The following is a 57,671-nucleotide window of genomic DNA, read 5'->3' as shown; positions in this document are numbered from 1 at the left end:
TGCCAAGCACATCCTTGAAGTGGCGACGGCGCACGGCAAGCGGGTCCAGGCCTTGGGCGGGGCGAAGAACCACGCAATCATCATGCCCGACGCCGACCTCGACAACGCCGCCGACCATCTGGCCGCAGCCGCGTTCGGTTCCGCCGGTCAGCGGTGCATGGCAATCTCTGTTGCGGTGGCCGTCGGCGATGCCGCCGATCTGCTAGTCAAGAAGGTCGAAGAGCGTGCCCTCGACGTCAAGGTCAAGAACGGCACCGACGCAGACGCGGACATGGGTCCCGTGATCAGCCCCGAATCCCGTGAGTTCATCGTCAAGACGGTGACGGAAGCAGAACAGGCCGGCGCTGCGATGGTCGTGGACGGCAGGGACTTGGTGGTTCCCGGGCATGAGGAAGGCTTCTGGGTTGGCCCCACCGTGATCGACCACGTCAAGACCGAAATGAGCGCTTACCAGGAGGAGATCTTCGGGCCTGTCCTGGTGGTTGTGCGCGTGGAGGACCTGGATGAAGGCATCAGGCTCATCAACGCCAATCCCTATGGCAACGGCACCGCGATCTTCACCTCCTCGGGAGCGTCCGCCAGGAAGTTCCAACGTTCAGTGGACGTTGGAATGATCGGCATCAATGTGCCTCTGCCCGTTCCGGTGGCGTACTACTCCTTCGGCGGCTGGAAGGCATCGCTCTTCGGGGACAAGCACATCTACGGACCCGAAGGCGTGTCCTTCTACACCCGCGGCAAGGTCATCACCTCCCGCTGGCCCGAATCGACCCACGCCTCAGGAGCTTCCTACAACTTCCCGTCCAACTAGTCGCCACTCAACTGACTCGCAGTTGTTGTCGTTTTGAGCCCTCATAACGGCATTAACTGCGAGCTAGTCGGGTCGACGGGTGTTTTGAAACGGTGGCAGGATCGAAGCATGACTGTGTCGTTCACATGCCACACGCGTATCGGAATGGAACCCGGGGAGCTCTTCGATCTCTCCCGCAATGTCGACGCGCACGTCGGCTCCATGGCCAAGTCCCGGGAACGTGCGGTTGCCGGCGTCGTGTCCGGACTGCTCTCGGAAGGCGACGAGGTCACCTGGCAGGCCTGGCATTTCGCTGTACCTCTGCGAATGAGCAGCCGCATCACCCGGTTTCGATTCCCTGAATCGTTTACGGACGAGCAAGTGCGTGGCCCCTTTCGCTTCTTCCGGCACGTGCACGAGTTCATTCCCGACGACGGCGGCACGCTCATGATCGATCGCGTCGAGTTCGCGGCGCCTTTCGGCGTTGTGGGCCGGATTGCGGAGAAGGCTTTCCTCGGGCGATACCTGCGGAACCTCATCGAAAAGCGCAACGAATACCTTGCCCGCAACGGTGCCGCCGCATGATCAGGACGGCCCGCGCGGACGAACTGGAACGGCTCCGGGGGATCGAGTTCGCCGCGGGGGAGATCTTCCGCTCCTGTGGAATGGACGCCATCGCAGATGACGAGCCATTGACCGTTACGGAAATGGCTCTCTACCAGGCGCGCGGTGGTGCCTTGGTCTTTGCCGACACGTCAGATGTTCCCGTGGCCTATCTTCTGATTGAGCACCTCGACGGCAATGCGCACGTGGAGCAATTGAGCGTCCATCCGTCGCATGCGCGGCAAGGTCTGGGGAGCGAGCTGCTCGATGTTGCCGAAAAGTGGGCTCAGGCCGAGGGCTTGGAGTGGCTGACCCTGACCACTTTCCGGGATGTTCCGTGGAATGCGCCCTACTATCGCAGGCTGGGTTTCGAGGAGCTGGGCCCGGAGCTGTTGGACGATGGACTCCGGGGCATCCTCGAATGCGAGGGCTTGGTGGGCCTGAGCCGTTGGCCCAGGATCGCCATGCGGCGGCGCGTCAGGCCGATCCGCGGACAGGAAGATTCTGTCAGTCTGTATTGACAGGCCTGTGCCGTCAGTCCAAACTGACAGCATGAATGGTGATGAGCTGACTTCCTACATCCCGGCGACGGACCCGGCAATCGGGCTCCGCGCCGTTGGTGCCCTGCATCGCTTGGCTGAGAAGGTGGAGGCCACCAACGTGGCCCTCGCGCGGGAGCACGGTTGGTCCTGGGAGCAAATAGGTGATGCCTTGGGCGTCTCCAAGCAGTCGGTCCACGCCAAATACGGAAAGTGAGTCTGCCATGTTTGAACGATTTGCCGGCGAAGCCAGGACCGCTGTCCATGCCGGCGCCGAGGAAGCCAAACGCCGTGGAGACCGGAGAATCGGCACGGACCATTTGCTGCTGGGATTGCTTCACGACCCCGGGAGCTGCCGGACGTTGGAAACGGACCTCGAATCCGCCCGCGCCCAGCTCGATGCCCTCGACCAGCAGGCGCTGGAAGCCGTTGGCGTGACGCTGGGGGACTTCGGCCCGCTGAATGCGCCGAAGGGAAGCAGCCGGACTACCTTCACCTCGGCCGCCCGCTCAGTCATTCAGGACTCACTGATGCTGACCACCCGGGAGAAGGCCCGCAGGATCAGCACGCGGCACCTCTTGCTCGCACTGCTGGAGCGGCGCGAACCGGATCCGGCCGCCGTCCTGCTCCATAACCTGGGCGTGGATACCGCGGCACTCAAGGACAGGCTGCAGAACCCAGGTCCGGGAACTGAGTGAGGCGGCTCGAACCTGATTGTTTTGCGCGGCAAAATTCCGCTCGAGTGAACCACAGCTGAGTGAATCCTGTAAGCTCCCACAGGATCACGCAGCCGCCTTTTGAGGGGAACCGCCCGTGCAGGACACCATTACCGTACGTCCATCGTGGGGTCGTCGCCTTGCCGGAATCGAAGGCCTCCGGGGCATTGCGGCCCTATCGGTGATGGTTTACCACCTTGCTTTGACGACCTCATTCCAAGTGCAGACCGGGCCGTTGGAAATTCTCTTTTCGCTTTGCAACCAGGGCCTCACCCTGTTCTTCGTCCTCTCCGGCTTCCTGTTGTACAGGCCCTTCGTTTCCGCGATCGTGCAGGGCAGGCAGCTGCCGTCCATCCGCCGCTATGCATACAACAGGCTGCTGCGGATTTATCCCGCGTACATCGTGATCTTCGTTGTCACCGGACTCTTCGTCGGTTCCGTGTACCTTCACGGCAGCACTCACGGGTTCGGCCCGGAAAACATCGGCAGGCTCACGGATCCCCTCAAGATCGCAGCCAACGTACTTCTTGTTCACATGTTCATTCCGGAGTACGTCATGAGCGGCCTGCCGGTGTCGTGGTCATTGACGGCTGAGATCACCTTCTATTTTGTCCTGCCCTTGGTGGCCTTTCTTGCCCTGTGGAGGATTCGAAAAGGATCGAGGAAGACTGCCGCCTTGGTGTGCGCGCCGCTTGCCATGGTCATCGTCGGCCTGGGCATTACGCTTTGGGCCAGTGACGCGGCAAGCCGAATGAGCCCGATCGATGCAGCGAACTTCGGCTTCGGGCAGACTGGCAGTGCAGTCTTCCTTCGGAGCTTCCTTGCGCAGGCGGATCTCTTTGGATACGGAATGCTCGCCGCCGTGGCAGTGGTCGTGATCCACGAACGCGGCGTGGAGCGGGTGCAGACCCGGGTCAAGGCAGCACTAGTCCTGGTCGCGGCGCTGATCGAGCTCCTGGCCCTTGAATTCGCCCGACCCGTAATTTCCACGGTCTCCGGGGTGGCTGCGGCGTTGGTATTGCTCGCAGTCGTATTACCGTCATCCCGGGGAGACGACCTGAATCGGACGGCCCGTGTTCTCGAATGGTTGCCATTCCGCTTCACGGGCGTCATGAGTTACAGCATCTATCTCTGGCATCTGCCCGTCATTTTTTGGCTAATGGGGCATCACCGGACGTTCGGCCAAAACACTCTCGCCTTGCCGCTCAACGGGCTCCTCGTCCTGGCCATCACACTGTCCTTGTCCACCTTGACTTACTACTTTGTAGAGCGCCCGGCGATGAAGCTGAAGAGGCCGGCGTTGAAGGTACAACAACCCGAACCTCAACAGGAACTAAGCGTTAAGCGCTGAGGATGTAGAATCGGCCTCCTGTCTGCAATTTTCTTTTGGGGGTCCCCGCTTGGCTGTCCTGACCGTGCGCCGTCGCGCCTTTTTCGCTCCTACTGTCCGCTCGCGGAACCCTGTGGTGTACGCGTCGATCGTCCTGGTCTCGGCACTGATTTCGCTGGCGCGACTCCCGGGCCCGGCTATCGGAACCCTGTGGGCCGAAGATGGCGGGATCTTCATCAATGACGTGCTCAAGGACGCAGGCCTCCGGGGCATCTTTGCCCCCTACCAGGGCTACCTCCACGTCGTGCCCCGCGGGGTGGCGTGGCTGGTCGTAAGACTGCTTCCTGTGGACGCGTGGGCGATCGCGGTGACCGTGGCGGCGTGCCTGATCGTGGGCGGCGTGGCCGCGCTCGTGTTCCACTGCTCGTCCGCGCTGTCCAGTAATACCTGGGTCCGGCTTGGGTTCGCAGCGGTGCCCGTCTTGGTCGCTGCCAGCCCTGAGGAGGCTCTCGGAAACCTCGCAAACCTGCATTGGTACTTCCTGTACTTGGCGCCGTGGCTCCTTTTGAAACGGCCCCGGACATGGGCCGAGGGTGTCCTCCTGACGGTTGCGGCGCTGCTCGTGGGCCTTACGGAAATACAGGCCGCAGTGTTCGTCCCCCTGTTTCTCTACAGGCTGCGGGACGCACGCCTTTGGGGTCCGAGGCTAGCCCTCCTCGTTGGCGTTGGGGCGCAGGTTTTCACGACGCTGGCGTTCCCGCGCGAAAACCCGGCCGCACCGCCGGTGAATTGGCTATCGGTCGTATACGGGTGGTTCGTCGACGGCCCGTCCGCCGTAATGTTCGGTACCGCCGGACAGATATCCCGCGTGGTAGTCCGTTTCGGTTGGGTGCCCGTGGTGCTGGCGGGGGTCCTCTTCCTTGCAGCGACCGCGCTCATCCTTGTTCGGGGTGGAACGCGCGAGAGGGTTGCCGCAGGCGCGTTCCTGGGCGGCTCGGTCGTCATAGCGTGCGCAGCCGTGGCCCTGAACTTCCGGCCGTTCCTCGACTACGCCGCTTTCGACGACGCCGGCTGGAACGCCTTGCACCTCGGGCGGTACGCTGTTGCGCCGTCCATGTTCCTGCTCGCACTCTTGCCGCTTCTGGGCGAGGTTCTGGGGCGCTCTGCACGGCCGGCGGTGCTCGGCGTTTTGGCCGTGCTGATGCTCGTCTACTTCTTCCCCGTGGCCGTGGGGCGCGAGTTCGGACCAATCTGGGCGGACCATCTCGAGCAGGCCCGAGCGGCATGCCGGACGCCCGGGGCCGAACCGGAGCAGATCGTTCCGATCGCCCCGACGGATTGGTCGATCAAAGGCGTCAAGCTCCCCTGTCGCATCCTCGACTGACCCGGATGGGGGGTCCGTGCGCTAGGTAGCGATGAGTTCGGCTTCGCTGCGCTCAACATTCCGGGGAAAACGCGGGATGCGCGGAAAGAGGATCCTGTGTGAGATGACTGCACCCGCAACAAGTACCAGGAGGTATGCGGTTGTCAGCCCTTCCCAAGTGAGGGGCGGCTGCCACAGCGGATCGAACATTTCCGTCCAGTTCGTATGGGTTTGGAGACCTATCGTGTACCGCCGGAGGACAAACACAAAGAGGTAAACGTGTACGCCAACGGCTCCGGCAAAGAGCCACGGAGACAGGGAACGCGCCCATGGTCCCCGTGGTGTCGGGCGCATGCGCATGGCCACTCCGCAGGCGAGCAGAAGCAAGACAAACAGGGCCAGCAAGTATCTGCCCTGCCAGATGTAGCCAATTTGCTGTATTACCTGGGCCTGAAGGATGGGCGGCAGGATCAATACCGCGACAAGCAGGATCCAGACTGCGGGCCGGGCCCGCAGAGGCCGTGCGGTGAGGCCGCCGATGATGACGGCCGCAAAGGCAAAGTGCCAGAAGGCGTAGACCGCGGCGGGTGCGCCGGTGTCCAGCCAGCCCATGATTCCGATATAGCCGGACGCATAGTCGAATGAGCGGTCCAGCATCGTGACGAAGGCCTGGTCCGGTGTCACATCACTGGGGGTACCCGTCAGGCTGCTCAGGCTATTTGCCGCGACCAGCCAGGCGAGACTGGCAGCGCAACCAAGGCCGATGAGCGCGGTCATGGCCAGGCCCAATCGGTTCTTCACGACGGCGACCATCGGCTTTATTCCGAAAATCAACACGGCTGAAACTAGCGCCACCGCCAGCCAGAGCAACGAAAGAGCGCGGGTATTGGCCAAAACGGCTCCGGAAATCCCGACAATAACGATGCTTGTCCGAACGTTCTTGAGATTCCGGTAATTCTCGAGAACGACGCATAGGTTGAGAAACAAGGCAGAAGTCGTAACCACTTCAAGCGCATTGGGATTGATCGAGCCGTTGAGAAAAAGCACCATCGGCGTGATGGAAACCAGGCAGCTCGCCATTGGCCAGAAGCGACGGCGCAATGACGCCGCAGCGCCGATGGTGGCCGCAAGGAACACTGAGCAGATCAGGGCACTGATCAGGCGCATCAGGTAGATCGCGGGCTCGCCCGCCATGAACCGTGAGGGAAGGCCGACCATCGCGTAGTACATCGGGTTGTAATTGCCGGCGCTCGTTTGGGCTTGCACGAGGTCCCGCGCTGCGGGGTCGAGTGGAGGTGCGCACGCAGGCGTCATGGCGATTTTGAAAGCGAAGCAACCTTGGGCGCTGATGGTGGAAATGTATCTCGGAACCGTGACAATAGTCTGCTCGCCCTGCTTGCCTGTTGAGCTTCCCGTGAGCTCACCACGGGCGACTGCCGCGGCTTTGATGGTGTGGGCCGGCTCGTCGGGCACTGACATCAGGGGTGAGGCGAACACCCAAATCATGGAAAGCACGGCAATGATGGGGAACGCAATGAACGTGAACCGCAGTGTGGGCAGTGCGCCCGGCCTGCGTGCTGCGCGTGGCAGGGCTGGAGAATTGGTAACCATCGTCCTGATACGTTATCGCACCCGATCGCCAACAACCCGGCTGGACGAGACCGCCTGAAGCCGGTCGAAACAGGCCATCGGCACGGTTTGGCGGTTCGATGCGCGGCGTTTCGCTGGAACCGGAGCCGTTATGATTGATCGAGCCTTGCGGTCGCTGAGGCGAGGCTGTCTCCGCCGGAAGCCGCAGTTTATATGACATTGACGATTTTGGGGTGCTAACAGTGGCGCTAGACCCGCGTGCTCAAGTGACGCGCTTGGTGGGCTTTGTCCACCGTAGCCACCTCTTGAAATTCTTGATCGTGGGAGGGCTCTCCTTCGCCATTGATCTTGGCCTGCTGGTTCTGTTGCACGAAGGCTTTGGGGTTGACTTGTGGTTTGCCACGCCAGCTGCTTTCCTCGCGAGCCTCGTCTTCAACTATTTCGTCCAGCGCTCATATACTTTCCAGTCCAATAACCGGCAGCACGTCAGCATGTTCCGGTACGGCCTCCTAGTCGTTTTCAACGTCTTCGCAACGGACATCATCGTCAATCTTTTCGATAGCCTCGCCCTCACCTATGCGGGTGGAAAAGTAGTGGCCACGGTTTCGACAATGACCTGGAATTTCTTCCTCTACAAATACTGGATTTTCCGCACCGATGCCCGTAACTCCGGGAAAGATCAACAAGACGATTCCGAATTCAGCCCCACTGCCGCAGACGGCTGATCAGCCGGCTACCAGCTCTACCTCGTAGCCGTCGGTATTCACCAGATAGGCGGCGTAGTGGCCCGGCCCGCCGGCGTGGGGATATTTGCTCTCGAACATCTCGTACCAGCCCGAGTCCGCGCCGAGCTCCCGGAGCCGGTCCACGTTCTCCCTGGTGCCGGCATGGAAGGCGAGGTGGTTGAGCCCGGGCTCCGTCCTGCGGTGCGTGCTTCCCGTGAGGGCCGCGGACTGTTCGATCACGATGTACGTGCCTCCGAGTTTCCAACTGCAGCCCTCGGGCCACTCCTGGAATTGTTCGTAGCCCAGTTCGGCCAGCAGCCAGCCCCATTCTTCCTGCGCCCGGCTGATGTGGGGTACCCAAATTTCTACGTGGTGCAGCGAACCCACCGGAACATCAGCCATGCGCAGAGTCTACGGTTGACGGGGGCCCGCGGGAATGCCGGGCAACTCCACGACAAATGCCGCGCCGCCCTCACGCGCCGCGCGCACACTGATGCGACCGCCCATCCGCTGCACGATCCTTGCCGCGATGGACAAACCGAGTCCGCTTCCAACCGGCCGTTCTCCGCTGTATCTGGCAAAGAGCGCACCGCGTTCGAACGCGACGGAGGCATCCGCCTCCGTGAGGCCAGGGCCGCCGTCGCGCACTTCAACGGTGAGTCCGTTGCCGGAAAGGTAAGCGGCGAGCACAACGGGAGCGCTTTCAGGGGTCACGCGCAGCGCGTTTTCCAGCAAGCCGTCCACCACTTGGCGCAGGCGCTGGCCATCGCTGCGGACCGGCAATGGCCCGGAAGGCAGTTCGAGCCGACCGGCAATTCCGTTCTGGACGCACACCGCTTGCCAGGCCTGCCAACTCTCGCGCAGGATCAAGGATGCGTCCACAGGCTGGAGTTCCACGCGGAAATCATCGGACTCAAGCCGTGCCAATTCCAGGAGATCGCGGACAAAACGGTCCAGGCGGTTGGTTTCGGCCACGAGCGTCCGTCCGACCCCGCTCACGTCGTCTCCGCTGACCACGCCATCGGCAAGCGCTTCGGCGTAGCCCCGCAGCGCGGTAAGTGGTGTCCGGATTTCGTGCGAAATGGAGAGCAGGAACTCGCGTTGGCGGCCCTCGCTGGTACGGAGCGCGGCGTCGAGGGCCGCCAGCGCCTGCGACACCTCCACCACTTCGGCCGGGCCGCCGGGTGCTACGGCCACGGATCGTTCTCCGGCTGCGAGCCGATGGGCCGAATGCGCCGTACGCACCAGCGGCCGGCTCAACCATTGCGCCAACAGGCCACCGGCGACGATGGCGAACACGAGGCAGACCGCGAGGGCAATCAGCATGCGGCTCAGGAGGGGAGCGGCGGCCGCGCGGATTTCGGACACGGGCTGCGCCAGCACCACGCCTCCGCCGGCCGCCAAGGGCCGGGCTTCGAGGACCACGGTGTTTTGTGGACCGTTCACCGACGTCGAGACCGACTTTCCGGTCAATACCTCCGCGACGGTCTTTGCATCCACCAGCCTCGCCCCGCCGCCTGTCACGCGGCCGTCGGTGCTGATTTGCGCGAGCCTCGCGCCGTGCGTGAGCAGATCTGTGCGCAGGTCCTGCAGGCTCCCAAGGCTTGACTGCTTGCTGAGGGAATCGGCCTCGACCGCGAGGTACTTCTTGGCTTCGTCAACCGCCGTGGCGTTGACCAGTTGCGCCGCCAGAAGGCCGGCAAGTACGACGGCGACGGTCGCGACGGCGGCGATCACCGCCGTCGTGCGTCCGGCCAGTGTGCCGAACCAGCGCCTCACGTGGCTCCTCCGGCGCCGGGACGGAGCACGGACGAATGGGGAGGCGCGGCCGAATAGCCGACGCCGCGGCTCGTCGCGATGGGGGAGTGCTCGCCGAGCTTGGCACGGAGCTGCGCGATGTGCACATCCACTGTCCGCCCGGCGGCATAACTGGCCTGCCCCCACACGGCGGACAGGAGCTGCTCCCGGGAAAAGACCCGGCCAGGCTGCGCCATGAGGTACGCGAGGAGGTCGAATTCGGTGGCCGTCAGGGTGAGTTCCTCGGTTCCCGCGCGTGCGGTCCGGTTCAGCGGATCCAGTTCGACGCTGCCCAGCACGAGCGGTTTGGAACGTGGGGTTCCTTCGGTCCGGCGCAGGACCGCCTTGACCCGCGCCACTAGTTCGGAGGGCGAAAACGGCTTGGTGAGATAGTCGTCCGCGCCCAATTCCAGGCCAAGGACGCGGTCCACCTCCTCATCCCGGGCCGTGACGAACAGTACCGGCGTCCAGTCCTCTGCCTGCCGCAGTTGCCTGCAAAGCTCGATCCCGTCCAGACCGGGCAGGCCGACATCGAGAATCACCGCGACCGGTTTGAGTCGCTTGATCTGTGCCAACGCGGACACCCCGTCCCGCTCAACGTGTACACCGAAACCCGCGCGGCCCAGATAGAGGCGTTGGATATCGGCAATTGCCCGTTCATCCTCGGCAATCAGCACCAATCCGCGGCTGTCTTCCATGCGTCCATTCAACAGCAAGGATCAAGCCTGTGGAGCGTCCTCGTCGGCCGCCGGGGACGGTTTTACATTCCTCGAACATTGGCCGAACACTCAATTCATGCGGCCGGACCAGAGTGTGGTGAAGAGCGCTGGCGGATCGACCACCGGCCGGAACAAAGGACACGGACCATGAACAACAGCATCCCGAGCTCCAGCACCCCCGTTGAGGGCCGCAAGCGCACCAAAGCGCGCACCGCCGTCGTCAGCGTCCTCGCAGCAGGCCTCCTGCTGGGCGGCGGCGTGATCGCCGCCAACGCCGCAACCGCAAGTAGCCCGAGCACGACGGCGGCAGCCACCTCCCAGTCCGAGGCCACGGCAGCGACGGCAACGGCAACGGCGGCGGCCAAGACGGCTCTCGCGCGGCATCCGCTCGCGGCGGCCCTGCGGTTCTTCGTGAACGGTGACAGCAGCAAACCGAACTACGGCCAACGAGCCGCGAAGATCGCCACGTTCATCCTGGACAAGCGCCCGAAACTGGCCGCGAAGCTTCCAGCCGCGCTGCAAGCGGACCTGAAAGCGCTGAAGGACGCAGCCGACGGCGACCGGGTGGCCAAGGCAACCCACATCAGGGACACAGCCCTGAACGGCGGCTACGGCCCGAAGATCCAGGCGCAGGCAAAACGCATGCAGGAGCAGAAAGCCGACCGCAAGGCTTAAACGGCGGCAAGGCTGGTTATTTGTGGCGGGACCGCCACAAATAACCAGCCTTGTTGTGCAGACGCGGGCCGCCCGCAGCCCCCGTCCGCCCTGTGTCTGGACCGGCAGTGTGCCTAGGCCGGAACGGGGTCCCGGTCCGGATCCGCCGCTACGAGGGGACCGTCGTCGAACGGCATTTCGTCGAGGTCGATCAACGGGTTGGTGTCCTGGGTGGCAACCAGCTCGCGGGCTTCGGCCTGCGTGTCCACGCTTGGCATGGAGCCCGGAAGTGGCCGCTGTGCGGATTCGCGCAGGAAGTAGATGGCGATTGCGCCAACCACGGACGTTCCCATGAGGTAATACGCGGGCATCATGTCGTTGCCGGTGCCTTGGATCAAGGCGGCGACAATGAATGGCGTGGTGCCGCCGAAGATCGCTACGGAGAAGTTGTAGGCGATGCCCATTCCCCCGTAACGGCTCGAGGTCGGGAACAGCGCCGGAAGCGCGGAGGCGAGGTTGGCTATATAGAACGTGACCGGGAAGGCGATCAGGGCCAGGCCGGCAAGCGTGGACCAAATGTCGCCGATGCCGATCAGCAGGAAGGCCGGAACAGCGAACACGACCGTGCTGACGGCCCCGATCCACAGGACGGGCCGGCGGCCGATCCGGTCGGAGAGCTTGCCCGTCAACGGGATGCAGACTGACATGACGACCAAAACGGGGATGGTCAGCAGCGTGCCATGAATAGGGTCGTAGCCCTTGGACTCGGTCAGGTACGTGGGCATGTAGGAAGTCAGCATGTAGCCCACCGTGTTGGCGGCGGCGGCGAGGATCATGGCGAGGATGATCTGGCGCCAGTAAGCCTTCACGATGCCGATGGGACCCTTGGCTACCGCGGCGTCGCCCGCTGCGGCGTCCGCGGCGAGGGCCTCCTGGGCATCCAAAGTGGCTTGGAACTGGGGTGATTCCTCGATCTTGCTACGGAAGTACACGGCGATGACGCCGAGCGGACCCGCAATGAGGAAGGGCAGACGCCAGCCCCAGTCCTCCATGGCCGATTGGCCGATGGTGAGCTGCAGGATGGACACGAGCGCCGCGCCAAGGGCGAAGCCGATGTAGGAGCCCATGTCCAGGAAGCTCGCGAAGAAACCGCGGCGCTTGTCCGGAGCGTACTCGCTCACGAACGTGGTGGCGCCGGCGTACTCGCCGCCGGTGGAGAAACCCTGGACAAGCTTCAGGATGACGAGCAGTGCCGCTGCCCAGATACCGATTTGTGCGTAACCGGGCAGGAGTCCGACGGCGAAGGTGCTTGCCGCCATCAGCAAGAGTGTTGTGGCGAGCACCTTCTGGCGGCCCACCTTGTCGCCCAACCACCCGAAGACAACGCCGCCGAGGGGGCGTGCCACGAAGGTTGCGGCGAATGTTCCCAGCAGGAACAGGGTCTGCACGGACTTGTCCGCCTCGGGCAGGAAGACCGGCCCCATCGTGGTGATGAGGTAGCCAAACACGCCGACGTCGTACCATTCCATCGTGTTGCCGACGATCGTCCCGCCGAGTGCTTTTTTCAGCATGGGCTGGTCAACGACGTTGACGTCGGATACCTTGAGTCGACGGCGTGTTGGAAGTTTCAATTTTGAGGCACCGCGTGGTGCGTTCTTGCTCGTTGCAGCGGCGTTCCTAGCGCCTGCTGAAGAGTCGGTGATGCTTCGGTCTGTGGGCATTTGTGTTTCTCCTAGGGAGATCATTTGCTTGCGACATACAGCTGCTCCGCTCTGGGCAGGGTTTCAATTTTACGCGAGATTCGCCCAATCTTAGAGTTGGGCTCCGAATTTCGGGGCCATTCCGGGCCCTTTCGGGCACAAATGTCTGACATCCACGGACCCCCTCCAGCCCCGGAATCACGCGGATTTTGGCGTGCTCCGGAGGTGCGTTACCAAATTGTTTGATTCAGGGCCCCGGAACGCACAGTTTGCTGATCATTTCCGGTGGATTGCCCGTTGTTTTCCCAACACCACCGTGGCATCGAATTCTCCAGAATGGACCACCCGCGCGGACAGCCCGGCGTCCTCGAACAGGGCCGCCGTCGTCGCGGCCTGCCGGACGCTCGTTTCGATCAGCAGCCGACCACCGGGAGCCAGCCACAACGGAGCCTCCCCAGCGATCCTGCGCTGCACATCCAAACCATCCGAGCCGCCGTCGAGCGCCACCCGCGGTTCATGCAGTCGGGCCTCTGGCGGCATCATCCCGATCGAGTCCGTGGGGACGTAGGGAGCGTTGGCCACCAGGACGTCAACCCGGCCGCGAAGAGCGTCCGGCAGCGCCGAATAGAGATCGCCTTCGTGCACCTGGCCGCCCACCGGGCCGAGGTTACGGCGGGCGCAGCGGACCGCAGAGGGGTCGACGTCGGCCGCGTGAAGCTCGATGCCGCCCGCCGCGGCAAGCAAAGCGGCGCCGACGGCACCCGAACCACAGCAAAGATCGACGACGACGGCGCCCGGCCGGGCGAGGCGGGCCGCCGCCTGGACGAGGTACTCCGTGCGGCGCCGGGGGACGAAGACGCCAGGGTCCACGGCGATGTGTTGGCCGCAGAACTCTGCCCAGCCCAGGAGGTATTCAAGGGGTAAACCCGAGACGCGTTGTTCCACCAGGCAGTCAAGCTCCTCGGGAGCGTGCGCCGCGGCGATCAGGAGCCGGGCCTCTTCTTCGGCGAAGACGCAACCGGCAGAACGGAGCCGTGCCGTGACGGCGGAATGGGACGGCTGGAACGTGGGTGCTGACATAGGAGAGCCTTTCGGGGTACCGAGGGGTGCTCTCCGGGCCATGCTAGCCGAGGGTGGAGTCGGGAACCACGCCTGAAACGGCTTCGACGAAAGCCGGGGTTCACAAACACAGCCCGGAGTGTCTAGGGTGGGTGCATGGGAACACTGATTTTTGAATAGGCCAGCGGGTCACCGCTGAGTTTGAACCGACAAAAATCCATGCCTGTTGAGGCTTCGCCTCCGCGCCGTTCCTGTTGCTTTCACTAGACCCCAGGGTCTCGCAGCGGACGTCGCGTCCCGATACCTCCTCCGGCACATCAAGAGCTCTAAGGAGTCCACTGCATGACACCGAACACACCCGAAACCGACGCCGGGCAGGAACCAGAAGCGCAGGAAACCATCGCCCCGGCGGCCGGTGTCAGATCGAAACTGACTGACGCCCAGAAGGAGATGCTGGCCAGCAAGTCCCGTGGCGGGGCAGGGAACGGCTGGCAAAGCACCGGAAAAGGACACAAACCCACTCAGGCGAGTGGCAAGCTGGCCAAGTCCGAGAAGAAAGTCCGCTGGTAGATCCTGCAGACAAGCGGACCGCTCCCACCTAGTATGGAAAATCCCTTCGTTTCAATGCAGAAAGGAAGAACAATGGCTGCGAAGCACGTTGAGCAACAAATCAACTCCGAGGTGGCCAGCCACTTGGTCGAGTCCATGGATAAAGCGCCCATGCCAGCCCCGGCAACGGTGGCCATGGCCCTCGGCTCGACCCAAGGACCGGCCTGGCCGGACGTCAGCGGCAAGGCCAAGCACCCCAAGGACCGCGGCGCAAGCCACGGCCGCGTAGGCCAGCAGGCGGCAGTCACCGCGGTCCACCGCACCAGCCGTCCGCAGATGCCGCACTCCTCCTAGGAACCCACCCTCCTCAGCCCAACTGACTCGCACTTAATGTCGTTCTGAGCCCTCATAACGACATCTGCTGCCAGTTAGTTGGGCTGAGTTACGTGCGGGAGGCGTAAGCGTGCGGGCCTGGGTTATGCGCGCTCGACGTCGTCGGGAGACTTGTCGGGGCGCCAGCCGCGCCAGACGGGATGGCGCATTCTCTCGGCGCCGGTCCAATCGCCGAACGTCACCTCTCCCACGAGCTCGGGCGAAACCCAGTGCGCCGTGGCGGCGTCCTCGGCCGGGATGTCATGGAACGGAGAGTCCGGGCGATCGAGACCTTGCAGGCGCTTCAGGATATCGCGCAGTTGCCAGTCCTTGAACCCTGTGCCCACCCGGCCCGCGTAGCGCAGCTTGTCGCCGTCGGGAATCCCCACCAGCAACGCGCCAATGGTCCCCAGCCTCGTCCCGGAGCCGGGCCGCCAGCCACCCACCACCACTTCCTGCGTGCGTTCCAACTTGAGCTTGATCCAGGACCTGCTGCGCCGCCCCGGCTGGTACCGGCTATCCGCGCGCTTGGCCATGACGCCCTCCAAGCCAAGCTCGCCGGCGCTGGCCAGGATGTCGTCAAGGTCATGTTCCAGGATCTCGGACACATGGATAGGGGAACCCTGGGCCGGCAGCTTGGCACGGAACTCCGCCAGCTTTTCCCGGCGCTCGCTGAGCGGCAGGGACGTGAGGTCGGCACCGCCGTGGGACCCGGCGTCGTACAGGAGATCGAACACCATGAGCTGCACGGGGACCGCGGCCCGGGCACGTTCGACGTCGCCGGGCTTGAAGAGGTTCATCCGCTTCTGGAGCAGCTCGAAGCTGGGCCGGCCGTTCTTGCTGAGTGCGACGATTTCGCCATCGGCCACGAAGTCGTGGTCAGGCCAATAGCGCGGATCCGCCAGTTCGGGGTAGGTGGGTGTCATGTCGATCCCCGAGCGGCTGGTCAACCTGATCTTGCCGCCCGAGCCTGAAACGATCGCCCGGAAACCGTCCCACTTGAGCTCAAACAGCCAGTCGCCGGAGGAGACATCGGCGGTTGTCCCGGAGGTTGCGAGCATGGGCGCGTAGCTGGGGGTCCCGATCGGTTGGGGCCGGGAGTCAGGCAACAGCACCGTCCGATGGCCCGGTTTGTCCTTCATCAGGTGGATCAGCCATTGCGACGGCGACTCCCCGGTGTGGATGAGCGCGAAGCGGCGGGTCCCGTGCAATCCGCCGCCGGGCTTTCCGGTGAGGGTAGCGATGACTTCCTTGCCGTCGCGCCATTTTTCGCACTCGAACTCGCCGCTGTCCCAGATGCTGACCGTCCCGGCACCGTATTCGCCCTTCGGAATGATGCCCGCGAATTGCGCATACTCCATCGGGTGGTCCTCCGTGCGCACCGCGAGGTGGTTCTTGTCCGGAGTGTCGGGCACGCCCCGCGGCAAGGCCCACGACGCCAGGACGCCGTTGTGCTCCAGCCGGAAATCCAGGTGGAAACGGCGGGCATGGTGCTCCTGGATGACGAAAATTCCGCCGGGCGGATTGGGTTCCGCGTCGGACTGGAGGGGGCGCGAACCGGCTTGGTGCTCGACGGCGGGAAACGGTTCGGGGGTCCGCTGCGGATCGCGCTTGTCCACGTAGCTGGCCAGCCGAGGGTTCAAGGCCGCGCCCCCGACGGCGGTGCTGACGCCGGCCGCGCCGGTGCCCGCGCGGTGCGAGTGGGGCGGGCCGCCGTCGTCGTTCTTGGTTCTGGAACCGCCGTTCGAGTGCGAAGTGGCGTGCCCGCCCGCCACCGCGGCGAAGGGGTCCTTTCCCCCTTTGACGCGCTCCATGACGGCCGTGAAGTCCAGATGCTCGAGCTTGGGCGATGCGAGTTCGCGCCACGTCCTCGGGGCGGCGACCATGGGGTGGGCGCGACCGCGGAGGGAGTACGGCACGATGGTGGTCTTGTTCCCGCTATTCTGGCTCCAATCCACCAGCACCTTGCCGTTGCGCAGGGTTTTCTTCATGTCGCTGACCACGAGGTCCGGATGGTCGGCCTCAAGCGAGCGCGCCAATTCGTGCGCGAACGCGGAGACCTGCTCCCATTTGCGGGTGCCATCCAGTCCGGCGTAGAGATGGATCCCTTTGCTGCCGCTCGTCACAGGAACCGGATCGAGGCCGATGTCCTGCAGGATGCTGCGAGCCAACTTGGCGACTTCGACGCATTCGGAAAGGCCGGTGCCGGGACCGGGGTCGAGGTCCAGGACAAGGCGGTCCGGCGGCAGCATGGTCCCGTCGGCGTCCACTTGCCATTGCGGCACGTGGATTTCCAAGGCTGCAATCTGGGCCAGCCAGGTGAGCGTGGCGAGGTTGTTGACGAGCGGATAAACGTTGCTGTGTTCCCTGTGCTGGATGGTGACCCGGGGAACCCATGACGGCGTGGAGTCGTCCAGGTTCTTCTGGAAGAACATAGGCCCGGGATCCGACGTGGTCCCTACTCCGTGGACCCAGCGCTTCCGGGTGGCGGGCCGGTTGGCGGCAGCCGGGATCAGGAACGGGGCAACGGCGGCATAGTATTCGAGCACTTCGGCCTTGGTGGTGCCAGTCTCCGGGTAGATGATTTTGCCCAGGTTGGTGAGCGTCAGTTCATGGCCTTCAACGTTGACGCGTTCCTTCTGGCTGGTTGCCACCTCTTCACCTCCGCCGTGTTGTGATGTTCACTTAGTGCATGAGGGCCATATGGAAGGGTTCTATCGCGTTCGGGCTGGTCAACGTACCCGTCAAGCTCTACAGCGCCACCGAGGACCACGATGTCAGTCTCCACCAGGTCCACAACAAGGACGGAGGCCGAATCCGTTACCAGCGGAAGTGCGAAATCTGCGCCTCTGTTGTGGATTACGAGGATATCGACAAGGCCTACGAAGAGGAAGGCCGCACCGTGGTGCTGTCGGCGGCCGATTTGAAGTCGCTGCCTGCGGAGAGCAGCCGCGAAATCGAGGTTGTGGAGTTCGTTCCAGCTGAGCAGTTGGACCCCATCATGTACGAGCGGCCCTATTATCTCGAGCCGGATTCCAAGTCGCCCAAGGCCTACATGCTTCTTCTGCGCACTTTGCAGGACACCGAGCGCGTGGCCATTGTGCAGTACGCCCTCCGGCAGAAGACCAGGCTGGGCGCACTGCGGGTACGGGGCGATGTGCTGATGCTGCAATCCCTGCTCTGGGACGACGAAGTCCGCGAAGCAAACTTCCCTTCGCTGGAAACCGACGTCAAGATCTCGGACAAGGAACTTGAGATGTCCTCGGCCCTGGTGGATTCCATGGCGCGCGACTTCGAGCCCGAGCAATACACCGACAACTACCAAGTTCAATTGCGCCAACTCATCGCGGCCAAACTCGAAAAGGGCGACTCCATCGACACCGAGGAGACGTTCGGTGTGGCAGCCAGCGAAGGGGAAGGTGGCGAGGTCATCGACCTCATGGAAGCCCTCAAACGGAGTCTCGACAAGAAGCGCGGCAAAGCGTCTGCCGGCTCGTCCGACGAGTCCTCCGCTGAAGGGTCCGACGACGGCGCCACAGCCAAGGCGGCCAGCAAGCCGCGGGCGAGGGTCAAGAAAGCCTGACGCGCCGCCGTCGTGCGCTTCGTGAAAGCTGGGCATGCTCCAAGTGGCCTGCGCCGGAGCAAGGCACATGTCCCATGGATGGCCTAGTGGTTTCGCAACGCAGAGATCAGCTCGGATTTCTTCTTGCTTGAGTACCCTGTGAGCCCCAGTTCCTTCGCCCGGGACTTCAATTGGGGCACAGTCCAGTCTTCATAGTCGCCCGAGGTGCCGCCGCGTCGGCCGATTTCCTTGCGGCCCTCCTTGGCAGCGGCATTCGAGATCCTCGCGGCCTTTTCCTTCGAGGCGCCATCCTCACGGAGGCTTTCGTAGAGTTCCGGATCCTTGAGGCTGGGATTCTTCTTGTTTGGCATGCGATCCTCCTTTGGTCAAGATCCGGGCTAGGACGGAAGCTCCATCCGGAACCCGCAGCGGCACTGCAACACCTTTGTGGCCAGGTACACGTCGAGAAGGTCGACGGCGGGGTCTTCGGTGGACACCGGTGCATACACGCTGTGGAATCCGGTTCCTGAGATCTTCATGGGTTCGCCGCAGTGGATGTATTCGCCGCCGAATTGCAGCACACCTGACACCGTGCCTCGCTGGTTCAGGATGGCTGCGACGTCCTGGAATGTTGCGGCATGGGCGTAGAACATATCGCATTCCACGCAGGTGTAGGCGACATCCACGAACTCTGCCGACGGTGGCTTCAGGGGCTCGATGGAATCGAGAATCACGTACTCGGCGGTGCCGCAATGGCCGCACCAGATTCGTTCCCCTTTGGGGAGGGGCGCGCCGTTGGGAACAAGCGGGTCAGAGATAGTCGGCATCGACTTAACTCCTTGAACCAGGAAGTGCGGCTCCCGCGCGAGGCGGAAGCCGCACTTCGAGCGGATTTAATCCTTCTTGAAAGCGTCCTTGACCTTTTCACCGGCCGATTTCAGGTCGCTCTTGCTCTGATCCATCTTGCCTTCGGCTTCGAGTCTCTCGTTACCCGTCAGCTTTCCAGCCGCTTCCTTGGATTTGCCTGCAAGCTTTTCTCCGGCGTTCTGGATCTTGTCATCTGCACCCATGGACGTACTCCTTTGCTGGTAAAGGGACTTTCTTCGATTCGCCAAACGGTGTGGGGCCTGGCCGACAGGGCCAGGCGTCCTCACTGCAGTTGCCGGTCAAACTCCGTGTGACCTGCGGCCGGACATGAAGCTAAGGAGCCAGCCGATGGCCGCGACAATCAGGAGGACCACGCCGACCCAAAGGAGCCAGCTCACGGCCTGCGAGAAGCCGCCGACGAGCAGAAGAACGATTGCCACAACGCCTGCAATGATCAGAAGAGTGTTCACAATGACACATTCCTTACTTCAGCGGGACCGCTGGCAAGCGCCCGGGTCCCTTGCGATGTATTCGGTTGTCAGTTCGCTTGCGAACCGTTGTTCCCCGCCAGGCCCGAAGGCCCCGTGCAAGGTCTTGCTGTAGTGATACCGCCCCGGATTTTCAGGGTTTTCGTCCGGTAAGAACCGGCATCGACTTCCTCCATGGTACTACTAAGCACCCTTATCAAATCAAGTACTAAGTACGCTTACAAAGATTTTTGGATATCGTCGTAGGCTAAACGGAAGGTCGAGCGCAGGTTTCCTGCGCTCGCATCGGACGGTCGTTTAGGAGGAGAAAACGTGAAAGCATCGCAAACCCTGGCAGATAACCTCCAGTTGGTCCTGACGGATCTCATTGAACTCCAGCTCCAAGGAAAACAGGCCCATTGGAACATTGTTGGCCCCAATTTCCGGGACTTGCACCTGCAGCTCGACGAACTCGTCGCAGCCGCCCGGGAGTTCGCCGACGAAACCGCCGAAAGGATGCGGGCGCTCCATGCCCTTCCCGATGGCCGGAGCACCACCATCGCCGCCTCAACAAGGCTGGAGCAATTCCCCGCTGGATTGACCAAAACCAAGGACGCCGTGAAGCTGATCACCGATCGCCTGGAGCGGACGGTCCAGACCATGCGTGATGTCCACGACGCAGTAGACGAAGAAGACCCCACGACGGCGGACCTGCTCCACGCGTTCATTGCCCGTTTGGAGCAGCTCGCTTGGATGATCAGTGCCGAGATCATGTCGGCCAGTGCGTCCGTGGCAGATCCACAGGAAGCCTAGGAACCCGGCGAACGGCGTCAGTGCATGCCACGGCTCCGCCGCAGTAAACCGGGCACTCCGGGCATTTCCCGGCGAAGGTCCGGCCGCGGATTCAGCTACTACCACCCGGACGGATCGCTTATTTCGGGCGGGGAGCGCAAACGCCTCGACGCGATGGCGATACCTCCTGCATGGGCCGATGTCTGGATATGTCCGTTCGAGAACGGACATATCCAGGCAATGGGAGTGGACGACGCCGGACGTAGCCAATACATCTACCATCCGGAGTGGCGTGCCCGCCAGGATACTGAAAAGTTCGCCCGGGCCGCGCGGCTTGGGTCCATCCTGCCGCAGGCGCGCCGCCTGGTCTCCAGGCATCTGCGGGAGTCACCTTCCGAGAAGACTAAAACGTTGGCCGCGGCCGTACGGCTCATGGATCTCGGTGCCTTGCGCGTTGGTTCCGATGGCTACGCGCGCCGCAACGGCTCATACGGGCTCACCACGCTGAGGTGCAGACACGTGAAGGTCAACGGGGAAACGGTCTCCCTGCATTTCCCGGGGAAAAGCGGCCAAACCTGGGATTCCACCATCGAGGACCCGGTGCTCGCCCGATTCCTCGGACCCTTGGCAGGCAGGCCAGGCAAGGAGCCCCTACTGGTCTTCCAGAATGGTGAGGGAAGCGTCTCCCTGAATGCCGCGATGGTCAACGAGTACCTTCGCCACATCACCGGCGGCGACTACACGGCCAAGGACTTCCGCACGTGGAAAGGCACTGCAGCGGCCGGAATGGCGCTCGCAGGCCCGGCTTCAAAAGTGCCTGCCCGCAAACGAGTCCTCGAAGCAATCAAGCAAACCGCCGAACTTCTCGGCAACACGCCAACGGTGGCGAGGGCAGCCTACGTCGATCCTCGGATCGTGGAGGGTTTCCTGGCGGGTGATCTCGAACAGCTCAAGGCCAGCGAGTCGGATATCGCGGCCTACTTGGGGTCACTGCCTTGAATAATTTGCCCTGAAAAACAAAAGAGCATGCTCCCCGTTGGCTACGAGCGATGGACAGATGAGGAATATGTCCATCCCCGAGTGCCAAGGGAGAGCATGCTCAGGGGGGTTACTCGGCGTCGTGGTCCGTTTCGAGGATCTTCACGAGGCGGTCCAGGGCTTCGTCGGCCCCGGCACCTTCGGCACGCAGGACAACGACGTCGCCGAATGAAGCTCCGAGGCTCATCAGGGAGAGGATGCTCGCGGCGTCCATGGCGTCGTCGGCGGGCTCGCCTTCGCGGGCGATGGTGACCTCGATGTCCAGCTCGCCGGCGGCTTCGGCGAAGATGGCTGCCGGGCGTGCGTGCAGGCCGACGCGGCTGGCGATGGTGGCGGTACGTTCGGACATTGTTGCTCCTTCGATTGTGGGTTTGGGGAAAGTCTAGAGACCCAACTCGTCCAGGATAGGCAGCTGGGCGCGAACGGCTTGGCGCGCGGCGGATGCACTCGGGGCGGACAGCGCCGTCGTCGCGAGCTGTTGGGCCTGCGCCACGGTGACGGTGGCCAGGACAGCGGAAACGGCAGCCAGGGCGCGGGCACTCATGGAAAGCGTCGCGACGCCCAGTCCAACGAGTACGACGGCGAGGGCGGGGTCCGCGGCTGCCTCGCCGCATACTCCCACCGGCCGGAGGTTGCCGCCCGAGCTGGCGGCAGCGGCGCCGTCGGCGGTCAACTTCACGAGCTGAAGCACGGCCGGCTGCCAGGGGTCGTTGAGAGTGGCGAGAGGGCCGAGTTGGCGGTCCGCGGCCATGGCGTACTGGGTAAGGTCGTTGGTTCCGAGCGAGGCGAAGCTGACTTCGCGCAGCACGGAGGCTGCGGTCAAGGCAGCCGACGGGACTTCGACCATGACGCCCGGGGTCTTCAAACCGGCGGCGGAGCAGAGTGCAGCGAAATGCGCTGCTTCCTCGGCCGTGGAGATCATGGGAGCCATGACCCACACTTCGGCCCGGTTGGCGGCCTCTGCTGCCGCGATTGCCGCCAGTTGGCGTTCGAGGACGCCGGGGGACGTGAGGTCGGTGCGGTACCCGCGGACACCCAGCGCAGGGTTGGGCTCGTCCGCGTTGGTAAGGAACGGCAGGGGCTTGTCTGCCCCTGCGTCGAGGGTTCGGACCACCACTTTCTTGCCCGGGAAAGCAGCGAAGACGGCGCCGTAGGCGGCGATCTGCTCCTCGACGGTGGGTTCGTCGTCGCGATCCAGGAAACAGAATTCGGTGCGCAGCAGACCGACGCCCTCGGCACCGGCGTCGGCGGCCTTGACGGCGTCGGCACCCGTACCGACGTTGGCGAGCAGCGGAACCCGGAACCCGTCGGCCATGACGTTGCTCCCGCTGAACGCGGCAACGGTGGATGCCTGGGTGGCCCAAGCCTTGGCCGCAAGGCGGAGTTCCTCACCAGGGTCAACCGTGATGGTGCCGGCAGCGCCGTCGAAGTAGACCTCCGTGCCGTCCCCGATCTCGTCGACACCAGGGGCGGCGACGATCGCGGGCAGGCCGAGGGCGCGGGCCAGGATGGCGGTGTGGGACTGCGGGCCGCCGCTCGAGGTGATCAGGGCGATCACCTTGGCGGGGTCCAGGGTGGCGGTGTCTGCCGGGGCTAGGTCCTCGGCGGCCAGGATGAACGGAACGTCCGACGCCGGGATTCCCGGCGCGGGCAGTCCGCGCAGTTCAGAGACGATGCGGGCGCGGACGTCCAGGACATCGGCCACGCGCTCTGCCATGTAGCCGCCGAGGGCCTTCAACGAATCGGCAACCGTGGCTGCTGCCTCCCAGATGGCCCGCTCGGCGGTGCGTGCGCCGCCCGGGGCCTCGGGGGAGAGGAGCCTGATGGCCGATTTCACCAGCATGGGATCGGCGGCCATCAGGGCTGTTGCTTCCAGGACCTCTTTGCCTTCGCTGGACGCCGTCGCGGCCCGGGCACGGAGTTCCGCCTGCACGGCCTTGGCGGCATCCTTGATGCGCTGGCCCTGCGATTCGACGGTAACGTCCGCAGGAATATTGACGTTCTCACGGGGCTCTTGCACCGGCTTCGGCATCTGCCGAACCGGCCCCAGAACACGCCCCGGGGCAACGCCTACACCTGAAAAGGTCTGCATGGATTAGTCCTCTACTTCGCTTATTGGCGGGTTGTTCAGGCTGCGACCGGAACAGGAGCCTGCTCGGCCTCTACCGGCTTCCGGACTGCCCAACGCTTGAGTGCGAGCAGGACCAGGGCGGTGATGACTACGCCGACCGCGATCGATGCGATGAACATGAACACGTTGCCGATAGCGAAGAAGACGAAGATGCCACCGTGGGGTGCCTGGGAGGTAACTCCGAAGGCCATGCTCAGCGCACCGGTCACGGCGCCACCCACCATGCTTGCGGGGATCACGCGGAGCGGGTCGGCAGCGGCGAACGGGATGGCGCCTTCAGAGATGAAGGAAGCACCCAGCAGCCAGGCGGCCTTGCCATTCTCGCGCTCGGCGAGGCTGAAGCCCTTCTTGTTGAGCACGGTTGCCAATGCCATGGCGAGCGGCGGCACCATCCCGGCGGCCATGACGGCAGCCATGATCTGGAGCGGGGCCGGGTTGGCGAGGCTGCCGGCGCCGAGGCCGGCTACGGCGAAGGAGTACGCAACCTTGTTGACCGGACCGCCCAGGTCGAAGCACATCATGAGGCCAAGGATGATGCCAAGCACGATCGCCGAAGTACCGGTCATCCCGGAAAGCCACGTGCTGAGGCCCTTGGAGATGGCCGCGATCGGGCCGCCGAGGAAGAGGAACATGGCGCCCGAAGCGACGATCGAGGCGACGAGCGGGATGATGACCACGGGCATGAGGCCGCGCAACCAGCGTGGAACGGAGAACGTGCCGATCCAGTGTGCCGTGAGGCCAGCGAGCAGGCCACCTACCAGGCCACCGAGGAAGCCGGCGCCCATGTAGCCGGCGACAGCACCGGAGACGAAGCCCGGGGCGATACCAGGCCGGTCCGCGATGCCGTAGGCGATGTAGCCAGCCAGGGCAGGGACGAGGAAGCCGAGGGACAACGCGCCGATCTTGAACAGCACGGCTCCGAGGTAGGCGCCGAACGGACCCCATGCATGGACCGGGTAATCGGTGGGCAGGTTGACGAGGGTGTTCGCGGCAAGGATCTTGTCCGCAACTCCGGCGATTTCGTAGCTGCCCAACAGGAAGCCGAGGGCTATCAGCAGGCCGCCACCGGCGACAAACGGGATCATGTAGCTGACGCCGGTCAGCAGGACTTTCTTGACCTTGGTGCCGAGGTGCTCGCTTGCAGCTGCGGATGCCTGTTCGGCGCTCTCTTCGGCACCGAAATGCGGGACGCGGTGTGCATGTGGGTCGGATGCGGCGGCGAGGGCTTCTTGCACCATCTTGGCCGGCTCGTCAATGCCGCGCTTCACGGGAGCGTTGATGACGGGCTTGCCCGCGAAGCGTTCCTTGCCGCGGACATCGACGTCGACCGCGAAGATCACGGCGTCGGCGGCGGCAATCACAGCCGGGTCCAACGCGGTGAATCCGCCCGAGCCTTGGGTTTCAACCTGCAGGTCGACGCCCGCTTCCTTGGCAGCGGCCACGAGGGAATCGGCTGCCATGTAGGTGTGGGCGATGCCAGTGGGGCAGGCCGTGACGGCGACGATGCGCTTCGGGGCCGCGGCAGAAGCGGCACTCGCCGAAGCCGGGGCGGCCTCGGTGGCCGGTGCCGCCGACCCTGCCGCATGGGCAGCCGGCTTGTCTGCCAGGGCGCCATCAACCAGATCGACGATGTCCTGCTCGGTGGCAGCCGCACGCAGGGCCGCAGTGAAGTCCTTCTTGATGAGGGAACGGGCCAGCTTGGAGAGCAACTTCAGGTGCTCCTGGTCCGCTCCTTCCGGAGCAGCGATGAAGAAGATGATGTCCGCGGGGCCATCCTTGGCACCGAAGTCCACCTTGTTCGAGAGGCGGGCCATCGCAAGGGCGGGCTCGGTTACTGCGATTGAGCGGCAGTGCGGGATGGCGATGCCGCCGGGTACGCCCGTGGCAGTCTTTTGCTCGCGGGCGAAGGCGTCCGCGAAGAGCCCTTCAACCTCGGAGGCGCGCCCGGCTGCGGCAACTTTGCCTGCCAGGAAGCGGATGACATCGGCGGGGGAATCGCCGAGGTTCTGGTCGAGGGCGACCAGTTGGGGGGTGATGAGCTGGGTCACTGTTAGTCCTTCTGAAGGGCCGTGATGGTAACGGCGTCGGGAGTTGTTTGGTGGACCGCCGGGACAGTGGAGCCCGGCAGCGAAGCAGCGGCGGCACCATGTGCCACAGCCTGACGGAGGCAGTCCTGCGAGGTTCCGCCGTTGGTGGCGGCCAGCAGATAGCCAGCAAGGGATGAATCGCCGGCACCAACTGTGCTGACGGCTTGGATCGGCGGATGCGTGGCGAACCACGCGCCGTCGGCGGTTACCAGGACGGCGCCCTTGGAACCGAGTGTTGCGAGTACTGCACCCACACCGCTGGCGACGACGGCGGCAGCGGCCCTGGCGGCAAGGCCCGGGTCCGCTTCCAGTTCGTCAGCCGTGTGGACGTCTGTGAGGCCCGCTGCGGCGGCCAGTTCGGCCAGTTCTTCCGCGTTGGGCTTCAGGAGATCGGGCTTGCCGCTGATGCCGTTGGAATCGCCGCTGATGGCGGCTGCCAGCGGGGCGCCGGAGGAATCGATTGCGATAAGCGGGGCGTCGCCGTCGTGCGTTGAACGGAGCCGGCGGGCGACTGTGGCGTAGAAATCCGCCGGAACTCCTGGTGGGAGCGATCCGGCGAGTACCACCCAGCTGGCGCCACGGGAGCGGTCCAGCAGCAGCCCGATCAGGGCTTCCTGCTCGTCCAGGCTCAACTCCGGGCCGGGTTCGTTGATCTTGGTGGTGACGCCGTCCGGTTCGGTGAGCGTCACATTGCTCCGCAGCGGCGCGCTGATGGGAAGCGCCGCGTAGGGGACGCCGTCGTCGAGCAGTCCGGCGAGGACGGGATCGGAATCCCCGCCCGGCAAGACAGCAACGGTGTCCAGGCCCGAGGCGACAAGCGCCCGGGAGACATTGACGCCCTTGCCGCCGGAGTGCTGGTGGACGGCGACGGCGCGTTGAACCTCGCCGCGGGCCAAGGGGGCCGGGAGCTCCACGGTGCGGTCCAAGCTCGGGTTGGCGGTCAGGGTGACGATCATGCGATCACCACGTCGACGCCGGCCTCAGCCAAAGCGGCAGAGAGCTCTTCAGAGGGTTCGTGGTCAGTAATCACGGTGTCCACATCTTTTAGGGCGGCGAACTGGACGAGGGTTTCCGCGTCCAGTTTGGAGGAGTCCGCGAGGACGACGACGCGCCGTGCGGACGTGACGAAGGCGGCCTTGACGGCGGCTTCTTCGGGGTCAGGGGTGCTGAGCCCGAACGTGGCGTGGATGCCGTTGGCGCCGACGAAAGCGATGTCCGGGCGGAGCCGGGAAGCGGCGTCGACCGTGGACTGGCCGACGGCGGCCTGGGTGAGGCCGCGGACGCGGCCGCCCAGGATCTGGAGTGCGATGTGCGGGTTGCCGGAAAGCCGTCCGGCAATGGGGATGGCGTGGGTGATAACCACCAGTTCTTCACGCGGGGCGTTCCCGTTGAGGGACGCCGTGCGCTGGGCGGTCCGCTGGTCGAGTAAACGGGCGAGTGCTTCCGTGGTGGAGCCGGCATCGATCAGGATGCTGCCGGCTCCGTTCTCGGGGATGAGGGCAAGGGCGGCCTCGGCGATGCGGACCTTTTCCGGCTGGCGCTGGATGGCCCGCTCAACCACGCTTTCCTCGCGGGTGCTGAGGCGGTCCGACGGGACGGCCCCGCCGTGGACGCGGCGAAGGTTGCCGGCGGATTCGAGGGCAGCGAGGTCACGGCGGACCGTCTCTGTGGTGATGCTGAATCGGTCTGCAAGGTCCGTGACGCTGACCCGCCCACGCTCGGCGACGAGCTCGGAGATCAGCTGTTGGCGCTCCTCGGCGAACACATACCCTCCATTGCGTACAAGCTGTAAGTACACCAGTGACAGTCATCACATGATGTGGAATTGCTTGACTCTATCTTTGTTCATGTTGGTCTGTCAACAGAAAACAACATAAACAAAGATCTTTGCTTTGGTTTGGGTTTGTTGAGGTGTGGTTTGGGTGCTAACGCCGGACCGGAGGCCGCCCTATGGCCACTCGATCTCCCCTAGGCCCGGGTAGTCGATGGGGAGGTTGTCCGGGTCCGGGGGATCGGGCAAGCGGGACTGGGTAGGGGAATCCGGTTCGTGCCGGTTCTTGTTCCTCTTTTGGTCCAGTCGATCGGAATCTTGCCCGGAGTCGTCTTCGGGCCGGCGCTGCTGTGTGCTTTCAAGCTTCATGGTGTTTCCTTCGGGTAATGCTGCACATTGTTGGCTAAGCAGGTATTTCCAGCTCGAACCCGCAACTGCATCTCAAGACCTTGGTGTGGAGCCGGGCTTCCGGGGGAGAGCTGCGCGATCGGGGCACGCCCGTCTGCGGTGCCCTGAAGCTTCGCAGCGCGGTTTTCACCTCACGGAGTGGTTCGCTGCAATGGAAATAGTGGCTTCCGAACTCCAGGAGGCCATCCTGAATCCCCCGACGATTCAGGATGGCCCCCGCCTGCTGGACGGTGGCCGCTTGGCTATAGGAAAACCCGCAGGAAGTGCACGTGTAGAACACGGCAAGCTGTTGGGAAGACCTTGGAGACCGGGCCTGGATGGACTCGATGATCAGGTGCCTGTCCGTTCCGCAACGGGCACACCAAAGGGGGGCAGCCCCAGGCTGATGTGGTTCGTGGGGGACGGCGGATTCGGAGACGGTCGACATCGACTAGCTCCGCGCCGGTAACAGGCATTTGCTCATCAGGCAGCACCTTCACATTGAGTGACATGGCGCCCGGCTGCTTGAGCGAAAACAGGCCGAAGGCTCGGCCCCTGTCCGGAGTTCTGCACGGACTGTAGAAGAATTGTGCACTCTGTACCCCCGGCGCGCAAGACCGGCGGAACGTTTGTCCAGTTGGTGGACGCTGCATCGTGCGCCTTTTTCTGCCATTGCCGCCCTGCTGCTCGTAGACTGAGCCATGGACGAAATGGGCCTGAATGCCTCGGTAGTGGGACAACTCCAGGATTTGGTCATCGACAGTGAAGACGTCAGCGGCTTCCTCGAAGACCTTGCGGTGTTCACGGCCTCGTCGGTGTCCGCTGCGCGCGGCCAGGACGTCCTGTGCGGGGTCACGTTGAGCCGGCGCCGCCGATCGATGACGGTCGCGGGGAGCAGCCACGAAGCCCGCCTCATTGACGAAGTGCAGCAAGCCTATGGAGACGGGCCATGCCTCGAGGCGATGAGAACCGGGAAGTCCGTGCTCGTCCGGGATACGTCGACGGACTCCCAGTGGCCTGAATACTGTTCCACGATCGCAGAGCGCGGGCACTTGGCGGTGCTCTGCGTCCCCTTGCGCCTGGAAGAGGGCGCGACGGCGGCGATCAACCTTTTCGCTCCGCACTCCGATGCCTTCGACGAGGCCTCCATCCGCAGTTGCGAGCAATTCGCGAGCCAGGCAGAAAAGGCTCTGCGGCTGGCGGTCCGAATCGGTGCCAGGCAGCAACGCGCAGAGGACCTCGAGCAGGCCATGCGTTCCCGGACCGCCATCGATCTGGCAACCGGCGTCATCATGGGCCAGAACAGGTGCAGCCAGGAGGAGGCCTTCAGGATTCTAAGTAAGGCCTCGAACGGCAGGAACCAGAAACTGAGGGACGTTGCGGAATCCCTTCTCCAGTCCTTGACGAACGAAACGCCCGTCTCACACTTCGACGCATAGAGGGCCCCGCTAGCTGCGCTCCGCGATATTTTTGACGTTCTCCACGAGGCTGTCCCACATGCCCTTCGAATGCGACGCTTCTTCCGCGCTGGCGTTGTTGTCCTGCGCCAAGGTCAGCTTGGTCATCCCGCCTTCCGGCTCCAAAGTCCACGTCAGCGTGTGGTAGTTCCCGGGAGTGTCTTCTTGGCCGGACAACGGACTGAAATGGGTGTTTACCAGCCGCTTCCCTGGCTCGAACTCAAGGATGACACCCTTGTCCTCATAGTCTTTGCCCTTCCAGACCCCGCGCCAAACAATAGGTCCGCCAACCGTCCAGTCGGTGACCACCTCGGTCCCGAACATGAACTCCTTGATGGCCTGGGGATCGGTGAGTACCGACCACACCCGATCGGCGCTTGCATGGATCGTGATGGTTGAACTCGCAATGAAGTTGCCTGCCATGTCCATCTCCTTTTCACGTGGTCGGCGTCCGGGCGCCGGCGCAACAGAGTCTACGCCCGGGAGCGACGGCCGGCGGAGAGATGCCGAATTGCGCTCTCCGTCACGTCAAGAGATTCAGGGTGTTTTCTCTTAGGCTCGCAGCACGTCTCAGAATTGTGGCTCTGAACTGCGGAGATAGTCGGATTTCGATGGTCGTTAGGCAGTTCGCCCTCGGGGTAGATGCAGCATCGTGCAGTTTGCCCACGTCCGGAAAAGCCGGGTCCGTAGCGTGATGTCTCACACATCGAGTTCCCAATCAGAACCATGAGGAGACATACATGCCGAACTACAGGGTGTCCATGGACATCGGTGGAACGTTTACCGACATTGTCGCTTACGATCAGCACGCCGGAACCTATACGGCCACCAAATCATCCACTACGCCGGGGAATCTGAGCGCGGGCGTCATCGCCGGCCTCGAGTCCATTGTCGACGACCTGTCCGACATCGAGTTCCTGGTCCACGGCACCACCCAGGGATTGAATGCCTTCCTTGAGCGTCGCGGCGTACCGGTGCTGCTGCTGGCCACCGCCGGAGTCGAAGACACTTATCACATTGCCCGCGGCCCGCGCCTTGAGCTCTACAACGCCCAGTACCGCAAGCCTTCCCCGCTGCTCGAGCGCAAGGATGTCATCGGTGTGGGAGGGCGCCTGGATGGGCAAGGCCTCGAGATCAGGCCATTGGACGAAGTTGCCGTCCGTCAGGCAGGCCGTCGGGCAGTGGCCGAAGGTTATGGCGCAGTCGCCGTCGCATTCCTGTTCAGCTACAAGAACCCCGCTCACGAACTTCGGGCCCGGGAAATCCTGCTCGAAGAACTAGGCGAAGATTTCACCGTTTCGCTTTCCCACGAGGCCGCGAAGGAATGGCGCGAATACGAGCGCACCTCATCCGCCGTCGTCGAGGCCTACACCGGGCCAGTGGTCCGCAACTACCTCCTGGACCTCGAAAAGAAGCTCGGGGACCGCGGTGTGGAAGCCCCGCTGCACATCATGCAGTCCTCCGGCGGGGTGCTCACCGCTGAGTCCGCACGGAAGCGCCCGCTCCAGACCCTTCTCTCGGGCCCGGTCGGGGGCGCCATGGGCGACGTCGAACTGGCCGGCGTTTCGGGAAACCGCAACCTGATCGGCGTCGACATGGGCGGAACGTCCTTCGATGTCTCATTGGTAGTCGACGGCAAGCCCGACGTCTCCACGGAGGCACATCTTGAAGGCCTTCCAATGCTCATGAGCGTGGTCAATATTCACACCGTGGGCGCTGGCGGCGGCTCGGTCGCCTGGCTCGAAGCCGGTGGCCTCAGGGTCGGGCCGCGTTCCGCGGGAGCCACTCCCGGACCTGCCTGCTACGGACGTGGAGGCACGGAACCTACCGTCACCGACGCCAACCTGGTGCTGGGGCGCGTGGACCCTGACTGGTTCGCAGGCGGACAGGTGTCCTTGGACCGGGAAGCGGCGATCGCCGCCCTGAAAACGGTTGGCGACCGGCTCGGTCTGGACCCCATTGCCATGGCCGAAGGGATCTGCGACGTCGCCAACTCCCAGATGGCCCAGGCGATCCGGACCATCACGATCTCCCGCGGGATCGAACCCCGGGACTTCGCGCTCGTGGCATTCGGGGGTGCTGGTCCCATGCACGCAGTCTTCCTCGCCAAGGAACTGGGCATCCCGGAAACAGTCGTCCCCCGGTTCCCCGGAGCGTTCTCGGCCTGGGGCATGCTGCAGACCAACATCCGCAAGGACTTCTCGGAGCCGTATTTCTACCTCGACGAGGATATCGACGTGGCCCACATGGCCGGCGTGCTGCGGTCGATGGAGTCTGAGGGCCTGAGCTCCCTGGCCTCCGAGGGCGTGCCGGAGGACAGCCGCCTCACCAATGTATCAGTGGATGTCCGCTACCAATCGCAGGAATTCTCCCTGAACGTTCCGCTCGCCTCCGCTGACGAACCGGAATCCACCGACTTCGTTGCCGCGTTGGCCTCGCGTTTCTCAGCGATGTACCACGAGCGCTATGGGCATTCCAACCTCGGGGCGCCCATCGAAATCGTGGCGCTACGGACGCAGGCCGTCGGCGACCTGGGCCGTCTTGATGCGCCACGTTTCGCCACCGCACAGAGCGCTGAGTTCAAGCATGAAATCCGCCCGGTGGTGTTTGAGCACATCGAACACCAGACCACCGTGGTCCGCCGTGACGACTTGGCCGCCGGCCATGCCTTCGAAGGCCCCGCCATCATCGTGGAACAGACCGCCACAACCGTGGTGCCCCCCGGCTTCGACGTCATCGTCGACGAATTCGGCTCACTGATCATCCGCACTCAAGACGTCGAAGGAAACTGAGGTACCAACAATGACAATCACTGCAGTCAAGACCCTGGATCCAGTCACCGTGGAGATCATCCGCAACGCGCTCACCAGCGCCGCGGACGACATGAACGCCACCCTCATCCGCTCCGCCTACTCACCCATCCTTTACGAAGGAGGGGACTGCGTCGTGGCGCTCCTGGACACCGAGCACCGCGTGCTCGGACAGTCCGCTGGGCTGCCACTGTTCTTGGGCAACCTGGAAACCTGTTCCATCGCGGTGGAAGAACTGTACGGCCGCGACGTCTGGAAGGAAGGGGACGTCTGGATCCTCAACGATTCCTATCTTGGCGGAACCCACCTGAACGACGTCACCATTTTTGCCCCGATCTTCGACGATGGCGCTGTGGTCGGCTTCGCAGCCACCCGTGCGCACTGGATGGACATGGGCTCCAAGGACGTCGGCGGTTCCATGGATGCGACGGACATCTTCCAGGAGGGCTTCCGGATGGGCCCGGTCAAACTGATCGAGGCAGGCATTGAAACCTCCGTCGTGGATCTGATCCGAACCAATGTCCGCTTCCCCTACCAGACCATCGGTGACATGCACGCGATGATCGCCGCCCTTCGGATGGGCACCACCCGGATGAAGGAGCTCGTGGGCCGTTACGGGATGGACCAACTGGACGCTGCCCGGGATGAGATCTTCCGTCAGACGGAGGAAATCGAGCGCGAGACCGTCCGCAACATTCCCGACGGCGTCTACGAAGCCGAAGGCGTCCTGGACAACGACGGCATCAACCTGGACACCCCGATTCCGATCAGGCTAAAGATCACAGTCTCTGGCGACACCGTTGATTTCGACGTAACCGGATCGGCTGACCAGACCATGGGGCCCGTCAACTGTGGCGCCGCCCAGGCAGTCTCCGCACTGCGGGTCGGCTACAAGCTCCTTGTCAGCCCGGACTCCAACTCGAACGGCGGGTCTTTCCGGCCGTTGACCACCCAGGTGCGTTCAGGTTCAGTTCTCGGCGCGGTGGCGCCAGCCCCGTGCCAGTGGTACTTCTCCCACCTCGGACTACTGATCGACCTGGTTTCCAAGGCCATGGCACCGGCCATGCCCGAGCGGGTTGCCAGCGCCAGCCACGGCGACTCGATGATCATCACTGCAGCCGGTTTCGATCCTCGCTTCGGCCGGAACTTCGTGACCATGGAGGCCACACTGGGCGGTTGGGGAGCCTGGCAAGGCACCGACGGCGAGTCCGCGATGATCAACAACGTCAACGGCTCCCTCAAGGACCTGCCCATCGAAATGATGGAGACCCGCTACCCATTCCGCATCAACGAATACTCCATCCGACCCAACTCCGGCGGCCCCGGCCAGTGGCGCGGCGGAAACGGAGTCATCCGTGAATACGAGTTCCTGGCCGACTGCGTCGTGGGGCTCTGGTTCGAAAGGTCCAAGACCCCGGCCTGGGGACTGTTCGGCGGCTCAGACGCCCAAGGGCCCGAGGTTGTGTTCAACCCAGGTCGCAGCGATGAGGTCCGCACTCTGAAAGCCAACGCCCGCAAGGTCAAGGCCGGCGACATCGTCCGGCTCGCAGTCGGCGGCGGCGGCGGCTTCGGGGACGTCTCCCAGCGCTCCCGGGACGAGATCACCTACGACATCGTCAACGGCTTCATCACCGAGGACTTCGCCAAGACCCACTACGGATACTAAGCCCCGCCCACAGAAGGACACCCAATGAAAAACATAAAGAAATCAGCCGCAGCCGCGGCGCTCATCGGGCTAGCGCTCCTGACGTCAGCCTGCACCCCACCCACGCAAGCGGCCGCCGGACCAGCTTCGACGGCGGACGCCGGCAAACCCCTCAACGTCGGATTCTTCGGCTTCGCCAAGTCGAACGGCTTCGCCCAAGGAACCTTCCTCGGCGTCCAGCAGGCGGCCAAGGCCAACAACGCCAGCGCTACGTTCGTGGACCCCAACTTCAACGCCCAGACCCAGGTCCAGCAGATCCAGGACGCAGTCACCTCAAAACAGTTCGAGGTGATCGTTATCCAGGCGAACGACAATCAGGCCCTCATCGCGCCACTGCAGCAGGCCGTCCAAGCTGGCATAACGGTGGTGGTCGAGTTCTCCGTTATCGGTCCGAAGTTCGACACTATCCAGCCCCAGGTCCCCGGTGCGATCAGCATCGTTGACCTTCCCACCAGCAACGGCAAGATGCTCGGCCAAATGGGCAAGGATGCCTGCGCCAAAGTCTCCAAAGACACCTGCAAGGTGGCCTACCTCGAGGGATTCAAGTCCCTGCCGCTGGATAACGCCCGGACCGAAGCAGTGAAAGCTGAGCTGGCCACTGATCCGAAGATCAAGCTGGTGGCCAGTGTCGAAGGCGGATACACCCAAGACAGCGGCCGGCAGGCGTTCCAGAACGTTTCCCAGGCCAACCCGGACGTCGATGTCGTCATCGGTGCATCCCAGGCGATCACGGGTGCGGCCGCTGCGGCTGGCAATAGCAACATCAAGTTCATTGGCAACGGTGCATCTACTTCGAATGTCGAGGCCGTCCGATCCGGTAAATGGTTCTCCATCTACGTCAGCGACGTGGTGGCGAACGGCGCCAAGGCCACGGAACTCGGCCTTGCCAAGGCCCGGGGACAGCAGGTGGAGACGGCAGTGGACGAGGCGAGCTTGGCTCCCAACAAGGCCAAGGGCACCAAGGAAGCCCTCGACGCCGTGAACTACGTCTCGAAGTACTCTGACTAGCCGACTTATCACCCTCGTGGTCCTGTCTTGCCGGGGCTGAAATCCCGGCAGGGCAGGAGCCCCCGCCCCGGTCCCGGCAGGACCGGCCAAACGTCCATTCCATCTCCCGAGGTCAAAATGGCTATACAACAGTTGGATACACCAGAGCGAGTCAATCGGAGTGCCGCTCCGGAAATCACCGTCTCCGGAATCGGAAAGCGGTACGGTGCCAGCACTGTGCTCCGCGATATCACGTTGTCGGTGGCTCCGGGGGAAATCCACGGCATCATGGGGGAAAACGGTGCTGGCAAGAGCACGCTGCTGAAGATCCTCGGCGGCGCCATCGCGGCAGATTTCGGCGTCGTCAAGCTTGATGACCGGGAGGTGAAGATCGCCGAGCCCAGGGACGCCATCGCACAAGGAATATCCCTTATATCCCAAGAGCTGGCACTCGTTCCTGGCCTTTCAGTGCTGGAGAACGTCTTCCTGGGCCGATGGGCCAACACAGGAAGCCTGCTCCGTTCGCGGCGGGACGCCGATCACTTGGAGCGCCTCCTGGCCGAGACCGGCTTTGAGCTTGACCCCCGGGCGATGGCGGGGGACCTCCCGATCGGTCAGCAGCAGCAGGTCGAAATCCTGAAAGCCCTCGCCCGTGGCGCCAAGGTGCTGTGCATGGACGAGCCGACGGCGGTCCTGAACGAGGCCGAGAAAGCAAAGCTGTTGAAGGTGATCAGGAGCCTCGCGCGTTTAGGCACCACCGTCATCCTCGTATCGCACTATCTGGAGGAAGTCCTGGGTCTAGTGGACCGAGTGACCATTCTCCGCGACGGACAGCACATCACCACTGAGGACGCCTCGGGGCACACGCCCGAGTCGCTCGTCGGCCTGATGGTCGGCAGGGAGGTCGATTTCCTCATTCCGGAGGTTCGGCCGGTACCCCCGGAAGCAAAAACGGTGGTCCAAGTGGCGGGACTGAGCAGCTCAAAAGTGAAAGACGTCTCCTTCATGGTCCGCCAAGGCGAAATCCTGGGTATCGCTGGCCTGGTGGGCAGTGGCCGCAGCGAGACCCTGCTCGCCATGTTCGGTGCTGATCGAACCACCAGTGGATATGTCCAGATCAACGGCCGACGCCTCCGTGCCAACTCCATCCGGGAAGCCATCAAAGCCGGAATGGCCCTCGTCCCCGAGTCGCGGAAAGAACAGGGCCTAGTCATGTGCCGGCCGGTGGACGAAAACATCGCTCTTTCCACCTTGTCGGGCCGATCACTGGGCGGTTTCGTCAGGGTAGCCCGGGAAAAGGCAGCCGTATCCGAAATCAGCCATTCCGTCGACCTGCGCGGCGCCCGCCGCGGCTCGCTAATTGCCGATTTGTCCGGAGGAAACCAGCAGAAGGCGCTCTTCGCCAAGTGGCTGCTCAATCCTCCGGCGGTGCTGCTGGTGGACGAACCCACGCGTGGTGTCGACATCGCGGCCAAGGCTCGCATCCACGGCATGATCGCTGACCTCGCAGCAAAGGGCACGGCTGTCGTCGTTGTCAGCTCCGAACTCGAGGAAGTCATCGGCCTATCCCACCGTATCCATGTCATGAGGCAAGGCCGCATCGTTGCTGAATTCGACCGGAACGCCTCCCGCGATGAAGTCATGGCTTCCGCATTTCTGAAATAGGTGAATCAAATGACCACAGTTACTGCTGCCGTGTCCGAGCCGGCCGAGAAGAAATTCAAGCTCAATGTCAGGGATTTCGGGATCGTCTTCGGACTGATCGCCATCATGCTGCTACTGACCCTCAATACCGGAACGTTCCTCACGGGCCGAAATTTCATCAACCTGTTCGACCAAGCTGCCATCGTGGGACTGTTGGCCGCTGCCGCCACACTGTGCATCGTCAGCGGTGTCTTCGATCTTTCCTCCACCGCAAACTTGGCTGTCTCCGCCATCGCCGGAGTGATGATCACCCAGCACTTAGGGGTGATCGCGGGATTCGTCGGCGCATTGTTGGTGGGAGCCGCCCTGGGAACCGTCACCGGCCTGATCGTGGTCAGTACGAAGGTGAATTCCTTCATAGGCACGCTGGCGGTGAGCATCATTTACCGCGGCCTGGCCATCGTGATCACGGGCGGAGCCATCGTCGCGCCGCTGCCCGAGCAACTTGCCGCCTTCCAGACGTGGACCTGGCCCAGTCTCTTCGGCCTCACTGCGGGCTCCGTGCTCATGGTAGCCATGACGATCGTCCTAGGCATCGTCCTCTGGCGCACTACGTTTGGCCGCAGGATTTACGCCGTGGGCGGCAACAAGGAAGCGGCACGCCTTAGCGGTATCCGCACCGGTTCCATCCACGTCGCCGTCTTTGCCATCAGCGGCCTGTGCTCCGCGATGGCCGGCATGATTCTTGCTTCGCGCGCAGGCTCAGCCCAGCCAGCCATGGCCATCGGCATCGAACTCACGGCCATTGCCGCCGTGGTCATCGGAGGCACCAGCATTCTCGGCGGACACGGTGCTATGTGGCGGGCCTTCGTGGGAGTCATGATCCTGACCGTCATCGGCAACGGCTTCAACCTGCTCCACTGGGACACCACCTACCAGCAGGTTGTCACCGGCGTCCTCATTCTGCTTGCAGTCGCCGCGGACGGATTGTTCTTCCGCAAGCGCACGGGCTAGGCCCTATCGGGGGACGCTATATACATGGAACATGGTCATGACCCGGTGAGGGAACTGCGGCAGGCTGAACAGGAGGCCGAACAATGCGCATAGGGCTGCGGTTGCAGGGAACAAGCTGCCGGACCTTGGTGCTCGACGGGCACAGCGTGGTGGCCGCCGCGGCTGCGGAGCGATGCAGCACGCTTGCGGAGGCCGTCGACACCACCTTCGAAGAGCTTCGCCACGAGCTTGGTGCGGAAATTACGAAAGTAACGGATATTACCTCCGACGCCGGAAGCGTCCTCGCTGCGCGGAAACTAGCCTCGGTCATCGCGATCCGGATTTCGCCCCGCCCGCCTGCGGACGCGTTCCACGTGACTGGGCTGCCGGCACTCGTGGTACCCGTGGTGGCCCGGACAGTCCACGTCGGCGGAGGCCACGACCTGCGAGGACGCCCCCTCGCTCCGCTAGGTTTGGAGGCTTTCCTGGCCGAACTTCCGGACATCCTCTCCGGAGACGTACGGAACATTGCAATCACCTCCGTGGGGTCGACAGCGTCGAAGGATCACGAAACGCGCATTGCCGATGCCATCCTGTCCAGTGACAGCGAAATGCGCATCAGCATCTCCAGCGACTTCTATTCCAGTGTTTTCCGCGACCGTGACTACACAGCCATCCTCAACAGCGCCCTCATGGAAACAGGAGAGGACCTGGTCGCGATGCTGGAAGCGTCGGGACGGCGGCATTTTCCCTCCGCCACGATGTGGTTCGCCAAGAACGACGGCGGCCGCGCGCCGCTCGCGCGGCTGGCAGTGATTCCGATTCACGGGTTGCGCCCCGAACCCGCTATGCAGATCCTCGGCGCGGCTACCTTGGCCGGCGCCCCGGATGGGGAGGTCGTCATCTGTGCGGACTCTGGGGTCACCGTGGGCCAAATCCGCGGGGGTCTCCCTGCTACGCGAAGCGTCATCCGCCAAGGGTACGAGGCGAGCCTCGCCAGCAACGCCGCCGTCGTCGAACCGTACACGGCCGACCATCCGGTCCGCCCTGCGGTCCCCTCGGTGGTTGCGGACCTCCGAAGCGGGCAGGACACCCCGCTCCCGTTCGGGCTGGTTCCCACGCTGGCAGCTGAGCACGACGCCGCGCAGGTGGGCTCCGCCGTCGCGCCCCTGACCGCCTGGATCGACAGGTTGGAGACTGTTAGGGGTCGGGCGGACCTCCAGTTGGTGCAGCGTCGCGCGGAAGAAGATGCCGAGTCGGCAGCCGTTCAGTTGGGGGCGAGCCCCGGGCTCACGCGGATCATTGAATCGAACGTCTATGCCATGCCGTATGGCAACCCCGGCATCGTGCGGATCAGGGTCCAAGCCGCTGGTGAAGCCTCCGGGGACACGATTGAAGATGCCCCCGAAATACAAGGACGGGCACCCTTCGGGCCGGAAGAGGGTGTCATTCGATGAGCGCCCTGCTGACGGTGGAGGATGTCCGGCACCTGCGGACCGGCGCCCACTTCCTGGCCTGCACCATCGACCCGACAGCCATCTACGTTTACGCGGAGATGATTGAAAGGGCCATGGAAAACCGCGTGTTGGAACTCATCTCGATTGACGAGCTGGCCCCCGATGACCTCGTGGTTGCGATCGGAATGGTCACTCAGGGTCTCCTCATCGCGGATATGCCTCCTGTAGGTGATGAGTTCATCGGGTGCATCCGTGCCATCGAGGCCAACCTTGGCCGGCAGGTGCGGGCGATCTATTCGCTCGCCGCCGCCAATATCAACGGAATTGTTCCCCTCATGGTCGGGCTGCAGTCCTCGCTGCCGGTGATTGATTCCGACCCCATGGGCCGTGTATTTCCCTTGATCAGCCAAACAACGCTGAACATCGGCCACGTCCCCATCAGTCCGATCGCCCTCATGGGAGTTACCGGCGAACGGGCTGTGGTGGAGGCTGAGAACCCGCAGCGGGCAGAAACCCTGGTGCGGGCACTCGTCACGGAGATGGGTGGGTGGGCCGCCACAGCCATGTATCCGTGCTCAGCGGGCCAAATGCGCGAGCACGGAGTCCACGGCTCCATCAGCCGGATGATCCGAATCGGGGAGATTCTCGACGGCGAAACGTCGGTTGGACGCAAGTTCCAGCAGCTCGCTGAATTTCTGGGTGCCACCCGGATTGCCCGGGCCCGGGTGAGTCACGTCGAAGGCCTGTCGCGCCCTTCGGACCTAGGCCTTCCGGCGCTGCCTTCCAGCGTGACGCTCGTGGACGAACGATCCGGGCAGATCATCCGCTTGGAGATCCAGAACGAAATCTTGCTGGCCCTCGTCGACGGCGCCATCGCAGCTGCCGTCCCGGACATCGTCTCGCTGCTCAACTCCGAGCACGGCACGGTCGTCAATATCGACGATGTGCGGGTGGGCGATGTCATTGACGTCCTGAAGATCAAGGCCGCGGCGCAGTGGTACTCGGAGGCAGGCCTTGATCTTGCTGAACCAAAGGCCTTCGGTATTCCGATCGAGCACCCAAGGCGGCAACATGCGTAGGTCGAAAAGCGAGAACCATCTGGATGTCGCCGCGCTCCTGGCGCACGGCTCCCTCCGCGGCACCACCCCGCTGTATCTCACTCCGTCCAGCGCGGCAATCGACGGCGTCGTTCTTGTCTCCCAGCTCGATGCCATCCAGCGGGTGCGGCCCAACACCGTCATCGTCCTTTCAGCGGAGATGGGCTCCGGCGGCTGGCTGGTGTCCGCAGCTCTGCGGCACGCCTGGGAGCGGAAGGCCAGCGCCGTCGTCGTCGCTGGAAGTACCTACTCCAGCGCAGTGATCGGCCTCGCCGAGCGGCTGGGTATCACCTTGCTGGCCGCCGAGGGCGACACGTCAGGCATTGCCCTCGCACTCGCCGCTGAAATCGGCGCTGCCCTTTCCGTGGTGGACGCTGAGCTGGCGCGGTTTGCCCGAGCGGTCGCGAAGGACACGACCTTGGGAGCTGTCCTGAATACCATCTCCAGGGAGCTGGACGGTATTGAAATCTTGCTGGAGTACGACGGCGTGAGCCTGGCGTCCGCGGGAACGCCCACCCGGGAGGCAGTCGAAATCATCACCGTGGATGTTCGCGGTTCGAATAGCTCCATCCCGTCCAGGCTCACCGCGAGGGTACCAAGATCCGGAGTCCACAACCTGCAGCTCGTCCGGTCGATCCTCGAGGTGGCAACGCCGTCGGTAAACGCTGCGTGGCTGTTGGGAGATGTCCTCGACACTGCGCGTGCAGTACCCACGGCGGCCCTTGTCGGCTTGAACCACGACCCCGGCTCCTCCTGGACCACGTTCGTGGAACGTCACCGGCACTTGCTCTCCCAGCTGGGCTGGCGTGGGGAGGAGCAATATGTGGCCGTGTGGATCCGCAGGGCGTCGTTGGAAGCTCATCGCCCGGAGCTCACAGCGGTGCTGCGGTTGCTCTGGCGGAAGGTCACAGTCCGCAGCCCCCTGGCCGAAGTCCACGGTGGCTGGCTCGCCCTTGTTCCCGTCAGATACCAAGAGTCGGCGGACCAGCTCGAAGCGCGGATCCGGGTCCGTCTCGGGAAGTCTTTAGAGGAACTGGGGCTGGGGGCAGGACTCTCTCGGTGGCGCGAGGAACCCGTGGCACTGCCGAATATCGTCCGTGAATCCCGTTTGGCCGCTGAATCCGCTCTCTCGACGGGACCCGGCACCGTGGCAGGCTTCGCCAACCTCGACGTTGCGGCGGCCGCGACGTTCGTCGATGAGGACTCGGTCCTGCTCGTGGCCGAACTGACGCTGCCGCTGCTCATGGCCAGCCCGGACAGAGACCTCGTCATTGCGGCTGCAGGGGCCTTCCTCGACCACCACGGCTCCGTCAGCCTCGCAGCAAGCTCCCTTGACCTGCACCGGAACACCCTGCAGAGCCGGCTAAACCGTGCCCGCGAACTGGGCGTCCCCCTCGACACCCCAGCCAAGCTCTTGTCCGTCCATCTCATCCTCAGCACACTTCGTCGCTCAATCCACAACAAGACGAGTTCCGCCAATCCCGGCTATAACCAGAAAGGACTCCCATGAGTTCCCAGTTCGAAAACTTTGACGATGTCTATGCCGCCGCACAGGAAACGCCCGGCGTCATCCTGTTCACCGCTTCCGTCGTCGCCGACGCAGGCACCAGCATGGCGCGCATTTACACAAGCCACCCGGGGGTCTACCCCGTGGGCGGAAGGAAGACCCTGGGCGGGGACACCAACCCGGTGTGGCTCGAGCAGGTCCTCAAGGGCCAGCAGCCGTTCCTTGGGGCGGACAAGGAAGCAGTCCGGGCATTCTTCTTCGACTCCGCGACCATTGAGTCGCTGGGTTGCGGCGCCATCGTCAACGTTCCAGTGGTAAGCAACGGTGAGACCATCGGATCCATGAACTTCCTTGCCGCTGAGGGTAGCTACGGGCAGACATCGGTGGATGCGGCCGTGGACATCGCCCAGCGCTCTGTCCCGCTGTTCGAACAAGCGATTGCCACCACTAACTAGGAAAGGAATCTCCACACGTGACCACTACGCCGCCGGGAACACTGACCATCCGGAACGCCCTCATCTTCGATGGCGAGACCCGGAACCTGATCGAAGGCTCCATCACGGTCCGCGAGGGCCGGATCACCGAAGTGGGGCGAGACGTGGAAGAGGCCGGAAAGATCGTTGACGCCGACGGCCGTACCGTGATTCCCGGGCTCATCGATGCGCATTTCCATGCCTACGCGCTCAGCTTGACTGCCGCCAAGAACGAAACGGGGCCGTTGAGCTACTCTGCGCTCGCAGGGGCCCGGCGACTTGGGGCAGCCTTGAACCGGGGCTTCACGAGCGTCCGTGACGTGGCCGGGGGAGACATAGGCCTTGCCAATGCCATCGACGAAGGCTTGTACGCAGGTCCGAGGTACTTCTTTACCGGACCGGCCCTGAGCCAGACAGGTGGCCACGGTGACATCCGGGCCGCGGACGACGGCGGGTGCTTCCATGGCGGCCACATGTGCGAAGTGGTGGACGGCGAGGATGAGCTTCTGCGGGCCGTGCGCAACCGCTTCCGCACCGGAGCCACGGCCATCAAGCTCATGACGTCCGGCGGAGTCATTTCGCCCGTCGACCCCATCAGGGTTCCGCAGTACAGCTCGGCCGAAATCCGCACTGTAACGGAAGAGGCCTCCCGCCGGGGCAGTTATGCGACGGCCCACGCTTACTCGCCCGAGGCCATCCGCCATTCGGTGCTCAACGGGGTGCGCTGTATTGAGCACGGCAATCTGCTGGACGCCGAAACTGCCCGCTTGATGGCTGACAATGAGGTCTACCTGGTTCCGACTTTGGCGACCTACGACGCGATGGCACGGCGCGGCGAAGAAATCGGTCTCACGGAGATAGGGGCGGCCAAGAACCGGGAAGTGCTGAATGCCGGCCGGAATGCCGTCGTGTTAGCACGCGACGCGGGGGTCCGAATTGGATTTGGTACCGACCTCATGGGGGAGCTGGAGGACGAGCAATTGGCCGGGCTCCGCCTGCAATGCGAAGCACTGGGTGTCTACGATGCGCTCCGCTCTGCGACATCGACCAACGCAGCCCTGTTGCGTCGCGATGACCTGGGCCGCATAGCCGAAGGAGCCTTTGGAGACCTGGTCATCCTGGACGGAAACCCTGTCGATGAACCGTCGGTGCTCTGGGACGAAAGTCGCACACGTACGGTCATCAAGGCCGGACAGGTCATCACAAGGCAGTAGCCAGCCGCTAGAGGCGGCCTTGAACCGAGGCCCGTGCGGTCGAACGGGCCGCCGGCCCCCACTAAGCTGTGGCCCATGGAAACTGTCGTCTGGTCCAGACCGGAAAATGAGCGCGCAGGGACGCCGCTCCTGGTGATGATGCACGGATACGGCACGGACGAGCAGCGAATGGTGAATCTCTTTCCGCAGCTCCCCAAAGAATTCACTTGCGCTGCGCTCCGTGGGCCCGTGGCGATAGGGGACCACTACGGCTGGTTCCTGCTGGACTACTTCCTCGCCAACGACTTCGCGGACGTCATCACGGCCACTAACAAGGTCTTCGCCTGGATCGACTCCGTCAAGCGGAATCACAGCAGCGTGAGCCTCCTGGGCTATTCCCAAGGCATGGCCATGGCCAGCACGCTTCTGCGTCTCCGTCCGGAAGGCTTCAAAGCGACAGTGGGCCTCTCCGGATTCGTGCTGGAAAACGACCTTCTGGCGCTCAGCGAGTCCTTCGATTCGCCGCCGCCGTTCTTCTGGGGCAGGGACAAAGCCGATCCCGTGATCTTCAGGGATGCCATTGAGCACACCGAGGAATGGCTCAACAAGAACATGGCTCTCACCTCGAGAACCTACCCCGGCATGGGCCATCGGATCGAGGCCCGGGAAATGGCGGATGTGAGCGCGTTTCTGCGGTTTTACGTCCTTCGTTGAAGTGAGGTCCGCGTCACATTCGGGGATGCCGGAAAACAACTCTTGATTGCCAAAATTGTAAGCGCTTACACTCTTCTTCGGCGGTGCAAGGATGTGCCGCCAAATCCAGAAGATGAAAGGGTTGAGGCCGTGTTGAATGGTTAAGGCTCACCGCGTGACAATCCAGGACGTTGCCGTCCTCTCGGGCTTGTCCATCTGCACCGTTTCACGCGCCCTGCGGAACCTGCCGAACGTGTCCGAAAAAGCACAAGCCAAAGTGGCCGACGCCGCAGCCAAGCTCGGCTACAAGGCATCCTCCGCGGCGGCCCGGCTGGCCGGCGGAAATACCGGTTCCATCGCCATCATCACTCCTACCGCCACCGCGTGGTTCTTCGCCCAGGCCGTTGAGGCGGCCGAGGAAGTGTTCGGAGACAGCGGTTTCGACACCGTCCTGATCAGCCTGCGCGGCAAGTCGAGCGTCAAGCGGAAGATCTTTGGCGACCTCCTTGGACTGTCCCAACGCGTGGATGGCGTGCTGCTCCTCAACGTCGATTTGAGCGAATCCGAGGTTGCCCTCCTGGCCGCGTCCGGCCTTGCAGTTGCGAGCGTGGGGATGACTTCCGTACCGTGGGACAACGTAGGGATCGACGACGAACTCGCAGCTTGGCAGGCCACCTCCCACCTGCTGGGGCTGGGCCATTGGGATCTGGCGGTGCTTTCCGGCCGCGAAACCCAGGAGAACTCGGTGTTGACGGCCAGCGACAGGCTCAAGGGATTCAGCCGTGCATTGAAGGACCATCACCTGACTGTTCATCCGGACTTGGTCATCAATTCGGATTCCACGATCGACGGCGGCCGTATAGCCATGAACGAACTCATTGCCCACAGGAGCCTTCCCACCGCAGTCTTCGCGCACTGTGACGAGGCGGCGTTCGGGGCACTGATGGCCTTGCGAGAGCATGGGCTGTCCGCACCAAAGAATGTCTCCGTGATTGGAATCGACGACCACCCCATGAGCTGGTTCCTCGGCCTGAGCACGGTGGCGCAGCCAGTGGCGGACCAGGGTGCCTTCGCCGCCAACCTCCTGGTGGACCGGCTCCAGAACGCCGACGCCCCCAACGAACCCTCCCATCATTTCCTTGACACGAAACTCATTGAACGCAAAACCACGCGCCGCCAGCGCTGAACGGACCACTCCACACCATGACTGATACCCGAGCCACCCAGAAGACCGCCTGGACGGGCGCCACCGCGCTCCTTTTCGACCTCGACGGCGTGCTGACGCCCACCGCCGTGGTGCATGAGCAGGCTTGGCAGGAGCTCTTCGACGGCTACCTGGCCGAAACGGGCCATCCGGACGGCTACCAGGAGAGCGACTACTTCGACCACATCGACGGCAAGCCGCGCTTCGATGGCGTGCGTGATTTCCTCACCTCCCGTGGAATCACGTTGCCGGAAGGACCCACCGACGACGATCCCGCCAACACCAGCGTGCAGGGCCTGGGCAACCGCAAGAACCGGATCTTCAACGAGATCGTGGATTCGCGTGGCGTCGAGCCCTACGCGGGCTCCGTCCGCTTCATCCACGCCGCATTGGAGCTGGGACTCAAGCTCGCCGTCGTGTCCTCTTCCCGCAACGCGCCCGCCGTGCTGAAGGCGGCCGGACTGGATGGCTACTTCCCGGTGGTGGTCGACGGCCAGGTGGCGGCCGCCGTCGGGCTCCCCGGCAAGCCGGATCCGGCCACGTTCCGTTACGCCGCCGAACTGCTGGACGTTCCAGCCGAGGGCTGCGTCGTCGTCGAGGACGCAGTGTCCGGCGTGCAGGCCGGCAGTGCCGGGAACTTCCGCGCCGTGATCGGGGTGGACCGGGGAGCCGGCCGCCAGACCCTGCTCGACGCCGGCGCAACGTTCGTGGTCGACGACCTCGATGACCTCCTCTAACCAAGCCGTTTCACCAGAAACAGAAGGAACCCAACAGTCCATGGCACTCATCAGCTCCGACCGGCTGCGCTTCCCCTGCGAACCGTGGAAGCTCGTGGAGAGCATCCACGTTCCCGGCGACGCCGGTACGCTCGAAACCCTCTTCAGCCTCGGCAACGGCCACCTGGGCATCCGCGGTGCCCATTGGGCCGGGGCGGACGCCGAACTCCCCGGCACGTTCATCAACGGTTTCCACGAAACGTGGGACATCAAGCACGCCGAGAACGCGTATGGCTTCGCCCGCACGGGACAAAGGATCGTCTATGTGCCGGATGCCAACAACTTCAACGTTGTCATCGACGGCGAGCAGCTGAGCCTCACAGAGTCCGCGGTGCAGAATTACCGCCGCAGCATCGACTTCGCCACGGGTGTGTACGAATGCGCCGTTACCTGGGAGTGCCGTTCAGGCGCCATTGTCACCACCCTGGAGCGCCGCGCCGTCGGGATCGATTCAAGGGGTTCCCTCGGCATCGAGCTGAGCCTCACCGCAGACCGCCAGGTGTCCGCTGACATCACGTCTTTGGTGATCAATCGGCAGGACCAGCCTGTGGAGGACCACTCGGCCCACGACCCCCGCCGCTCCGGCCGCCACGCTGGCCGGGTGTTGCTTCCGCTCCACCTCCAGGGCTCCGACGGATCGCTGCGCATGGCTTGGGAAACCGCTGAATCCCGGCAGCGCATCGGCATGGCCGTGGACCATTGGATATCCGCCGAAGGCCAGCCCTTCGAAACCGTGGTGGGGGAGGACGAGTCAACGGTCCGCTACGTCATGGCCGTGAATGAAGGCGAGACGTTCCGCTTGGAGAAGAGCGTCAGCTACGTCGTGAACAGCGCCGATGCAAGCGAATCAGACCCGGGCGAGATCCTCGCGTCCGACGCCGAATTGGGCCTCGTGCCGTTTGACGCGCTCCTCGCCGAAGGCACGGCGCACTACCGGGATTACTGGTCTACGGCGGATATCACCATTGGCGGCCAGCCCGAACAGCAGCAGGCCGTGCGCTGGAGCCTGTTCCAGCTCGCCCAGGCCACCGCGCGGGCCGGCGTCGCGGGCATCCCGGCCAAGGGCGTCAGCGGCTCCGGCTATGAGGGCCACTACTTCTGGGACCAGGAGGTGTACCTCCTGCCGTACTTGACCTATACCAACCCGGCCGCCGCGCGCCAAGTGCTGGAATCCCGCCACGCCATGCTTCCCGACGCCCGGATTCGGGCCAAGGAACTCAGCGTGGACGGTGCACTGTTCCCGTGGCGCACCATCAACGGGCTCGAGGCCAGCGCGTACTACGCCGCTGGCACGGCGCAGTTCCACATCGCCGCCGCCATCTCCTTCGCAGCCAACCGGTACCAGTGGGCCAGCGGCGACGCGAGCTTCCGCGCCGAAGTGGGCGCCGACCTGTTGATCGAGACGGCCCGCATGTGGGCTTCGCTGGGCTTCTTCGGCAAGGACGGCTTGTTCCACATCCACGGCGTCACCGGCCCGGATGAATACACGGCGGTGGTCAACGACAACCTCTACACCAACGTCATGGCCCGCTTTAACCTGCGGGCCGCTGCGGCACTGGAACACCCGGACGTCCCCGACACCGAGCGGATGGTGTGGCAGCAGGCCGCCGCGCGTATGTCCCTTCCCTACGATCCGGACATGGAGATCTACAGCCAGGACAACGACTTCATGACCCTGGAGCCGTGGGACTGGAACACCCCTAAGTCGAAGTACCCGCTGCTGCTCAACTTCCACCCGCTGGTGATCTACCGGCACCAGGTCCTCAAGCAAGCGGATACGGTACTGGCGATGTTCCTCCAGTGGCAGGACTTCACGGCCGAGGAAAAGCAGCGCGCGTTCGACTTCTACGATCCCATCACCACCGGCGACTCCACCTTGTCCGCCTGCGTGCAGGGCATCATGGCGGCCGAGGTGGGCTACTCCGACGTCGCGCTCAAGCACTTCACCGAGGCCTTGTTCATCGACCTGGACAACACGCACCACAACACCGTTGACGGCGTGCACATCGCGTCCACCGGCGGCATCTGGAGTTCCCTGGTGTGCGGTTTCGCGGGCATGCGTGACCAGGGCCAGGTCCCGCACTTCGATCCGCGGTTGCCGGCCGAGTGGGACAGCCTGTCCTTCCGGCTCAAGATCCGCGGGCGCCTGTTGTCCGTCGAGCTGCGGCCGGCGACCATCAGCCTTGCGCTGGTTCCGGATTCAGGTTCTCCTGGGCTAGGGTCCGACGCCGGTTCCGCACCTTTGGAGGTCAGCGTGCGCGGGCAGCGGGTAGTCGTCGGCGTTGAGACCGTCACTGTGCCGCTCGACGAAGTGCCGGTCCCCGCGCCGTCGGTCTTCCCGAGCCTCTTCCCGACGGCGGGACTTCCGGTGATTGGGAGCGCGCGGGTCTGAGTTAACCCCCAAGCTCAGCCCGGGCCCCGCAGTCCATCAGCGTCTTGCTTCTGGTAGATTGTCGCAAAAATGACGGTGATCCATGCCGTCGGGGTATTTGGGGGTCTCCTTGAGCGTGCGTGGATTAAGGTTCTTGGCTGTTTTCTCTGTCCTGCTTGGATTGCTCACCTCCACGGGGGTTTCTGCCGTCCCGGCCTCCGCCCGCGCCGCCGAGAAATCCCCAGCCTCTGCGCCCATGCTCGGTCCAACGCAACCGGTGGACCCCGGCACCTTTGTGTCGCTTTCACCGTTCCGCGCCCTGGATACCCGAGGTGGTTCGGCTGCGGGTGCTGATGCGCCTGTGTCGTTCCAGGTGGGTGGGGTTTCGGGGATTCCGGCGAATGTTTCGGCTGTTGTGTTCAATCTGACGGTGACGGGGCCGAAGTCGTTCGGGTTTGTGAGTGCGTTTGCTTCTGGGACTGAGCGTCCGAATGCGTCGAATGTGAATTTCGGCGTTGGGCAGACGGTGGCGAATTCGGTGACGGTGCCGGTGGGTGCTGACGGGAAGGTGACGTTGTTCAACCGGTCCGGCGGTTCCACCGATCTGATTGCCGACGTTTCTGGGTATTACTTGTCCGGGGCTCCGGTGGTTCCGGGTGCGTTTGCGCCGTTGGCTCCTTCGCGGATGCTGGATACGCGTGGTGGTTCGGCTGCGGGTGCTGATGCGCCTGTGTCGTTCCAGGTGGGTGGGGTTTCGGGGATTCCGGCGAATGTTTCGGCTGTGGTGTTCAATCTGACGGTGACGGGGCCGAAGTCGTTCGGGTTTGTGAGTGCGTTTGCTTCGGGCACGTTGCGTCCGAATGCGTCGAATGTGAATTTTGATGTTGGGCAGACGGTGGCGAACTCGGTGACGGTGCCGGTGGGTGCTGACGGGAAAGTGACGCTGTTCAACCGGTCCGGCGGTTCCACCGACCTGATTGCCGACGTCTCGGGCTATTACCTGTCCGGGGCTCCGGTTGTTCCGGGTGCGTTTGCGCCGTTGGCTCCTTCACGGATGCTGGATACGCGTGGCGGTTCGGCTGCGGGTGCTGATGCGCCTGTGTCGTTCCAGGTGGGTGGGGTTTCGGGGATTCCGGCGAATGTTTCGGCTGTTGTGTTCAATCTGACGGTGACGGGGCCGAAGTCGTTCGGGTTTGTGAGTGCGTTTGCTTCCGGGACTGAGCGTCCGAATGCGTCGAATGTGAATTTCGGCGTTGGGCAGACGGTGGCGAATTCTGTGACGGTGCCGGTGGGTGCTGACGGGAAGGTGACGTTGTTCAACCGTTCGTCCGGTACTACCGACCTGATTGCGGATGTTTCGGGTTACTTCATGGGCCAACTCATGCCGCCGGCGACGCCGGTCATCTCTCCGCCCACGAGCATTACGACCTTCGCTGGAAGTGACTGGGGTACGGTCAATGGCGGAGGGACTGTTGGTGAAGGGCAATACGATTTCACCATTAGTGAGCCGGGCACGTATCCGGCAAAGGGTTTTATTTACTCGGTCAGTGGTGCTCCAGTCTCCTCATTCCCGGTCAATCTCGGCTGTGACACCCCTCGGGTCGCGCAATTTGTGGTGGTCTGTCCGACCGAAGGACGGAAAGCGACAGCGACGGTGGGGTCTGTTGATTACTTCACTTTTATCAGCGTTTGGGCGTTCAACGACGCCGGCTTTAGCAATCCGACGACCTATCGGTTCAGTGTGGCAAATGCCGTGCCTGTGCCCACGACCGTGCTCCCGATCACCGCACCGAGCGGAGGGAATTGGGTGCCCGTTGCTACCCAAGTCGGCGGCAGGCCTATAGCCACCGGTTCTTGTCAGGGAGATACGAGCGCGGGATACCCCGGGAGCACCAAAATGAATGCCCTTCAACTGAATGGGGCACCAGGCCAGTTCGGGGAGACGGCGTCGCTGGCAGTGAATACGCTGGAGAGCTTCAGCGTCTCAGGATGGTTCTGCCCCACAAAAATAGCAGGTGGAACAACCCAGTCGCTGATAGCGCAGGTTGCCGATAGCGGGGCCCTGGGCGGGGCGCTGCGGCTGGATCCAAAGGGCTCGCCCGAGCTGGATACCTGGACCACGGGCAACACGCTGGAACAGGTGCAGACCTGGCCACAGTCGGACAATGCCTGGATGTTCATTTGCGCTGTTTATGACAAGGTCAATCAACAGTTGCGCATTACTGTGACCTCGGGAGGTACCACTTCAACCTGGACCACGGCCGCAACCTCGACCCAAAGCCGCCTTCCCTCCACGACCGGGTCAGTGCGGCTAGGCGAGGGCTTCAAGGGTCAGATCCTCAATCCGGTCATGACCCAGGGGATCCTTACAGACGATCGGTTCAGTAACGTACAAAACGTTTTCACGCCCACCTCCCAAGGGGTGCTCAGATGAGCAAACTGCAGCCAAGCGGCTAGCGATCGATGGCTCCCCACCGGCACGCTCACCTTACTCAGCATCGGGTCGATTAGGGACGGCGGGCGCCGTCTCCGGCGCATCCCAGTCGATGTGGTGGCGATAGACCCAGTCGAAGTTGTCGGCCGTCTTCCGTGCGAGTGAGCGGAAGACGGCCTTCAGCACAAGGTCTTCGAAGACTCGCTTGAATTGGCCGCGGATCTTCGGGGCGGCGTTCCGGCGGCCCCATTCGACCACCGATTCCGCCCGGCTCCGGCGTTCCTTCTCGTAGCGGGACAGGGCGCCGGGATGTCCGCGGGTGAGATGCCCCGAAGCGATCGCCCGAGCGCGACGGCGTCTTCGATCGCCATGGAGGCGCCTTGCCCGGACGACGGCGATGCTGCGTGGGCAGCGTCTCCCACCAGCATCAGGTTCCCTCGATGCCAGCTGGGAATGCTCGGAAAATCGGAGGTAGTGTACGGCCGGATGTGGTGAGCTTCCAGGGGTCTTCCTTGGATCCAGCGGCCATCTACGGTGTCCTTCCTGGCGGGCGTCACTGCAGGCGTCGCGCGGGTGTTGGCTACACGCTACACAGGGCCGGGCGGCGCTGGAAGGCGGGGAGTGGGGCGGGTGGTAGCCGTCCAGCACCTTGACCGCTAGGGACGGTCCGACCCGGGCTTCCGGGCCGGGTGCCGGCGCCCTCGGGCGCCTGATGACCGTCGGGGTGTGACCGCACTTGTGGGTCTGATTTTGTAACAAAGCGATAGTGTCCTATGTCTATTGCGGAAACGCGTGGACAACATGTAGCTTTCTCTCAGCATTCCGTGCTTTGGGGGAACGGTTTTATTTTTTGGGGATCCCGCGCACTTCCTTCTCGTGAAAGTAGTCCCGTGGGATCTCGTCCTTCGTTGCTGTTGCGTGCTGTTTGTGGGTTGTCGGTAGTAGCGGGGTTGTTGGCGGCGCCCGGCCCGGCCTGGGCAGGACCTCTGCGCGGGGGCGCCGGCATTGCCGGGCCGGTGACGGAGAGCGTGGCGACGACCCAGGCGGCCCAGAACAAGATCGATGTCGTGGTCGACGCCCTCACGACCCCGACCGAGCAGACCGTGGCGCACCCTGACGGGACGTTCACCCGGACCGTGAACACGGAACCTGTCCGCATGCAGACGGCGGCCGGATGGCAGGACATTTCCACGGACCTGGTCCAGGCCACCGTGAACGGGCAGGCGGTCCTCAAACCCAGGATGACGCCTGTCGATGTCACCCTCGCCCGTGGCGGCAGCACCCAGATGGCGAGCGTGGATGACAAGCGCGGCCACGTGGTGAAGCAGTCCTGGCCCTTCGATCCGCTGCCCGAGCCGGTGGTTGCGGGCAACACGGCCACGTACGCGTCGGTGCTGCCCGGGGTGGATTTGATCCAGGTCAGCCACAAAACCGGCGTCTCCCAGGTACTGAGGATCGCCACCGCGGAGGCCGCGAAGGATCCGCGGGTGGTGCAGATGCGCATCTTCCTGGACGCACAGAACGCCACCGTCCAGGCCGAGCCCGGCGGCGGCCTCTCGGCCACGGGCACGGACACGGGGAAAGCGGAGCTGCGCACGGAGATGGGGCAGTGGTGGGATTCCTCCCAGACGGGAGCGTCGGCGTCTGATCCGGGCGGGCCCGGGATCACCCGCCCGTTCTCCCTGAGTCTGGGGTCCGAGAACGGCAAGCAGACCCAGGTCCTGGGGATGAGTGAGATCCTGAACCTGCCGAACCTGCACTACCCGTTGTTCGTGGATCCGGACTGGTCCACCGTACGGGCCTCGTACCTGTACGTGGACAGCGCCTACCCGACCACCCCGTACTGGAACGGCCAGTACACGGACTCCACCGTGCACGTGGGGTACCTCCCTTCTTACTGGGCGCCGGACGGTGTCTCCCACACCACCCGCGGCTACTACCAGTTTGACACCACGCCGATGTCGGGCAAGATCATCCTCGCGGCCGTGATGAACGCGACCGAGACCTGGTCCTCCTCCTGCACCGCGACGCCGGTCGACGCGTGGGTGACCGGCGGTATCAGCCCGGGCACGACGTGGAACGCGCAGCCCGGCCTGGTCGCCAAGACGGATTCCAGGACCGTGGCCATGGGATATTCGTCCGGTTGCCCGGCCGGGACGGTGGGTTTCAACCTCTCATCAATCAAGTCGACCCTGCAGACTGTCAGCCAGTGGACGGTGTCACTGAGGGCCGGCAATGAGGGGGACCCGTTGGGGTGGAAGCGGTTCAACAACGACGCCTCGATCATCGTCACCTACGACACGCCGCCCTACACCCCGGGGTTGTGGAATATCAACAACGCCCGCTGGACCGGGGCGCCGTTCGCGTCGACCTATGTGACCCGCATGAACTACCCGATCTATACCCTGACGGTTGGTGACCCGGACGGCGCAGCGGGCGGGAACATCAACATCTGGATGACCGTGTTCAGCACCGGAAGCTCGCCCCAGCAAATGTTCAGCACTGGTCCGATCTCGGTGTCCGGGTCCGGAGGCTACCCGTCCTGGCAAGGTCCCAATCTGCTGGCTGACGGGGTGTACCAGCTCCAGGCCCAGGCCCAGGACTCGAACGGCGTGAACTCCGGGGTCATGCAGTTCTTCTTCGAGGTGAAGACAACGGCACCTGATGCACCCTCGATCATCCCGCCGACCACGATCACGACCGTGCAGGGCACCACTACGGGCACCGTGAACAACGGGGGTAAGGTCGGTGCCGACCAGTACGCGTTCTCGATCAATGACTCGGGGACGTATCCGGCTCAGGGATTCGTCTATGCAGTCACGGACGGGAATGGGCCGTCTTCTGTGCCGACCACTGTCAGTTGCAATACGCGGGTGAGGGAATTCGTGGTGGTCTGTCCACCCGATGGGCGGACAGTAACGGCAACGGTCACACCGGTGGATGCGACCACGATGTTGACTGTGTGGGCGTTTGACTATGCCGGAAACGTCAACAGCCAGACCAAGTCCACCGCCCCGACGTCCTACACCTTCACCACCGGAGCCGCAGCTGCGACCCCTGTGACGATCCTGCCCGCGACGGCTCAGGGCGCGAGCTGGGTGGATGTGGCGACCAGTGCCGGGAACCCGGACAGGAACCTTTCCACCAGTTGCCAGGACTCCCTGAACCCGGCAGCCACGGAAACCGGAAAAGCCTTGCAGCTCACCGGAGCGGGTCAGTATGCCGCCACGGGTCAGCGCGCAGTGGACACATCCCAGAGTTTCAGCGTCTCGGGCTGGTTTTGCCCGTCGCCCGCGAACCCGGCCGCCGACGCGACAATCCAGTCGCTGATCACGCAATTGGCAGGACCGACATCCCCGGGCGGCGCGATCCGCATGGCAACGTCCAGCCATCTTCCCGAGATCGACGCATGGGCAGGAACGAACGGGACGGGCCTTGAATCCGTCCAAAGCCCGTTGCAACTGCCGGTCAATTCGTGGACCTTCGTGTCCGCGGTGTACGACACGATCAACCAGCAACTACGCATCACCGTGAATTCAGCCGGCTACACCACAACCTGGACCTACGCGACCGCGACCCAGACCCACATCGCCGCTCCTGCGGACCAGCCGGTGTTGCTGGGGGCTTCCTCCACCAGCGGCGGGGACCAGTTCATCGGCCGGATCATGAACCCGGTGGTCGCCCAGGGCGTTCTGACCGCGTACCAGTTCAACACTGCGCACTCGACCTTCAAAAGCATCGCCGACACAAAAGGCGCCTACCCCATGGGGGTTCTGAAATGAGCAAAGTCCCGAACCGCCCGCGGGCCGGCAGCGCCATCGTTCTCGCGGTGACCGCCGCGGTGGTCACCGCCTCCGCGGGCCTTTTCGCGATCACGATCGACCCCGCCGCCGGGTGGACCCCGGCCGTTGTGCCTGCGCACGGGGCCGACGTCCCGGTCAGCCCCTGGACCCCGGCAAGCCAGGACCCCGTGAGTGTGCCGCCGTTCGTGGACGGAACCGACCCGGCATCGGTCCACGGAACCGTCAACGGGACCGGACCGGCGACCCTGACCGGCACTCCGGCACGGGGTCCGGGTGCCGGGAGCGGACTGAGCGTGAAGACGGCCGTCTTCACCGGCGGCGCTCCCATGACCGCACCCCCGGCGCCGGTTCCGGTCAATGACCAGGGATCCGGGAACTTCACCGCCCTGCCCGGGGCATCCTCCGGTTCCTGGGGAGTCACGGGCCAGACCGGCGGCTTCACCTGGAGCTACCCGTTCAGCGCCCGGAAGGCCCCCGCCGGGCCAACGCCGGCCCTGGGTCTGGCCTATGACTCCTCCTCGATCGACGGCCTGACCAGCGCAACCAACAACCAGGCCTCCACGATCGGCGATGGCTGGTCCCTGGCCGGGGCCGGGTCGATCCGGCAGAAATTCGCCCCGTGCATGGACCAGGGCCTGCCGGCCGGCTCCACCTACGATCTGTGCGGGAACCCCGGCGGGCAGCAGTTCAGCATCTCGTTCGGCGGCCGCACCGGCCAGGTCATCAAGGACGCCAGCGGGACGTACAAGCTGCAGAACGATGACAACACCCGTATCGAATACCTGACCGACAACACCAACTCCAACGGCACGTTCGATGGCGGGTACTGGAAACTGACCGACACGTCCGGGACCCAGTATTTCTTCGGCCGCAACCACCTCCCGGGATGGGTCGGCGGGAACGCCTCGACGAATTCCGCCGACACGGTCCCGGTCGGGGCAGCAACCCCGACCCAGCCCTGTTCGGCCGGTACTTTCGGCGCGTCACTGTGCCAGCAGGCCTACGCCTGGAACCTGGATTACGTCGTGGACGTCAACAACAACTCCGAGGCGTTCTACTACACCCAGGACACCAACAACTACACGACCCAGGCCGGGACGGGTCCGCTGAAGAGCTATGTGCGCTCCAGCCGCCTGGCCCGGGTGGACTACGGCATGCGCGCCGGCAGCGAACTGGCCTCCTCCTCACCACTGCGCATCGAACTGGCCTACACGCCCCGCTGCACCGGGGTCGACTGCACCGTGGGCACCGACGTCCCCACCGCCTTCGCCTGCGCCCCGACCGGGACGTGCGCGGTGTACTCGCCCACGTTCTACAGTGACCAGCGCCTGCTGAAAGTCACCACCCGCACCAACACCGGCCCGGGGGCGTACCAGGACGTGGACGCCTGGAACCTCCACCACTCCATGCCGGACCCCGGAGACGGGACCAAACCGGCGCTGTGGCTGGGATCGGTGGACCACCAAGGACTGAACACGGCCACAGGCGCGGGCGCGGCGGTTTCGGACCCGGGCGTGGTCTTTGCCGGCGCATCCCTGCAGAACAGGGTCGTCCCGTCCCAGGCCGACGGGCTCGCACCGCTGGACAGGTACCGGATCGGCACGATCACGACCGTCACGGGCGCCTCCATCGCCGTGTCCTACCTGGGCACTGAGTGTTCCGGGACCAACCTGCCGGCCGCTCCCGAGACGAACACGCTGCGTTGTTTCCCCCAGTGGTGGACTCCGACCACACCGATCGCCCAGCCGGCCAGGATGGATTACTTCCACATCTACCCGGTCGCCTCGGTCACCACCAATGTCGGGCCGGGTGCCAACGGGTCGTTGACCATGGCCACCCGGTACGAATACCAGGGCACTCCGGCGTGGAAATACGCCGCCCCCGCCTTCGTGTCCGGCACGGGCGGGTCCCAGCTGACCTGGTCGGTCAACACGGGCTGGTCCAAGGTCAAGACCATCACCGGTACCGGCACCGCGGCGCAAAACCCCTCCAGCATCACCACTTACCTGCGTGGCCTGGACGGGACACCGTCGAACGGCAGCGGCGGGATCAAATCCTCCTCCGTGACGACGTCGGACGGCACCGCGATCACCGATTCGCCCTGGTTCGCCGGTGCCGCGGTGGAAACCCAGAAATTCCTGGGCGAGACCGGCCCGCAGCTGAGCACCAGCATCAGCATCCCCTGGTCCTCGCCCGTGACAGCCACCGGGGCCACCACGCTGGGTTCCCCGACGGCCCGGCACACCGGCACCGCGTCAGTGAAGACAATCCTCGCCAGCAGCACCGGGGCAGGCACCCGTACCACGACCACGTCCAACACGTTCGACAACGGCACCGGCAACCCGAACTATGGGCGGGTTACTTCCGTGTCCAATTCCGGGGAAACCGGCGGAACCCCCGGCAGTTGCACCGTGACCGCCTACGCTGACAGCACCGGCGCGAACAACACCGGTCCCAACCTGCTGGCCCTGCCCGCCACCACCACCACCTACGCCGGGCCCTGCACCGGAAACGGGGCACCGGCCGGGAACATCATCGCCGCCGCCGGCACCCTGTATGACTCCTCGATGGCCGCCACCCCCGGCGCGCCCACCTACCAGGCCCCGACCCTGGGCAACCCGGCACGCACCGACACCGCCACCGCAGTCAACGGCACCACCGTCGCTGCCTGGAAGACCGGCCCCACCCTGGCCTACGATTCCCTGGGCCGGGTCAGCTCCTCCACGGACAACACCACCGGCACGGCCCGCACCACCCAGATCGCCTACACGCCCGCCACCGGGTTGCCCACCTCGGTGACGACCAAGAACCCGCTGGACTGGACCACGACCACTGCGTTTGATTCCATCCGGGGCAACAAAACCACGTCCACGGACGAGAACGGCAACGTCACCAGCTACCAGTACGACGCCTCCGGCCGGGTCACCGGTGTCTGGGACCCCATGCGCCCGCAGGCCAGCAATGCCACCCCGACCCAGGCCACCGCGTACACGATCTCCCAGAGCGCCCCGTCATCGATCGCGCGCACCACCATCAACGGCAGCGGCCAGGCCATCACCAGTTACGAGATCTACGACGGTCTCGGACGGATCCGTCAAACGCAGAAACTCGGCCCGAACGCCGGGACCATCGCCACCGACACGATGTACAACAGCATCGGCGCGAAGCTGCGCGTCAACAACGCCTACCACTTCCCCGCCAACCCCAGCTCCACCCTCACACTCAGTAGCGTTGCCGTGCCGTCCTCGGACGCCTACACCTATGACGGCGCCGGACGACTCCTCACGGACACCGCCCTGGCGAACGACAACCAGACACTCTGGACCACCACCCTCAGCTACACCGGGGTCGACACCTCCACGACCACCGGACCCGGAAACGAATCCGCGACCACCACGGTGGTGAACGCCGCCGGCAAAACCGTCTCCCGCCAGCTCTTCCACGGCACCACCCCCACCGGCC

52 protein-coding genes (1 of these 52 running past the window's edge) are annotated in these 57,671 nt (G+C 63.9%); 32 read left to right on the top strand and 20 right to left on the bottom strand.

The window, feature by feature from the left end:
* The 7 genes from AC3WJU_RS05010 to AC3WJU_RS04980 form a co-directional block, all read left to right on the top strand.
* A protein-coding gene (locus AC3WJU_RS05010) for a CoA-acylating methylmalonate-semialdehyde dehydrogenase (RefSeq protein ID WP_492259291.1) crosses the window boundary here: on the top strand, window positions 1–808 show its 3' portion. 686 nt of this gene lie to the left of the window's left edge; the window shows 808 of its 1,494 coding nt (coding positions 687–1,494); its start codon lies off the left edge, out of view; it ends in the stop codon at window positions 806–808.
* Window positions 809–916: 108 nt separating this feature from the next.
* On the top strand, window positions 917–1,372 hold the full coding sequence (locus AC3WJU_RS05005; protein ID WP_307053855.1) for an SRPBCC family protein: 456 nt from the start codon (window positions 917–919) through the stop codon (window positions 1,370–1,372).
* Window positions 1,369–1,911, top strand: a complete 543-nt coding sequence (locus AC3WJU_RS05000) for a GNAT family N-acetyltransferase (protein ID WP_284990794.1) — start codon at window positions 1,369–1,371, stop codon at window positions 1,909–1,911. Before AC3WJU_RS05005 ends, AC3WJU_RS05000 begins: the two co-directional genes overlap by 4 nt.
* A 31-nt stretch (window positions 1,912–1,942) precedes the next feature.
* Window positions 1,943–2,146 carry a hypothetical protein gene (locus tag AC3WJU_RS04995; RefSeq protein WP_307053856.1) on the top strand — a complete coding sequence of 68 codons (204 nt, stop codon included), beginning with the start codon at window positions 1,943–1,945 and terminating at the stop codon, window positions 2,144–2,146.
* Window positions 2,147–2,153: 7 nt separating this feature from the next.
* The gene (locus tag AC3WJU_RS04990; protein WP_059388391.1) at window positions 2,154–2,627 is read left to right on the top strand and encodes a Clp protease N-terminal domain-containing protein; all 474 of its coding nucleotides are present in this window, start codon (window positions 2,154–2,156) and stop codon (window positions 2,625–2,627) included.
* Window positions 2,628–2,742: 115 nt separating this feature from the next.
* On the top strand, window positions 2,743–3,996 hold the full coding sequence (locus AC3WJU_RS04985; RefSeq protein ID WP_306964448.1) for an acyltransferase family protein: 1,254 nt from the start codon (window positions 2,743–2,745) through the stop codon (window positions 3,994–3,996).
* Window positions 3,997–4,045: 49 nt separating this feature from the next.
* Complete coding sequence (locus tag AC3WJU_RS04980) at window positions 4,046–5,359, top strand: hypothetical protein (protein ID WP_492259290.1); 1,314 nt, start codon at window positions 4,046–4,048, stop codon at window positions 5,357–5,359.
* A 21-nt stretch (window positions 5,360–5,380) separates the two neighbouring features.
* Here the strand turns inward: AC3WJU_RS04980 and AC3WJU_RS04975 are convergent, their stop codons facing one another.
* Window positions 5,381–6,949, bottom strand: a complete 1,569-nt coding sequence (locus AC3WJU_RS04975; RefSeq protein ID WP_492259289.1) for a DUF2142 domain-containing protein — start codon at window positions 6,947–6,949, stop codon at window positions 5,381–5,383.
* A 212-nt stretch (window positions 6,950–7,161) separates the two neighbouring features.
* Here AC3WJU_RS04975 and AC3WJU_RS04970 point away from each other — a divergent pair, with 212 nt between their 5' ends.
* On the top strand, window positions 7,162–7,653 hold the full coding sequence (locus AC3WJU_RS04970) for a GtrA family protein (RefSeq protein ID WP_492259288.1): 492 nt from the start codon (window positions 7,162–7,164) through the stop codon (window positions 7,651–7,653).
* Here AC3WJU_RS04970 and AC3WJU_RS04965 read toward each other — a convergent pair whose 3' ends face one another.
* The 3 genes from AC3WJU_RS04965 to AC3WJU_RS04955 are packed head-to-tail and all read right to left on the bottom strand — an operon-like array spanning window position 7,654 to window position 10,148.
* Window positions 7,654–8,055 carry a VOC family protein gene (locus AC3WJU_RS04965; RefSeq protein ID WP_284990784.1) on the bottom strand — a complete coding sequence of 134 codons (402 nt, stop codon included), beginning with the start codon at window positions 8,053–8,055 and terminating at the stop codon, window positions 7,654–7,656.
* A 9-nt stretch (window positions 8,056–8,064) separates the two neighbouring features.
* Window positions 8,065–9,432, bottom strand: coding sequence for a sensor histidine kinase (locus tag AC3WJU_RS04960; RefSeq protein WP_492259287.1), 1,368 nt, complete (start codon window positions 9,430–9,432; stop codon window positions 8,065–8,067).
* Complete coding sequence (locus AC3WJU_RS04955) at window positions 9,429–10,148, bottom strand: response regulator transcription factor (RefSeq protein WP_059388398.1); 720 nt, start codon at window positions 10,146–10,148, stop codon at window positions 9,429–9,431. Before AC3WJU_RS04955 ends, AC3WJU_RS04960 begins: the two co-directional genes overlap by 4 nt.
* Before the next feature lie 168 nt (window positions 10,149–10,316).
* Here AC3WJU_RS04955 and AC3WJU_RS04950 point away from each other — a divergent pair, with 168 nt between their 5' ends.
* A complete protein-coding gene (locus AC3WJU_RS04950; RefSeq protein WP_492259286.1) occupies window positions 10,317–10,844 on the top strand; it encodes a hypothetical protein in 528 nt (175 codons plus the stop codon).
* Window positions 10,845–10,957: 113 nt separating this feature from the next.
* Here AC3WJU_RS04950 and AC3WJU_RS04945 read toward each other — a convergent pair whose 3' ends face one another.
* Window positions 10,958–12,544 (bottom strand): MFS transporter, encoded by a 1,587-nt coding sequence (locus tag AC3WJU_RS04945; protein ID WP_441433388.1) that lies wholly within the window; start codon window positions 12,542–12,544, stop codon window positions 10,958–10,960.
* 255 nt (window positions 12,545–12,799) lie between these two features.
* Window positions 12,800–13,603, bottom strand: a complete 804-nt coding sequence (locus AC3WJU_RS04940) for a putative protein N(5)-glutamine methyltransferase (protein ID WP_307053863.1) — start codon at window positions 13,601–13,603, stop codon at window positions 12,800–12,802.
* Between the two features lie 321 nt (window positions 13,604–13,924).
* Between AC3WJU_RS04940 and AC3WJU_RS04935 the strand changes: the two genes are divergently transcribed.
* Together AC3WJU_RS04935 and AC3WJU_RS04930 are read left to right on the top strand one after the other, a co-directional pair.
* On the top strand, window positions 13,925–14,152 hold the full coding sequence (locus AC3WJU_RS04935) for a hypothetical protein (RefSeq protein WP_306964467.1): 228 nt from the start codon (window positions 13,925–13,927) through the stop codon (window positions 14,150–14,152).
* A gap of 72 nt (window positions 14,153–14,224) precedes the next feature.
* Complete coding sequence (locus tag AC3WJU_RS04930) at window positions 14,225–14,485, top strand: hypothetical protein (RefSeq protein WP_284990778.1); 261 nt, start codon at window positions 14,225–14,227, stop codon at window positions 14,483–14,485.
* A gap of 122 nt (window positions 14,486–14,607) precedes the next feature.
* Here the strand turns inward: AC3WJU_RS04930 and AC3WJU_RS04925 are convergent, their stop codons facing one another.
* Complete coding sequence (locus tag AC3WJU_RS04925) at window positions 14,608–17,157, bottom strand: ATP-dependent DNA ligase (RefSeq protein WP_492259285.1); 2,550 nt, start codon at window positions 17,155–17,157, stop codon at window positions 14,608–14,610.
* 38 nt (window positions 17,158–17,195) lie between these two features.
* Between AC3WJU_RS04925 and ku the strand changes: the two genes are divergently transcribed.
* Window positions 17,196–18,086 carry a non-homologous end joining protein Ku gene (gene ku / locus AC3WJU_RS04920; RefSeq protein WP_059388401.1) on the top strand — a complete coding sequence of 297 codons (891 nt, stop codon included), beginning with the start codon at window positions 17,196–17,198 and terminating at the stop codon, window positions 18,084–18,086.
* Window positions 18,087–18,169: 83 nt separating this feature from the next.
* Here the strand turns inward: ku and AC3WJU_RS04915 are convergent, their stop codons facing one another.
* The 4 genes from AC3WJU_RS04915 to AC3WJU_RS04900 all read right to left on the bottom strand — a co-directional run bounded on the left by AC3WJU_RS04915 (window position 18,170) and on the right by AC3WJU_RS04900 (window position 19,402).
* Window positions 18,170–18,436 carry a DUF7218 family protein gene (locus AC3WJU_RS04915; protein WP_284990774.1) on the bottom strand — a complete coding sequence of 89 codons (267 nt, stop codon included), beginning with the start codon at window positions 18,434–18,436 and terminating at the stop codon, window positions 18,170–18,172.
* A 27-nt stretch (window positions 18,437–18,463) separates the two neighbouring features.
* The gene (locus AC3WJU_RS04910) at window positions 18,464–18,892 is read right to left on the bottom strand and encodes a hypothetical protein (protein WP_059388402.1); all 429 of its coding nucleotides are present in this window, start codon (window positions 18,890–18,892) and stop codon (window positions 18,464–18,466) included.
* A 66-nt stretch (window positions 18,893–18,958) separates the two neighbouring features.
* On the bottom strand, window positions 18,959–19,135 hold the full coding sequence (locus AC3WJU_RS04905) for a CsbD family protein (RefSeq protein ID WP_059388403.1): 177 nt from the start codon (window positions 19,133–19,135) through the stop codon (window positions 18,959–18,961).
* 96 nt (window positions 19,136–19,231) lie between these two features.
* Window positions 19,232–19,402 carry a DUF2207 domain-containing protein gene (locus tag AC3WJU_RS04900; protein WP_139359614.1) on the bottom strand — a complete coding sequence of 57 codons (171 nt, stop codon included), beginning with the start codon at window positions 19,400–19,402 and terminating at the stop codon, window positions 19,232–19,234.
* Between the two features lie 330 nt (window positions 19,403–19,732).
* On the opposite strand from AC3WJU_RS04900, the gene AC3WJU_RS04895 reads away from it, so the two are divergent.
* Window positions 19,733–20,212 carry a Dps family protein gene (locus AC3WJU_RS04895; RefSeq protein ID WP_059388404.1) on the top strand — a complete coding sequence of 160 codons (480 nt, stop codon included), beginning with the start codon at window positions 19,733–19,735 and terminating at the stop codon, window positions 20,210–20,212.
* Window positions 20,213–20,236: 24 nt separating this feature from the next.
* On the top strand, window positions 20,237–21,190 hold the full coding sequence (locus AC3WJU_RS04890) for a DNA topoisomerase IB (protein ID WP_307053866.1): 954 nt from the start codon (window positions 20,237–20,239) through the stop codon (window positions 21,188–21,190).
* A gap of 109 nt (window positions 21,191–21,299) precedes the next feature.
* Here AC3WJU_RS04890 and AC3WJU_RS04885 read toward each other — a convergent pair whose 3' ends face one another.
* From AC3WJU_RS04885 to AC3WJU_RS04860, 6 genes are all read right to left on the bottom strand, one after another.
* Window positions 21,300–21,578, bottom strand: a complete 279-nt coding sequence (locus AC3WJU_RS04885; protein WP_059388405.1) for an HPr family phosphocarrier protein — start codon at window positions 21,576–21,578, stop codon at window positions 21,300–21,302.
* A 33-nt stretch (window positions 21,579–21,611) separates the two neighbouring features.
* Window positions 21,612–23,321, bottom strand: a complete 1,710-nt coding sequence (gene ptsP, locus AC3WJU_RS04880) for a phosphoenolpyruvate--protein phosphotransferase (protein ID WP_492259284.1) — start codon at window positions 23,319–23,321, stop codon at window positions 21,612–21,614.
* A 35-nt stretch (window positions 23,322–23,356) separates the two neighbouring features.
* Window positions 23,357–25,408, bottom strand: coding sequence for a PTS fructose transporter subunit IIABC (locus AC3WJU_RS04875; RefSeq protein ID WP_492259283.1), 2,052 nt, complete (start codon window positions 25,406–25,408; stop codon window positions 23,357–23,359).
* A 2-nt stretch (window positions 25,409–25,410) separates the two neighbouring features.
* The gene (locus AC3WJU_RS04870) at window positions 25,411–26,403 is read right to left on the bottom strand and encodes a 1-phosphofructokinase family hexose kinase (RefSeq protein WP_284990768.1); all 993 of its coding nucleotides are present in this window, start codon (window positions 26,401–26,403) and stop codon (window positions 25,411–25,413) included.
* On the bottom strand, window positions 26,400–27,212 hold the full coding sequence (locus AC3WJU_RS04865) for a DeoR/GlpR family DNA-binding transcription regulator (RefSeq protein ID WP_492259282.1): 813 nt from the start codon (window positions 27,210–27,212) through the stop codon (window positions 26,400–26,402). Before AC3WJU_RS04865 ends, AC3WJU_RS04870 begins: the two co-directional genes overlap by 4 nt.
* A gap of 183 nt (window positions 27,213–27,395) precedes the next feature.
* Window positions 27,396–27,587 (bottom strand): hypothetical protein, encoded by a 192-nt coding sequence (locus AC3WJU_RS04860; protein ID WP_332602574.1) that lies wholly within the window; start codon window positions 27,585–27,587, stop codon window positions 27,396–27,398.
* 719 nt (window positions 27,588–28,306) lie between these two features.
* Here AC3WJU_RS04860 and AC3WJU_RS04855 point away from each other — a divergent pair.
* The gene (locus AC3WJU_RS04855; RefSeq protein ID WP_492259281.1) at window positions 28,307–29,044 is read left to right on the top strand and encodes an ANTAR domain-containing protein; all 738 of its coding nucleotides are present in this window, start codon (window positions 28,307–28,309) and stop codon (window positions 29,042–29,044) included.
* 9 nt (window positions 29,045–29,053) lie between these two features.
* On the opposite strand, the gene AC3WJU_RS04850 is transcribed toward AC3WJU_RS04855, so the two are convergent.
* Window positions 29,054–29,485, bottom strand: coding sequence for an SRPBCC domain-containing protein (locus AC3WJU_RS04850; protein WP_492259280.1), 432 nt, complete (start codon window positions 29,483–29,485; stop codon window positions 29,054–29,056).
* A 317-nt stretch (window positions 29,486–29,802) separates the two neighbouring features.
* Between AC3WJU_RS04850 and AC3WJU_RS04845 the strand changes: the two genes are divergently transcribed.
* The 15 genes from AC3WJU_RS04845 to AC3WJU_RS04775 all read left to right on the top strand — a co-directional run bounded on the left by AC3WJU_RS04845 (window position 29,803) and on the right by AC3WJU_RS04775 (window position 50,406).
* Window positions 29,803–31,854, top strand: a complete 2,052-nt coding sequence (locus tag AC3WJU_RS04845) for a hydantoinase/oxoprolinase family protein (protein WP_492259279.1) — start codon at window positions 29,803–29,805, stop codon at window positions 31,852–31,854.
* 10 nt (window positions 31,855–31,864) lie between these two features.
* Window positions 31,865–33,538, top strand: a complete 1,674-nt coding sequence (locus AC3WJU_RS04840; RefSeq protein ID WP_284990764.1) for a hydantoinase B/oxoprolinase family protein — start codon at window positions 31,865–31,867, stop codon at window positions 33,536–33,538.
* 24 nt (window positions 33,539–33,562) lie between these two features.
* Entirely contained in the window at window positions 33,563–34,585 is a 1,023-nt protein-coding gene (locus AC3WJU_RS04835) for a sugar ABC transporter substrate-binding protein (RefSeq protein ID WP_059388412.1), read from the top strand.
* 132 nt (window positions 34,586–34,717) lie between these two features.
* Entirely contained in the window at window positions 34,718–36,229 is a 1,512-nt protein-coding gene (locus AC3WJU_RS04830) for a sugar ABC transporter ATP-binding protein (protein WP_492259278.1), read from the top strand.
* Window positions 36,230–36,238: 9 nt separating this feature from the next.
* Complete coding sequence (locus AC3WJU_RS04825) at window positions 36,239–37,222, top strand: ABC transporter permease (RefSeq protein WP_059388414.1); 984 nt, start codon at window positions 36,239–36,241, stop codon at window positions 37,220–37,222.
* An 83-nt stretch (window positions 37,223–37,305) separates the two neighbouring features.
* Window positions 37,306–38,658 (top strand): hydantoinase/oxoprolinase N-terminal domain-containing protein, encoded by a 1,353-nt coding sequence (locus AC3WJU_RS04820; protein ID WP_492259277.1) that lies wholly within the window; start codon window positions 37,306–37,308, stop codon window positions 38,656–38,658.
* Window positions 38,655–39,737, top strand: a complete 1,083-nt coding sequence (locus AC3WJU_RS04815) for a DUF917 domain-containing protein (RefSeq protein WP_284990760.1) — start codon at window positions 38,655–38,657, stop codon at window positions 39,735–39,737. Before AC3WJU_RS04820 ends, AC3WJU_RS04815 begins: the two co-directional genes overlap by 4 nt.
* Entirely contained in the window at window positions 39,730–41,265 is a 1,536-nt protein-coding gene (locus tag AC3WJU_RS04810) for a helix-turn-helix domain-containing protein (protein ID WP_253257244.1), read from the top strand. The genes AC3WJU_RS04815 and AC3WJU_RS04810 overlap by 8 nt, the downstream gene beginning before the upstream one ends.
* Window positions 41,262–41,717 carry a hypothetical protein gene (locus AC3WJU_RS04805; protein WP_059388418.1) on the top strand — a complete coding sequence of 152 codons (456 nt, stop codon included), beginning with the start codon at window positions 41,262–41,264 and terminating at the stop codon, window positions 41,715–41,717. The genes AC3WJU_RS04810 and AC3WJU_RS04805 overlap by 4 nt, the downstream gene beginning before the upstream one ends.
* Window positions 41,718–41,734: 17 nt before the next feature.
* Complete coding sequence (locus AC3WJU_RS04800; RefSeq protein ID WP_059388419.1) at window positions 41,735–42,949, top strand: metal-dependent hydrolase family protein; 1,215 nt, start codon at window positions 41,735–41,737, stop codon at window positions 42,947–42,949.
* Between the two features lie 75 nt (window positions 42,950–43,024).
* A complete protein-coding gene (locus AC3WJU_RS04795) occupies window positions 43,025–43,642 on the top strand; it encodes an alpha/beta hydrolase (RefSeq protein WP_059388420.1) in 618 nt (205 codons plus the stop codon).
* Between the two features lie 154 nt (window positions 43,643–43,796).
* Entirely contained in the window at window positions 43,797–44,807 is a 1,011-nt protein-coding gene (locus AC3WJU_RS04790; RefSeq protein ID WP_253257245.1) for a LacI family DNA-binding transcriptional regulator, read from the top strand.
* A 17-nt stretch (window positions 44,808–44,824) separates the two neighbouring features.
* Window positions 44,825–45,562 (top strand): HAD family hydrolase, encoded by a 738-nt coding sequence (locus AC3WJU_RS04785; protein WP_492259276.1) that lies wholly within the window; start codon window positions 44,825–44,827, stop codon window positions 45,560–45,562.
* A gap of 40 nt (window positions 45,563–45,602) precedes the next feature.
* The gene (locus tag AC3WJU_RS04780) at window positions 45,603–47,993 is read left to right on the top strand and encodes a glycoside hydrolase family 65 protein (protein WP_307053874.1); all 2,391 of its coding nucleotides are present in this window, start codon (window positions 45,603–45,605) and stop codon (window positions 47,991–47,993) included.
* A gap of 133 nt (window positions 47,994–48,126) precedes the next feature.
* Window positions 48,127–50,406 carry a hypothetical protein gene (locus AC3WJU_RS04775; RefSeq protein WP_492259275.1) on the top strand — a complete coding sequence of 760 codons (2,280 nt, stop codon included), beginning with the start codon at window positions 48,127–48,129 and terminating at the stop codon, window positions 50,404–50,406.
* 54 nt (window positions 50,407–50,460) lie between these two features.
* On the opposite strand, the gene AC3WJU_RS04770 is transcribed toward AC3WJU_RS04775, so the two are convergent.
* The gene (locus tag AC3WJU_RS04770) at window positions 50,461–50,664 is read right to left on the bottom strand and encodes a hypothetical protein (RefSeq protein ID WP_492259341.1); all 204 of its coding nucleotides are present in this window, start codon (window positions 50,662–50,664) and stop codon (window positions 50,461–50,463) included.
* Window positions 50,586–50,963: an FAD-dependent oxidoreductase gene (locus AC3WJU_RS04765; protein ID WP_492259274.1), complete on the bottom strand. Its 378-nt coding sequence runs from the start codon at window positions 50,961–50,963 to the stop codon at window positions 50,586–50,588. The genes AC3WJU_RS04770 and AC3WJU_RS04765 overlap by 79 nt, the downstream gene beginning before the upstream one ends.
* A gap of 333 nt (window positions 50,964–51,296) precedes the next feature.
* Here AC3WJU_RS04765 and AC3WJU_RS04760 point away from each other — a divergent pair, with 333 nt between their 5' ends.
* Window positions 51,297–54,188, top strand: a complete 2,892-nt coding sequence (locus AC3WJU_RS04760) for a LamG-like jellyroll fold domain-containing protein (RefSeq protein ID WP_492259273.1) — start codon at window positions 51,297–51,299, stop codon at window positions 54,186–54,188.
* On the top strand, window positions 54,185–57,671 hold a 3,487-nt coding region (locus AC3WJU_RS04755), incomplete at its 3' end, for an RHS repeat domain-containing protein (RefSeq protein ID WP_492259272.1). The genes AC3WJU_RS04760 and AC3WJU_RS04755, both read left to right, overlap by 4 nt.

Source organism: Arthrobacter sp. FW306-1B-F12A, assembly GCF_058781865.1.
This window is presented reverse-complemented; position numbering and strand designations above follow the sequence as displayed.

Bases quoted from the DNA above. Each gene is read 5' to 3' on its own strand.
- AC3WJU_RS05005 (WP_307053855.1), top strand. From the start codon at position 917: ATGACTGTGTCGTTCACATGCCACACGCGTATCGGAATGGAACCCGGG.
- AC3WJU_RS05000 (WP_284990794.1), top strand. From the start codon at position 1,369: ATGATCAGGACGGCCCGCGCGGACGAACTGGAACGGCTCCGGGGGATC.
- AC3WJU_RS04995 (WP_307053856.1), top strand. From the start codon at position 1,943: ATGAATGGTGATGAGCTGACTTCCTACATCCCGGCGACGGACCCGGCA.
- AC3WJU_RS04990 (WP_059388391.1), top strand. From the start codon at position 2,154: ATGTTTGAACGATTTGCCGGCGAAGCCAGGACCGCTGTCCATGCCGGC.
- AC3WJU_RS04975 (WP_492259289.1), bottom strand. From the start codon at position 6,949: ATGGTTACCAATTCTCCAGCCCTGCCACGCGCAGCACGCAGGCCGGGC.
- AC3WJU_RS04965 (WP_284990784.1), bottom strand. From the start codon at position 8,055: ATGGCTGATGTTCCGGTGGGTTCGCTGCACCACGTAGAAATTTGGGTA.
- AC3WJU_RS04955 (WP_059388398.1), bottom strand. From the start codon at position 10,148: ATGGAAGACAGCCGCGGATTGGTGCTGATTGCCGAGGATGAACGGGCA.
- AC3WJU_RS04950 (WP_492259286.1), top strand. From the start codon at position 10,317: ATGAACAACAGCATCCCGAGCTCCAGCACCCCCGTTGAGGGCCGCAAG.
- AC3WJU_RS04945 (WP_441433388.1), bottom strand. From the start codon at position 12,544: ATGCCCACAGACCGAAGCATCACCGACTCTTCAGCAGGCGCTAGGAAC.
- AC3WJU_RS04940 (WP_307053863.1), bottom strand. From the start codon at position 13,603: ATGTCAGCACCCACGTTCCAGCCGTCCCATTCCGCCGTCACGGCACGG.
- AC3WJU_RS04935 (WP_306964467.1), top strand. From the start codon at position 13,925: ATGACACCGAACACACCCGAAACCGACGCCGGGCAGGAACCAGAAGCG.
- AC3WJU_RS04930 (WP_284990778.1), top strand. From the start codon at position 14,225: ATGGCTGCGAAGCACGTTGAGCAACAAATCAACTCCGAGGTGGCCAGC.
- ku (WP_059388401.1), top strand. From the start codon at position 17,196: ATGAGGGCCATATGGAAGGGTTCTATCGCGTTCGGGCTGGTCAACGTA.
- AC3WJU_RS04915 (WP_284990774.1), bottom strand. From the start codon at position 18,436: ATGCCAAACAAGAAGAATCCCAGCCTCAAGGATCCGGAACTCTACGAA.
- AC3WJU_RS04910 (WP_059388402.1), bottom strand. From the start codon at position 18,892: ATGCCGACTATCTCTGACCCGCTTGTTCCCAACGGCGCGCCCCTCCCC.
- AC3WJU_RS04905 (WP_059388403.1), bottom strand. From the start codon at position 19,135: ATGGGTGCAGATGACAAGATCCAGAACGCCGGAGAAAAGCTTGCAGGC.
- AC3WJU_RS04890 (WP_307053866.1), top strand. From the start codon at position 20,237: ATGCCACGGCTCCGCCGCAGTAAACCGGGCACTCCGGGCATTTCCCGG.
- AC3WJU_RS04885 (WP_059388405.1), bottom strand. From the start codon at position 21,578: ATGTCCGAACGTACCGCCACCATCGCCAGCCGCGTCGGCCTGCACGCA.
- ptsP (WP_492259284.1), bottom strand. From the start codon at position 23,321: ATGCAGACCTTTTCAGGTGTAGGCGTTGCCCCGGGGCGTGTTCTGGGG.
- AC3WJU_RS04870 (WP_284990768.1), bottom strand. From the start codon at position 26,403: ATGATCGTCACCCTGACCGCCAACCCGAGCTTGGACCGCACCGTGGAG.
- AC3WJU_RS04860 (WP_332602574.1), bottom strand. From the start codon at position 27,587: ATGAAGCTTGAAAGCACACAGCAGCGCCGGCCCGAAGACGACTCCGGG.
- AC3WJU_RS04855 (WP_492259281.1), top strand. From the start codon at position 28,307: ATGGACGAAATGGGCCTGAATGCCTCGGTAGTGGGACAACTCCAGGAT.
- AC3WJU_RS04850 (WP_492259280.1), bottom strand. From the start codon at position 29,485: ATGGCAGGCAACTTCATTGCGAGTTCAACCATCACGATCCATGCAAGC.
- AC3WJU_RS04845 (WP_492259279.1), top strand. From the start codon at position 29,803: ATGCCGAACTACAGGGTGTCCATGGACATCGGTGGAACGTTTACCGAC.
- AC3WJU_RS04840 (WP_284990764.1), top strand. From the start codon at position 31,865: ATGACAATCACTGCAGTCAAGACCCTGGATCCAGTCACCGTGGAGATC.
- AC3WJU_RS04835 (WP_059388412.1), top strand. From the start codon at position 33,563: ATGAAAAACATAAAGAAATCAGCCGCAGCCGCGGCGCTCATCGGGCTA.
- AC3WJU_RS04825 (WP_059388414.1), top strand. From the start codon at position 36,239: ATGACCACAGTTACTGCTGCCGTGTCCGAGCCGGCCGAGAAGAAATTC.
- AC3WJU_RS04820 (WP_492259277.1), top strand. From the start codon at position 37,306: ATGCGCATAGGGCTGCGGTTGCAGGGAACAAGCTGCCGGACCTTGGTG.
- AC3WJU_RS04815 (WP_284990760.1), top strand. From the start codon at position 38,655: ATGAGCGCCCTGCTGACGGTGGAGGATGTCCGGCACCTGCGGACCGGC.
- AC3WJU_RS04810 (WP_253257244.1), top strand. From the start codon at position 39,730: ATGCGTAGGTCGAAAAGCGAGAACCATCTGGATGTCGCCGCGCTCCTG.
- AC3WJU_RS04805 (WP_059388418.1), top strand. From the start codon at position 41,262: ATGAGTTCCCAGTTCGAAAACTTTGACGATGTCTATGCCGCCGCACAG.
- AC3WJU_RS04795 (WP_059388420.1), top strand. From the start codon at position 43,025: ATGGAAACTGTCGTCTGGTCCAGACCGGAAAATGAGCGCGCAGGGACG.
- AC3WJU_RS04785 (WP_492259276.1), top strand. From the start codon at position 44,825: ATGACTGATACCCGAGCCACCCAGAAGACCGCCTGGACGGGCGCCACC.
- AC3WJU_RS04780 (WP_307053874.1), top strand. From the start codon at position 45,603: ATGGCACTCATCAGCTCCGACCGGCTGCGCTTCCCCTGCGAACCGTGG.